47 protein-coding genes (2 of these 47 cut by a window edge) are annotated in these 57,671 nt (G+C 65.0%); 24 read left to right on the top strand and 23 right to left on the bottom strand.

Annotation, left to right across the window (positions count from 1 at the left end):
* Positions 1-553, top strand: the 3' portion of a protein-coding gene (locus CYJ07_RS10055; RefSeq protein ID WP_104203562.1) for an energy-coupling factor ABC transporter permease. Its footprint begins 119 nt before the window's first position; only the last 553 of its 672 coding nucleotides appear in the window; its start codon lies off the left edge, out of view; its stop codon occupies positions 551-553.
* 5 nt (positions 554-558) lie between these two features.
* Here CYJ07_RS10055 and dinB read toward each other — a convergent pair whose 3' ends face one another.
* Together dinB and lexA are read right to left on the bottom strand one after the other, a co-directional pair.
* On the bottom strand, positions 559-1,614 hold the full coding sequence (dinB, locus tag CYJ07_RS10050) for a DNA polymerase IV (protein WP_104203561.1): 1,056 nt from the start codon (positions 1,612-1,614) through the stop codon (positions 559-561).
* Between the two features lie 136 nt (positions 1,615-1,750).
* Entirely contained in the window at positions 1,751-2,398 is a 648-nt protein-coding gene (gene lexA, locus CYJ07_RS10045) for a transcriptional repressor LexA (protein ID WP_104203560.1), read from the bottom strand.
* Between the two features lie 196 nt (positions 2,399-2,594).
* On the opposite strand from lexA, the gene CYJ07_RS10040 reads away from it, so the two are divergent.
* The 4 genes from CYJ07_RS10040 to CYJ07_RS10025 all read left to right on the top strand — a co-directional run bounded on the left by CYJ07_RS10040 (position 2,595) and on the right by CYJ07_RS10025 (position 5,537).
* Entirely contained in the window at positions 2,595-3,260 is a 666-nt protein-coding gene (locus CYJ07_RS10040) for a TetR/AcrR family transcriptional regulator (protein WP_104203559.1), read from the top strand.
* Between the two features lies 1 nt (position 3,261).
* Entirely contained in the window at positions 3,262-3,780 is a 519-nt protein-coding gene (locus CYJ07_RS10035; RefSeq protein WP_104203558.1) for a L,D-transpeptidase, read from the top strand.
* Between the two features lie 108 nt (positions 3,781-3,888).
* The gene (nagZ, locus tag CYJ07_RS10030) at positions 3,889-4,902 is read left to right on the top strand and encodes a beta-N-acetylhexosaminidase (RefSeq protein ID WP_104203557.1); all 1,014 of its coding nucleotides are present in this window, start codon (positions 3,889-3,891) and stop codon (positions 4,900-4,902) included.
* Positions 4,903-4,958: 56 nt separating this feature from the next.
* Positions 4,959-5,537: a hypoxanthine-guanine phosphoribosyltransferase gene (locus CYJ07_RS10025; protein ID WP_104203556.1), complete on the top strand. Its 579-nt coding sequence runs from the start codon at positions 4,959-4,961 to the stop codon at positions 5,535-5,537.
* 128 nt (positions 5,538-5,665) lie between these two features.
* On the opposite strand, the gene CYJ07_RS10020 is transcribed toward CYJ07_RS10025, so the two are convergent.
* Complete coding sequence (locus CYJ07_RS10020; RefSeq protein WP_104203555.1) at positions 5,666-7,369, bottom strand: AMP-binding protein; 1,704 nt, start codon at positions 7,367-7,369, stop codon at positions 5,666-5,668.
* A gap of 102 nt (positions 7,370-7,471) precedes the next feature.
* Positions 7,472-7,915 carry a MerR family transcriptional regulator gene (locus CYJ07_RS10015; protein ID WP_104203554.1) on the bottom strand — a complete coding sequence of 148 codons (444 nt, stop codon included), beginning with the start codon at positions 7,913-7,915 and terminating at the stop codon, positions 7,472-7,474.
* A gap of 237 nt (positions 7,916-8,152) precedes the next feature.
* Here CYJ07_RS10015 and CYJ07_RS10010 point away from each other — a divergent pair, with 237 nt between their 5' ends.
* The 6 genes from CYJ07_RS10010 to CYJ07_RS09985 all read left to right on the top strand — a co-directional run bounded on the left by CYJ07_RS10010 (position 8,153) and on the right by CYJ07_RS09985 (position 15,434).
* Positions 8,153-9,319: an acyl-CoA dehydrogenase family protein gene (locus CYJ07_RS10010; RefSeq protein ID WP_104203553.1), complete on the top strand. Its 1,167-nt coding sequence runs from the start codon at positions 8,153-8,155 to the stop codon at positions 9,317-9,319.
* Between the two features lie 19 nt (positions 9,320-9,338).
* Entirely contained in the window at positions 9,339-10,493 is a 1,155-nt protein-coding gene (locus CYJ07_RS10005) for an enoyl-CoA hydratase/isomerase family protein (protein WP_104203552.1), read from the top strand.
* Positions 10,494-10,542: 49 nt separating this feature from the next.
* Positions 10,543-11,445, top strand: a complete 903-nt coding sequence (gene mmsB / locus CYJ07_RS10000; RefSeq protein WP_104203551.1) for a 3-hydroxyisobutyrate dehydrogenase — start codon at positions 10,543-10,545, stop codon at positions 11,443-11,445.
* 66 nt (positions 11,446-11,511) lie between these two features.
* Entirely contained in the window at positions 11,512-12,912 is a 1,401-nt protein-coding gene (locus tag CYJ07_RS09995) for an MATE family efflux transporter (protein ID WP_104203550.1), read from the top strand.
* A gap of 110 nt (positions 12,913-13,022) precedes the next feature.
* Positions 13,023-14,204 carry an acyl-CoA dehydrogenase gene (locus CYJ07_RS09990; protein ID WP_104203549.1) on the top strand — a complete coding sequence of 394 codons (1,182 nt, stop codon included), beginning with the start codon at positions 13,023-13,025 and terminating at the stop codon, positions 14,202-14,204.
* 24 nt (positions 14,205-14,228) lie between these two features.
* Entirely contained in the window at positions 14,229-15,434 is a 1,206-nt protein-coding gene (locus CYJ07_RS09985) for a CaiB/BaiF CoA transferase family protein (RefSeq protein WP_104203548.1), read from the top strand.
* Here CYJ07_RS09985 and ppsR read toward each other — a convergent pair.
* On the bottom strand, positions 15,431-16,264 hold the full coding sequence (gene ppsR / locus CYJ07_RS09980; RefSeq protein ID WP_104203547.1) for a posphoenolpyruvate synthetase regulatory kinase/phosphorylase PpsR: 834 nt from the start codon (positions 16,262-16,264) through the stop codon (positions 15,431-15,433). The two genes, CYJ07_RS09985 and ppsR, sit on opposite strands and share 4 nt — an antisense overlap.
* Positions 16,265-16,551: 287 nt before the next feature.
* On the opposite strand from ppsR, the gene ppsA reads away from it, so the two are divergent.
* Both ppsA and ggt read left to right on the top strand, forming a co-directional pair.
* Positions 16,552-18,924 carry a phosphoenolpyruvate synthase gene (gene ppsA, locus CYJ07_RS09975; RefSeq protein ID WP_104203546.1) on the top strand — a complete coding sequence of 791 codons (2,373 nt, stop codon included), beginning with the start codon at positions 16,552-16,554 and terminating at the stop codon, positions 18,922-18,924.
* A 108-nt stretch (positions 18,925-19,032) separates the two neighbouring features.
* Positions 19,033-20,862 (top strand): gamma-glutamyltransferase, encoded by a 1,830-nt coding sequence (gene ggt / locus CYJ07_RS09970; protein WP_104203545.1) that lies wholly within the window; start codon positions 19,033-19,035, stop codon positions 20,860-20,862.
* A gap of 2 nt (positions 20,863-20,864) precedes the next feature.
* Here the strand turns inward: ggt and CYJ07_RS09965 are convergent, their stop codons facing one another.
* The 4 genes from CYJ07_RS09965 to acnB form a co-directional block, all read right to left on the bottom strand.
* Entirely contained in the window at positions 20,865-22,739 is a 1,875-nt protein-coding gene (locus tag CYJ07_RS09965; protein WP_104203544.1) for a glycerophosphodiester phosphodiesterase family protein, read from the bottom strand.
* Between the two features lie 89 nt (positions 22,740-22,828).
* The gene (gene rraA / locus CYJ07_RS09960) at positions 22,829-23,317 is read right to left on the bottom strand and encodes a ribonuclease E activity regulator RraA (protein ID WP_104203543.1); all 489 of its coding nucleotides are present in this window, start codon (positions 23,315-23,317) and stop codon (positions 22,829-22,831) included.
* 132 nt (positions 23,318-23,449) lie between these two features.
* Positions 23,450-24,058: a porin family protein gene (locus CYJ07_RS09955; protein ID WP_104203542.1), complete on the bottom strand. Its 609-nt coding sequence runs from the start codon at positions 24,056-24,058 to the stop codon at positions 23,450-23,452.
* A gap of 294 nt (positions 24,059-24,352) precedes the next feature.
* Entirely contained in the window at positions 24,353-26,956 is a 2,604-nt protein-coding gene (gene acnB / locus CYJ07_RS09950; protein ID WP_104203541.1) for a bifunctional aconitate hydratase 2/2-methylisocitrate dehydratase, read from the bottom strand.
* A 252-nt stretch (positions 26,957-27,208) separates the two neighbouring features.
* Between acnB and CYJ07_RS09945 the strand changes: the two genes are divergently transcribed.
* The 3 genes from CYJ07_RS09945 to CYJ07_RS09935 are packed head-to-tail and all read left to right on the top strand — an operon-like array spanning position 27,209 to position 32,306.
* Positions 27,209-27,667, top strand: a complete 459-nt coding sequence (locus CYJ07_RS09945) for a DUF1289 domain-containing protein (protein WP_104203540.1) — start codon at positions 27,209-27,211, stop codon at positions 27,665-27,667.
* Positions 27,668-27,704: 37 nt separating this feature from the next.
* Entirely contained in the window at positions 27,705-28,340 is a 636-nt protein-coding gene (locus tag CYJ07_RS09940; protein ID WP_104203539.1) for a MiaE family protein, read from the top strand.
* Between the two features lie 30 nt (positions 28,341-28,370).
* On the top strand, positions 28,371-32,306 hold the full coding sequence (locus tag CYJ07_RS09935) for an ATP-binding protein (protein ID WP_104203538.1): 3,936 nt from the start codon (positions 28,371-28,373) through the stop codon (positions 32,304-32,306).
* Positions 32,307-32,323: 17 nt separating this feature from the next.
* On the opposite strand, the gene CYJ07_RS09930 is transcribed toward CYJ07_RS09935, so the two are convergent.
* From CYJ07_RS09930 to queC, 4 genes are read right to left on the bottom strand one after another with little or no spacing between them, the layout of a single operon-like run.
* Complete coding sequence (locus tag CYJ07_RS09930; protein WP_104203537.1) at positions 32,324-32,623, bottom strand: YkgJ family cysteine cluster protein; 300 nt, start codon at positions 32,621-32,623, stop codon at positions 32,324-32,326.
* A complete protein-coding gene (locus tag CYJ07_RS09925) occupies positions 32,620-33,465 on the bottom strand; it encodes a 6-carboxytetrahydropterin synthase (protein ID WP_104203536.1) in 846 nt (281 codons plus the stop codon). Before CYJ07_RS09925 ends, CYJ07_RS09930 begins: the two co-directional genes overlap by 4 nt.
* Positions 33,465-34,109, bottom strand: a complete 645-nt coding sequence (queE, locus tag CYJ07_RS09920; protein ID WP_104203535.1) for a 7-carboxy-7-deazaguanine synthase — start codon at positions 34,107-34,109, stop codon at positions 33,465-33,467. The genes CYJ07_RS09925 and queE overlap by 1 nt, the downstream gene beginning before the upstream one ends.
* A complete protein-coding gene (gene queC / locus CYJ07_RS09915; protein WP_104203534.1) occupies positions 34,109-34,810 on the bottom strand; it encodes a 7-cyano-7-deazaguanine synthase QueC in 702 nt (233 codons plus the stop codon). The genes queE and queC overlap by 1 nt, the downstream gene beginning before the upstream one ends.
* A 231-nt stretch (positions 34,811-35,041) precedes the next feature.
* On the opposite strand from queC, the gene trhP reads away from it, so the two are divergent.
* Entirely contained in the window at positions 35,042-36,472 is a 1,431-nt protein-coding gene (gene trhP, locus CYJ07_RS09910) for a prephenate-dependent tRNA uridine(34) hydroxylase TrhP (RefSeq protein WP_104203533.1), read from the top strand.
* Between the two features lie 127 nt (positions 36,473-36,599).
* On the opposite strand, the gene CYJ07_RS09905 is transcribed toward trhP, so the two are convergent.
* The 9 genes from CYJ07_RS09905 to CYJ07_RS09865 all read right to left on the bottom strand — a co-directional run bounded on the left by CYJ07_RS09905 (position 36,600) and on the right by CYJ07_RS09865 (position 46,746).
* Positions 36,600-38,162, bottom strand: coding sequence for a sensor domain-containing diguanylate cyclase (locus CYJ07_RS09905; protein WP_104203532.1), 1,563 nt, complete (start codon positions 38,160-38,162; stop codon positions 36,600-36,602).
* Positions 38,163-38,242: 80 nt separating this feature from the next.
* The gene (locus CYJ07_RS09900) at positions 38,243-38,479 is read right to left on the bottom strand and encodes a DUF2789 domain-containing protein (RefSeq protein ID WP_104203531.1); all 237 of its coding nucleotides are present in this window, start codon (positions 38,477-38,479) and stop codon (positions 38,243-38,245) included.
* 71 nt (positions 38,480-38,550) lie between these two features.
* Positions 38,551-39,603 carry an asparaginase gene (locus tag CYJ07_RS09895; RefSeq protein ID WP_104203530.1) on the bottom strand — a complete coding sequence of 351 codons (1,053 nt, stop codon included), beginning with the start codon at positions 39,601-39,603 and terminating at the stop codon, positions 38,551-38,553.
* 132 nt (positions 39,604-39,735) lie between these two features.
* Positions 39,736-40,947, bottom strand: a complete 1,212-nt coding sequence (locus CYJ07_RS09890) for a CynX/NimT family MFS transporter (RefSeq protein WP_231489595.1) — start codon at positions 40,945-40,947, stop codon at positions 39,736-39,738.
* Positions 40,940-41,491, bottom strand: coding sequence for a hypothetical protein (locus tag CYJ07_RS09885; RefSeq protein WP_104203529.1), 552 nt, complete (start codon positions 41,489-41,491; stop codon positions 40,940-40,942). Before CYJ07_RS09885 ends, CYJ07_RS09890 begins: the two co-directional genes overlap by 8 nt.
* Before the next feature lie 130 nt (positions 41,492-41,621).
* A complete protein-coding gene (locus CYJ07_RS09880; RefSeq protein ID WP_104203528.1) occupies positions 41,622-42,920 on the bottom strand; it encodes a DEAD/DEAH box helicase in 1,299 nt (432 codons plus the stop codon).
* A gap of 165 nt (positions 42,921-43,085) precedes the next feature.
* Complete coding sequence (locus tag CYJ07_RS09875; protein ID WP_104203527.1) at positions 43,086-43,670, bottom strand: PqiC family protein; 585 nt, start codon at positions 43,668-43,670, stop codon at positions 43,086-43,088.
* A gap of 53 nt (positions 43,671-43,723) precedes the next feature.
* Positions 43,724-45,403: an intermembrane transport protein PqiB gene (gene pqiB / locus CYJ07_RS09870; protein ID WP_104203526.1), complete on the bottom strand. Its 1,680-nt coding sequence runs from the start codon at positions 45,401-45,403 to the stop codon at positions 43,724-43,726.
* Entirely contained in the window at positions 45,400-46,746 is a 1,347-nt protein-coding gene (locus CYJ07_RS09865; RefSeq protein WP_231489594.1) for a PqiA/YebS family transporter subunit, read from the bottom strand. Before CYJ07_RS09865 ends, pqiB begins: the two co-directional genes overlap by 4 nt.
* Before the next feature lie 137 nt (positions 46,747-46,883).
* Here CYJ07_RS09865 and CYJ07_RS09860 point away from each other — a divergent pair, with 137 nt between their 5' ends.
* From CYJ07_RS09860 to CYJ07_RS09835, 6 genes are all read left to right on the top strand, one after another.
* Positions 46,884-47,870: a calcium/sodium antiporter gene (locus CYJ07_RS09860; RefSeq protein WP_104203524.1), complete on the top strand. Its 987-nt coding sequence runs from the start codon at positions 46,884-46,886 to the stop codon at positions 47,868-47,870.
* Positions 47,871-48,142: 272 nt separating this feature from the next.
* Positions 48,143-49,555: a cytochrome ubiquinol oxidase subunit I gene (locus CYJ07_RS09855; RefSeq protein ID WP_104203523.1), complete on the top strand. Its 1,413-nt coding sequence runs from the start codon at positions 48,143-48,145 to the stop codon at positions 49,553-49,555.
* Between the two features lie 2 nt (positions 49,556-49,557).
* Positions 49,558-50,568 (top strand): cytochrome d ubiquinol oxidase subunit II, encoded by a 1,011-nt coding sequence (gene cydB, locus CYJ07_RS09850; RefSeq protein ID WP_104203522.1) that lies wholly within the window; start codon positions 49,558-49,560, stop codon positions 50,566-50,568.
* Positions 50,569-50,571: 3 nt separating this feature from the next.
* Entirely contained in the window at positions 50,572-52,251 is a 1,680-nt protein-coding gene (gene cydD / locus CYJ07_RS09845) for a thiol reductant ABC exporter subunit CydD (RefSeq protein WP_104203521.1), read from the top strand.
* On the top strand, positions 52,244-53,977 hold the full coding sequence (cydC, locus tag CYJ07_RS09840) for a thiol reductant ABC exporter subunit CydC (protein WP_104203520.1): 1,734 nt from the start codon (positions 52,244-52,246) through the stop codon (positions 53,975-53,977). Before cydD ends, cydC begins: the two co-directional genes overlap by 8 nt.
* A 28-nt stretch (positions 53,978-54,005) precedes the next feature.
* Positions 54,006-55,004: an adenosine deaminase gene (locus CYJ07_RS09835; RefSeq protein WP_104203519.1), complete on the top strand. Its 999-nt coding sequence runs from the start codon at positions 54,006-54,008 to the stop codon at positions 55,002-55,004.
* 232 nt (positions 55,005-55,236) lie between these two features.
* Here CYJ07_RS09835 and CYJ07_RS09830 read toward each other — a convergent pair whose 3' ends face one another.
* Positions 55,237-56,616 carry an NCS2 family permease gene (locus tag CYJ07_RS09830; protein WP_104203518.1) on the bottom strand — a complete coding sequence of 460 codons (1,380 nt, stop codon included), beginning with the start codon at positions 56,614-56,616 and terminating at the stop codon, positions 55,237-55,239.
* An 812-nt stretch (positions 56,617-57,428) separates the two neighbouring features.
* On the opposite strand from CYJ07_RS09830, the gene CYJ07_RS09825 reads away from it, so the two are divergent.
* Positions 57,429-57,671: the start of a GNAT family N-acetyltransferase gene (locus CYJ07_RS09825; RefSeq protein WP_104203517.1), read on the top strand. The gene runs 282 nt beyond the window's last position; 243 of the gene's 525 nt are visible here — the first part of the coding sequence; it begins with the start codon at positions 57,429-57,431; its stop codon lies beyond the right edge, outside the window.

Below are 57,671 nucleotides of genomic sequence, written 5' to 3'. Positions count from 1 at the left end.
AGGACTGCAGCATCGCTGGCTAGCGGCCACCGTCGTGGCCATGCTGCTATGGCAGCTCAGAGCGCAATCGGTGGACTGGTTGACGTTGCACCTGATGTTCACCGCCTTGCTGACGCTGCTCTTCAAGGCGCCACTGGCGCTGGTGACCAATCTGTTGGTCAACCTCTCGCTGGCGCTGCTCGGGCGTGCCGATTGGACGCTGCTGGGGATCAACATCGTCATTACCGGTGTGATTCCGGTGGTTATCATGGTGCTCATCTGGCGGCTGGTGGATCGCTACCTGCCAGACAACGTGATGATCTTTCTCTTCCTGTGCGGCTTCTTCGGCTCGGCCCTGGCCACGCTGGGGACCGGGCTGGCGGGAATCGGGCTGGTGCTGCTTGGAGCCACCGATCCGGAGGCGGTGAGGCTCGCCCGTGACTACCTGATGTTTCTTCCCTTGCTCATGCCCTCCGAGGCCTTCATCACCGGCATGCTGCTCAGTTGCCTGATGATCTACCACCCCGACTGGGTGGCGACGTTCGATAGCCATCGTTACATCGATACCAAGTGACAGCGTCAGAAGGGCAGGCTGAGCTGTCGTCTTGCATCTTCTGACACCAGGCGCACACCCACTCCGAGCAGGCGCACCGGGCGTTCACGGCGCGCCCAGGCCTGCTCGAGCAGCGAGGCGAAGGTGCCGAGCGTGGGCGAGGCGCCGCGACTGTCGAGCGTCGTGAGGGTGAAGTCGTCGAAGCGCACCTTGACAAAGGCGCCGGCCAGCGGCGGCTTGCCGTGCCGGGCGAAGCGCGCTTCCAGGCGCTCGCACAAGGGGCCGAGCTCGGCCTGGCATTGGGCCAAGTCCTGAAGGTCGCTCGCGAAGGTGACTTCCGCGCTGATCGATTTGCGCTCACGCTCTACCCGCACCGGCCGGTCGTCGATGCCGCGTGCGAGCTCGAACAGCCTGCGTCCGAACTTGCCGAACTCCTGAAGCAGTCGTTCGATGGGAATGCGCTGCAGGTCGCTACAGGTGGCTATCTCCAGCGCTTCGAGGCGCTTCGCCGTCGCGGGCCCTACGCCGTGCAGCTTGGTGACCGGCAGCTCGCGCAGGAAGTCGTCCACCTGTGTCGGAGCGATCACGGTGAGTCCGTCGGGCTTCTCCCAGTCGCTGGCAATCTTGGCCAGGAATTTCGACGGTGCCGCTCCCACCGAGACGGTGATGCCCACGCGCCTGAGGCACTCCTCCTTGAGCCAGCGTGCCATCCAGGTGGCACTACCGGAAAAGCGCGTCACGTCGGTGACGTCGAGAAAGGCTTCGTCCAGCGACAGCGGCTCGATGATGGGCGTGAGTTCCTGGAATATCGCCAGTAGCTGGCGCGAGGCCTCGCGGTAGCGGTCGAAATCGCCTGGCAGCAGCGTGAGATGGGGGCACAGTCGCAATGCTCGCGCGGTGGGCATGGCGGAGTGGATGCCATAGGCGCGGGCCGGGTAGTTGCAGGTGGAAATGACACCGCGTCCCTCGGCCCGGCCGCCAATCGCCAACGGCACCTCGCGCAACGCGGGATTGTCGCGCATCTCCACAGCGGCATAGAAGCAATCGCAATCGGCATGCAGAATCTTACGGCTCGTAGCCATGACGAGTACCTAAGCTTGCGGAGCTGCGCGAGCAAAGGCCAGACAAGGCAAAAAATTGGCAAAAAACGGAGTTTGCGGTTGCAAACGAATACGTTAAGCCAATTTTCAGCACCGCATGGCCGAGCGCAGCCAACTCTTACCCCAGAGCTTGGCCGTTGCCGCCGCGTATGACTCCCACTCCGATACCTTCGATCTCCAGCGGCTGGTGGCGCAGGTCCACCTCGATCGGGGCGAAGTCGGGGTTCTCGGCCTCGAGGATCACTCGATGACCATCACGATGAAAGCGCTTGACCGTGACATCGTCTTCGAGCCGGGCGATGACGATCTGACCGTCGCGGACGCGGTCGGTGCGATGCACGGCCAGCAGGTCGCCTTCGAGAATGCCGGCATCCTTCATCGACAAACCGCGGACCTTGAGCAGATAGTCGGCGCGTGGTGTGAAGAACTCCGGAGGGAGAGGGCAGTAGCGGTCGATATGCTCGGCGGCCAATACCGGGCTGCCAGCGGCGACCTCGCCAATGATCGGCAGGCCTTCGGCACCGGTTTCGCTGCCGCCGGGTTCGCTTTCCTGGGCAGGCAGGCGAATGCCGCGCGAAGTGCCCCGAATCACTCGGATCACGCCCTTGCGTTCCAGCGCACGCAGGTGTTCCTCGGCCGCGTTGGGCGACCGGAAGCCCAGGGCCCGTGCGATTTCCGCACGGGTCGGAGGATAACCGAAGTCGTTCATCGTCTTGACGATGAAGTCGTAAACGTTCTGCTGGCGCGAGGTTAGGGGGCGTGTCATGTCGTCCTCCGGTTGGCGTGCCTTATTGTGCAAGTATACAGCATGGAAGTCTATCCAGTAAAAAGCCGCTACCCCCCGCAGGCCACCAGCCGAGTTGCGTTTTAAACGTTGCCCGCGAGCACTCATTTGTTTGACGATAACGAATGGCGTAGACTTTCGTAATGTTTAAAACATCCGTTTCCAGCGGGAACTGACCATGGCCCAGACCGATACCGTCACGCGCATACTCGATACTGCCGAAGTCCTGTTCGCCGAGCGGGGCTTCGCCGAGACATCGCTGCGTACCATCACCAGCAAGGCGCGCGTCAATCTCGCCGCAGTGAACTATCACTTCGGCTCCAAGAAGGCGCTGATCCAGGCGGTCTTTGCCCGCTACCTCGACCCCTTCACGGTGCGCTTTCACCATGCTCTCGACGAACTCGAGGTGCGCCATGACGGTGGCGTCATTCCCCTCGAGGAACTGCTGGAAACCATGGCCAGGACCGTGCTCGAGGTGCCCGCCGAGAAGCACAGTCTGAAGGTCTTCATGAAGCTGCTGGGGCTTGCCTATAGTCAGGCCCAGGGCCACCTGCGCCGGTACATTCAGGACGAATACGGCAGCGTTTTTACCCGCTTCGTCGAACTGGTGCGGCGCGCCACCCCCGAGCTCCCGGACGCTGAGCGCTTCTGGCGCCTGCATTTCGTCCTCGGTACGGTGATCTTCACTCTCTCGGGTCTCGACGCCCTGCGCGACATCGCCGAGAAGGACTATCAGGAACATGTCTCCGTGCGCGACCTGATACGTCGCCTACGGCCGGTTGTGGTGGCTGCCATGAACGCCCCGCTGCCTCCTTCCGCCATGCCCCGGGCCAAGGCGAGCTGAGATGCGTACCCCACGACTGACCGAGCTGCCGCCTCCCGATGGAACCTGGTTCGAGGTCGACATCGCCCGACAGCGCCTGGTGCATTGGCAGGACGGTCGCATGCATAACGAATGGCCGGTCTCGACGGCATTAGCAGGTCCGGGACAGCGCGAGGGGAGCGGTGGCACTCCGCTCGGCTGGCATTACGTCAGGGCGGCGATCGGCGCCGAACAACCCATCGGTGCCGTGTTTCGCGGTCGTCGACCCACCGGCGAAGTGTACGGCACGGCGCTGGCCGACGCTCAACCGGGACGCGACTGGATCCTGACCCGCATTTTGTGGCTATGCGGTCTCGAACGTGGCGTGAATCGCGGAGGTGACGTCGACTCGCAGCGGCGCTATATCTATTTTCACGGTACGCCACCGGATCAGCCGATGGGGCAGCCTCGCTCGCATGGCTGCATTCGCCTGCGCGACGAGGTGCTGCTCGAACTCTTCGTCCTGGCCCCGCCCGGCACTCCCGTCTGGCTTCACGACTAGCCGTTCTCGGTGCGGCATAGGCCGGGCGCATGCATTGAGGCTATGGCTGTCGTCGAGAACGTCTTTGGTCTAGAATCAGCTCCCTTCCAAGCCCCAAGGACTCCGATCATGACGCAGACCCTCGGACCGGTGATGCTGGATCTGGAAGGCCCCCGGCTCCTCGCGGACGAGCGCCAGTTGCTGAAACGTCCCGAGGTGGGGGGCGTGATCCTGTTCGGCCGCAACATCGAGAGCGCGCGACAGGTACGCGAGCTGTGCGACACCATTCGCCGGGTACGCCCCGAGCTGCTGCTTGCCATCGATCAGGAAGGTGGCCGGGTCCAGCGCCTGCGCGAAGGCGTGACCCGGTTGCCTGCCATGGGCCGCATCGGGCGCGATTTTGCCACGTCACCCGAAGTGACCCTGCGCCTCTGTCTCGACGCGGGCTGGCTGCTGGGTATGGAGATGGCCGCCTGCGGGCTGGACCTCAGCTTCGCGCCGGTGCTGGACGTGGACAGCGGGATCTCCAGCGTGATCGGCGATCGCAGCTTCGCTTCGGATCCCGGTGCCGTCGCCGCCATGGCTGGAGCCTTCATCAGCGGCCTGCACGAGGCGGGCATGGCGGCGGTGGGAAAGCATTTCCCCGGACATGGTGGCGTGGCGGCGGACTCCCATCTGGAGCAGCCGGTTGACGAGCGACCCCTGGACGCCCTGCGTCGGCATGACCTGATCCCGTTCATCGAGCTGGCCTCGCGTCTCGATGGCGTGATGCCGGCTCACGTGACTTATCCTGCTTTCGATGCGCGGCCGGCGGGATTCTCGACAAGCTGGCTCGGCCTGCTGCGCGAGTCGCTGGGTTTCAAGGGCACCATCTTCTCGGACGATCTTGGCATGGCCGGGGCCGCATTTGCCGGCTCGCCGGGCGAGCGGGCCCGTGCGGCCCTTGATGCCGGCTGCGACATGGTGCTGGTCTGTAACGATCGAGCGGCTGCGCTGGAGGCGCTCGATGCCTGTACGGGGCGCACCACGCGCCTGACGGCTCGACTGCGCTACGGCCGCGCGCGCCCCGATATCGACGCGCTGGAAGCACTGGGGCGCTGGCGTCGCGTGCATGCCCGCCTGGAAGCCATGGCCAGCCTCTGAGCTGGCCGGCCGCCCCTTCACACTCCTTACGTTTACCTGGTTGAGACGAGCGTTCCATGCCCAAACTCGATCCCGCTTTTCACGAATCCCTGGCTACCATGCGCGACGTCATGGAGAACGCCGATTGTCTCATCACCCACGAGGAGGTCGAGCGCGCCCTCGATCGCATGGCCGAACAGATCACGGCCGACCTCGGCGACAAGCTGCCGGTCTTCTATTGCGTGATGAACGGCGGCCTGATCACCACCGGTCATCTGCTGACGCGGCTGGGCTTTCCGCTGGAGGTCGATTATCTCCACGCCACGCGCTACCGCGGCGGCCTGCGCGGCGGAGAGCTGTTCTGGCGCGTCTCGCCGGAGATTCCCATGGCTGACCGGCATGTGGTCATCGTCGACGATATTCTCGATGAGGGGGCGACGCTGGGCGCGATCCTCGATTATTGCCACGAGGCCGGAGCGACGAGCATCTCAACCGCTGTGCTGGTCGACAAGCGCCACGACCGCAAGGCGGTGCCTGGGCTCAAGGCCGATTACTGTAGCCTCGAGGTGGTGGATCGTTATGTGTTTGGCTTCGGCATGGACTACAAGGGCTACTGGCGCAATGCACCTGGGATCTTCGCACCCAAGGGGCTCTGACCCGACTGTGCCGGAGTGAAGATCGTCTGCCTTGCGGACCTAGCCGGATACTGGAAGCAAAACACCCCCGCAGCGCAGCTGCGGGGGTGATTTGCTGTGGGATGCCGCCGGCTTTGGCGGCTTCCGGCTCAGGCCAGACCCAGCTCGTGAGTCGCTTCCTCGCGCATCTTGAACTTCTGGATCTTGCCGGTGACGGTCATTGGGAACTCGTCGACGAACTTCACGTAGCGCGGGATCTTGTAGTGGGCGATCTTGCCCTTGCAGAACTCCTTGAGTTCGTCGGCGCTCAGTGTCTGGCCCTCGCCGAGCTTGACCCAGGCCATCACCTCTTCACCGTACTTCTCGTCGGGCACGCCGATCACCTGCACGTCGGAAATGGCCGGATGAGTATAGAGAAAGTCCTCGATCTCGCGCGGATAGATGTTCTCCCCGCCGCGGATGATCATGTCCTTGATGCGTCCGACGATGGCGACGTAGCCGTCTTCGTCCATGGTCGCCAGGTCGCCGGTATGCATCCAGCCGGCGCCGTCGATCGACTTGGCGGTGGCCGCCTCGTTGTTCCAGTAGCCGAGCATGACGCTGTAGCCGCGTGTGCACAGCTCGCCGGTCTCTCCGCGCGGCACGACGGCACCGGTCTCGGGGCTGACCAACTTGACCTCGAGGTGGGGATGAATAGTGCCCACCGTGGTCACGCGCTTGTCCAGCGGGGCGTCGGTCTGAGTCTGGGTGCTGACCGGGCTGGTCTCGGTCATGCCGTAGCAGATGGTGACGTCCTCCATGTTCATCTTGTCGATGACCTTGCGCATCACCTCGATGGGGCAGATCGAACCCGCCATGACGCCGGTGCGCAGGGAGGAGAGGTCGTACTGAGCAAAATCGGGGTGCTCCAGCTCGGCGATGAACATGGTCGGCACGCCATACAGCGCGGTGGCCTTCTCCTCGGCGACCGCCTTGAGCGTCGCCTCCGGATCGAAGCCGTCGCCCGGATAGATCATGGTGGCGCCGTGAGTCACGCAGCCCAGGTTGCCCATCACCATGCCGAAGCAGTGGTAGAGCGGCACCGGAATCACCAGTCTGTCTTGCTCCGAAAAGCCCATGGTGCGCGCGACGAAGAAACCATTGTTGAGAATGTTGTGGTGGGAGAGGGTGGCTCCCTTCGGTGCGCCGGTAGTGCCCGAGGTGTACTGGATATTGATGGGCTCGTCGAACTGCAGCGTGGCCTGGACCTCGGCCAGGTGCTCGGCGGAGACCTCGTCGGCGTGTGCCAGCAGGCTTTGCCAGCTGAACATACCGGTCAAGGCGCGGTCCGCATCGAGGCATACCACGCGCTTGAGCTCCGGCAGGCGGGCGCAGGAGAAGGTGGCCGGGGCGCCGTCGCGCAGCTCCGGCGCCAGCTCCGCCAGGGTGGCGACGTAGTCGGACGTCTTGAACGTGCCCTGGAGGATCAGCGTCGAGGTGCCTGACTGCTTGAGCGCATATTCCAGCTCATGGGTACGATAGCTGGGATTGATATTGACCAGGATGGCGCCGATCTTGGCGGTGGCGAACTGGGTAATGGTCCATTCGGCGCAGTTGGGCGACCAGATGCCCACTCGATCGCCTTTCTTCACGCCCAGCGCGAGCAAGGCGCGGGCCGCCTGATCGACGGCTTGCTGCAGCTCCTTCCAGGTGTAGCGCAGCCCTTGATGCAGGCTCAGCAACGCATCGCGGTCGGCAAAGCGTGCCACCGTGTCGTCGAAACAATCCCCGATGGTTTCTCCTTTCAGCGGGGTGTCGCTGATGCCGCTGACATAACTGTTCGGGACGCGTTTATGTGATTCTTGGCGTGTCATCGTGTTACCCGTCTTGTTGTGGCAGTTTGCTACGAAAGCCGATCGCCGTATGCGAGCGGTCGGGCTGCCGGCCGTTGCGTATGGCGAGAGGGGGCCGTGTCATCAATCGGTGACGGCAAGCCGCTCGAGCACTTCGCGCGCCCGCATTTCCACGTCGTCGAGCTCGCGCTGCATCAGGCGTATATCCTCGAGCTGACGTTCCATGTTGTTGCGCTTGTCGGCGAGGATTTCCAGTAGTCGCCTGAGCTGACGTGCGTTGCCGTCGGGCATGGCGTCGTACATCTCGATGACCTCGCGGATCTCGGCCAGGGAGAAGCCCAGCCGCTTGCCGCGCAGGGTCAGCTTGAGGCGTACGCGATCCTTCTCGTGATAGATGCGGGTCTGTCCGCGGCGCTCAGGGGCCAGTAGTCCTTCCTGTTCATAGAAGCGGATGGTGCGTGGCGTCACCTCGAACATCCGGGCCAGTTCGCCGATGGAATAGGTGCGGCGATGCCGAGGGAGGCTGCCGTTGACCGCGAGGGTGGCTTCCGGTTTGGGTGTGCTCATTGCTACCTTCCTATGAGTAGGGCGGGCCGTCGTGCGGTGTCCCGCCACGTATTCGCAACACTAGACGACGTTGACGTTAACGTAAAGTGGTTGTCGACCAAGGGATGTGTGCGGTAAAACCTAGCAAGTGCTAGGTTGGCTGACGTCAGAAACCGCTCTTGTCCACCAGCTGACCGAAAGAGGTCGAATCGCGCTTCGATTCGCGGCCTGACAGACACACACATTGAGGATACCCCGATGGACTTCTCTCTTACCGATGACCAGAAGGCGCTCGTCCAGGCAGCCGCCGATTTCTCACGGGCCGAACTGGCCGACCACGCCGCCGAATGGGATGCCACCTCCCATTTTCCGGTCGAGGTCATTCGGCGTGCCGGCGAAGCGGGGTTCCTGGGCATCTACATTCCCGAGGAGCGCGGTGGCTTGGGGCTGTCGCGGCTGGATGCCTCGCTGATCTTCGAGCAGCTCTCCCAAGGCTGCATTTCCACCACCGCCTATCTTACCATCCACAACATGGTGGCCTGGATGGTGGCGAGCTGGGGCAACGAGTCGTTGCGCGCCTCGTGGGTGGACCGCCTGATCAGTGGTGAGTGCCTCGGCTGCTACTGTCTGACGGAGCCCGGTTCCGGCTCGGATGCGGCCAGCTTGCGGACCAAGGCCGTGCGCGAGGGCGACGAGTACGTGATCAGCGGCTCGAAGATGTTCATTTCCGGGGCCGGCGCCAACGACGTGCTGGTGGTGATGGCGCGCACCGGTACGCCCGACAGCGGCGCGGGTGGCGTGTCGGCCATCCTGGTGCCGGCTGATGCCGAGGGCATCGAGTACGGCAAGAACGAGGGAAAGATGGGCTGGAAGAGCCAGCCCACGCGGCTGATCAGCTTCGATGGGGTGCGTGTTCCCGTCGGCAATCGCCTGGGCGAGGAGGGCGAAGGCTTCAAGCTGGCCATGAAGGGACTCGACGGCGGACGACTCAATATCGCCAGTTGCTCGCTGGGTGCCGCCCAGCACGCCTTGACCCTGGCGCGCAACTACATGGGCGAACGCAAGCAGTTCGGTCGCGAGCTGTCCCATTTCCAGGCGCTGCAGTTCAAGCTCGCCGATATGGCCACCGAGCTTAGCGCGGCCAGGTTGATGGTGCGTCATGCCGCCTGGCGGCTCGACCAGGGGGATCCCGAGGCCACCGCCTATTGCGCCATGGCCAAGCGTTTCGCCACCGACATGGGCTTCAACGTGTGCAACGAGGCGCTGCAACTGCACGGGGGGTATGGTTACCTGAGTGAATTCCCACTGGAGCGCATGGTGCGCGATACCCGCGTACATCAGATTCTCGAGGGCACCAACGAGATCATGCGTGTGATCGTGGCCCGCCGCCTGCTGGCGGACGGTGTGGTCGAAGCGCTGCAATAAGCATCAGGAGAACAAAGGCATGACGGATCTTGCGGTCATCTTCGATGAACGACCGACCCGCGATGGAGGGTTCATCGGCATCGCGACCCTCAACTCGCCAAAGTCGCTCAATGCGCTGACGCTGGACATGGCCAGGCAACTGGACGCCAAGCTCGAGGCCTGGGCGGCGGATCGCAGCATCGTCGCGGTGTGGCTGGAAGGCTCGGGCGGAAAGGCGTTCTGCGCCGGTGGCGACGTCGTGGCGCTCTATCGCTCCATGACCGAGGAGGGCGACAATCGCGGTTATGGACGCGACAGTCTTTTTGCCGAGACCTACTTCACCACGGAATACCGGCTCGATTACCGCATCCATACCTATCCCAAGCCGATTCTGGTATGGGGGGACGGTATCGTCATGGGCGGCGGCCTGGGCCTGATGTCTGGCGCTTCCCGGCGTGTCGTCACCGAGACCAGTCGGATCGCGATGCCGGAGATCACCATCGGTTTGTATCCGGATATCGGCGCCAGTTGGTTCCTCAATCGCATGCCTCCCGGTGTCGGCACCTACCTGGGCCTTACCGGCGCCCAGCTCAACGCCCGCGATGCGCTCGACCTGGGCATGGCCGATCATTTCGTGCCTCGCGAGCGACGCGATGCCCTGCTCGACGCACTGGCCGCGGCCGACTATGGCGCGCGCAGCGCGCAGGAGCTGCAGGCTTGCATGCAGCGGGCCATCGACGAGATGGAGCAGCGCGATCAGGCGCCCGAGCCCCAAGTCTGGCCGCATCTCGATCACCTTCAGGCATTGGTGGCACGAGTCGATGCCTCCACCGCCGTCAAGCGCATCCTGGCCGACGAGCACGACGATGCCTGGCTTGCCGCCAACCGCGCTCGCCTCGAGGCCGGTAGCCCGCTGAGCGCTCACCTGGTGTGGCGCATGCTCGAACGGCACCGCCACACCAGCCTGGCCGATGCCTTCCGCGACGAGCTCAATCTCTCGGTGCAGTGCTGCCGTCGCGGCGACATCGCCGAGGGCGTTCGGGCGCTGTTGATCGACAAGGACAAGGCTCCGCGCTGGCAGCATGCCGATGTCGACAGCGTGGACGAGGCGGATCTTCAGGCCCTGATGACTCCGCTGTGGAATGACGAAGCGCATCCGCTGCGTGACCTCGGTGTCGGTCAGCGGGTGCGTTGACCACGATCGCAATAGCCGATTTCGATAACGACAATCAGGAGCAGCTTGCATGAAAATCGCCTTCATCGGCCTGGGCAACATGGGTGCCCCAATGGCCGTCAACCTGGTCAAGGCCGGCCACGAGGTCAGTGTTTTCGATCTGGTCGATTCCGCCATGAAGCGCCTGGAGGAGACCGGAGCGCTTGCCTGCGCCAGCGCGCAGAGTGCCGCCAGCGGGGCGGAGATCGTCATTTCCATGCTGCCGGCGGGGCAGCATGTGCGCCGACTCTACCTCGGCCGTGAGGACTCGCCGGGCCTGTTCGAGGCACTCGAGGGCAACCCGCTTATCGTCGATGCCTCGACCATCTCGCCGGAGGATGCGCGCGCCGTGGGAACCGCGGCCGAGGCGCGCGGCCTGACTTACCTCGACGCCCCGGTCTCCGGGGGCGTCGGCGGCGCCCAGGCCGGCACCCTGACCTTTATCGTCGGCGGCAGCGAGGCCGGCTACGAGCAGGCCCGGCCGGTGCTCGAGGCCATGGGCAAGAATATCTTCCATGCCGGCGGCATCGGCGCCGGCCAGGTCGCCAAGATCTGCAACAACATGCTGCTGGGCATCCTGATGAGCGGCACTGCCGAGGCGCTGGCGCTAGGCGTCAAGAACGGCCTCGACCCCGCGGTGCTCTCCGAGATCATGAAGCAGAGCAGCGGCGGCAACTGGGCGCTCAACGTCTACAACCCCTGGCCGGGAGTGATGGAAGGTTCCGCCGCCTCGCGCGACTACCAGGGAGGGTTCCTTACCGATCTGATGGCCAAGGATCTAGGGCTCGCCTGGGAGCTTGCGTTGGGCTGCAAGGCCACGGTGCCGATGGGCTCGCAGGCGCGCAATCTCTTCGCCCTGCACTCGGCTCAGGGCAGCGGCGGCCTGGACTTCTCCAGCATTCAGCAGCTGTATCGCGCGGGCGAGGAGAGCTGAACCCGATTTTGGAAGGTTGACGGGAAGCGGGCACAATCGGGTGCCCGTTTCCCGTTCCGAGGTCTCATGCCCACATCCTCTTCCTCTGCGGACGGCGGTTCGCGGCGCCCCGCCCGTCGCGAGCTGCTCGAAGGGCCCATCGCCCTGACCCTGCTGCGCAAGAGCCTGCCGGTGGTTGGCGGCATGGTCGCCATGATGAGCTTCAATCTGGTCGACACCTGGTTCATTGCCCAGCTGGGGGCCGAGCCGCTGGCCGCGGTGTCGTTCACTTTTCCGGTGGTCTTCGCGGTGATCAGCCTGGCTATCGGTCTGGGAATCGGCACCTCGGCGGTGGTGGCGAAGCGGCTGGGGCAGGGCGAAGAGGTGATCGTGCGGCGGCGCGCCACCGACGCTGCGCTGTTTGGATTGGTCGTGGGGCTGTTGCTGAGCGCTCTGGGTCTGGCGACACTCGACCCGCTGTTCCGGTTGCTGGGGGCCGACGCGGCGTTGCTGCCGCACATACGCGACTACATGGGCATCTGGTATCTGGGAGCGTCCTCGGTGATCGTGCCGCGCGTGCTCAACAGCGTGCTGCGGGCCCAGGGCAACACCCTCATCCCCGGTCTGATGATGGCCCTTGCGGCCCTGCTCAACGGTCTCCTCGACTGGCTGCTGATCTTCGGCACCGGCCCTTTCCCCGCGCTCGGCGTGCGCGGTGCGGCGCTCGCCACCGTGCTGAGCTGGAGCGCGATGGGCGCGGCGCTGTTCTGGCAGCGTGAGCTGCGCGACTGCCTCGATGTCCGCGGACTGACGCTGGTCGGCCTGCTCGCTTCCTGGTGCGAGCTGGCACGCATCGCAGTTCCAGCAGCGATCACCAGCGTTTTCACGCCGCTGGCGCTGGCAATGGTGACGCGCATCGTCGCCGGCCATGGACACCAGGCGGTGGCCGGCTACGGTGTCGGCACGCGTATCGAGGCCATCGCTCAGATCGGCGTGCTGGCGCTGTCGATGACGCTGCCGCCGCTGGTCAGCCAGAACATTGGCGCGGGTCAGCATGAGCGGGTGCGACGGGCGATCTTCGGCTGTTTCCTCTTCGTCCTGGGATGGCAGCTCGCGATCTGGCTGCTGTTGCAAGGGCTCGCTCCCTGGTTGGTGGCCGGCTATGCGGAGGGCGACGCCATGAGCGACGTGCTGCGCGCTTTCCTGTGGTGGGTACCGCTCGGCCTGGGAGCCCAGGGAGTGGTGATTCTCGGCGTGTCGTCGCTCAATGCACTGCACGAACCCGCCCGAGCCATGCGTTTGTCCATGATCCGGCTGTTTGCACTCAGCGTACCGCTGGCTTGGCTGGGAGGACGCCTCGGTGGCGCCGAAGGTATCTTCATCGGCCTGTTCCTGGCCAACTTGGCGGTCGGGTTGGTGGCCTGGCACACCTTGCGTCGGCGCCTGGAGGCGAGGCGACACGCGCAAGGCGAGCCGACGCCGATATGAGGATGGGGCGAAGAAGAAGCGGGGCGAAGAAAAAGGACGGCAAGGGTTGGCAATGGGATTGTCTTGGTCTACATTCGGTGAAAATGTAGAAATTTAACGAGGAGAGCCCCATGAGCCAGATCACCCCCGTTACCTGGGAAGACCCGTTTCGCCTGATCGACCAGCTCGACGAAGACGAGCGCATGGTCCATCAGACTGCCCACGATTACTGTCAGGACAAGCTGATGCCGCGGATCCTCGAGGCCAACCGCCACGAGCGTTTCGACCGCGAAATCATGAACGAGATGGGTGAGCTGGGCCTGCTCGGTGCCACCATCGACGGCTATGGCTGCGCCGGCATGAACTACGTCAGCTACGGCCTGATCGCCCGCGAAGTGGAGCGGGTCGATTCCGGCTATCGCAGCGCCATGAGCGTACAGTCGAGCCTGGTGATGTATCCGATCCATGCCTTTGGCAGTGAAGCCCAGCGCGATAAGTACCTGCCTAAGCTCGCCACCGGCGAGTGGGTGGGATGCTTCGGCCTCACCGAGCCCGACCATGGTTCCGATCCGGGCAACATGTCCACCCGCGCCGTGCGTACCGACAGTGGCTGGCGCCTCAACGGCACCAAGACCTGGATCACCAACTCCCCGATTGCCGATGTGTTCGTGGTCTGGGCGCGGGACGAGGAGGGCGTAGTCAACGGCTTCATCCTCGAAAAGGGCATGCCGGGGCTCACGGCGCCCAAGATCGAGGGCAAGTTCAGCTTGCGCGCCTCGATTACCGGTCAGATCGCCATGCAAGACGTGGAGGTCTCCGACGAGCAGCGCCTGCCGGGCGTCACCGGCCTCAAGGGGCCGTTCTCGTGCCTCAACCGTGCACGCTATGGCATCGCCTGGGGCAGCATGGGCGCCGCCGAGGCATGCTGGCACGCCGCCCGTCAATACACCCTGGATCGCAAGCAGTTCGGCCGCCCTTTGGCCGCCAACCAGCTGATCCAGAAAAAGCTCGCCGACATGCAGACCGAGATCGCCTTGGGGCTGCAGGCCGCGCTGCGGGTGGGCCGCATGATCGACGCCGGCCAGCTGGTGCCGGAAGCGATCTCGCTGATCAAGCGCAACAACTGCGGCAAGGCGCTGGACATCGCTCGTGTCGCGCGCGACATGCACGGCGGCAACGGTATCGCCGACGAGTACCACGTTATCCGCCACGTTATGAACCTCGAGGCGGTTAATACCTATGAGGGCACCCACGATGTCCATGCCCTGATACTGGGCCGCGCCCAGACCGGTCTTCAAGCCTTCGCCAACTGATCGTCGGCGACACGAGGAGAGAGCATGAGCGGACCGCTCGACGGACTCGTGGTGCTGGACATGTCGCGCGTGCTGGCCGGCCCTTGGGCCGGCCAGCTGCTCGCCGACCTCGGTGCCCGTGTGATCAAGATCGAACATCCCGGCCGGGGCGACGATACCCGTGGCTGGGGGCCGCCCTGGCTGGCCGAGGAGGGTGACGCGGAACGCTTGGCGGCCTATTTCCTCTGCGCCAATCGCGGCAAGCAGTCGCTGGCCGTGGACATTGCCAGCCCGAGGGGCCAGGCGCTGATTCGTCAGCTCGCCGTTGGCGCGGATATCCTGCTGGAGAACTTCAAGGTAGGAGGTCTGGCCAAGTACGGGCTCGACTATGCCAGTCTGAAGGCACTGAACCCGCGCTTGATCGGCTGCTCGATCACCGGTTTCGGCCAGGACGGCCCTTACTCGCACCGCGCCGGTTACGACTTCATGATCCAGGCCATGGGCGGACTGATGAGCCTTGGCGGCGAACCCGACGGCATGCCCATGAAGACCGGCGTAGCGATCACTGACGTGATGACCGGCCTGTATGCTGCCATCGGCGTGCTGTCGGCGCTGCATGAGCGCGAGCGTACTGGGGCCGGTTGCCACATCGACGTGGCACTGCTCGACGTGCAGGTCGCGGCACTGGCCAACCAGGCGCTCAATGCGTTGGTCAGCGGTGTCTCTCCTCGGCGCCACGGCAACGCCCATCCCAATATCGTGCCGTACCAGGCCTTCGCCTGTGCCGACGGTCATCTCGTGCTCACCGTGGGCAACGATGGCCAGTTTGCCCGGCTGGCCGAACTGCTGGGCCACCCCGAGTGGGCCACCGATCCCGCCTATGCCACCAATGCGGCCCGGGTTGGCAACCGGGACGACCTGGTGCCGCGCATACAGGCGCTGCTGCTCGGCCGCAGTCGTGACGAATGGCTGGCGGAGCTGGAGGCGCGCGGCATACCGGCGGGCCCGATCAATACCGTTACCGAAGTCTTCGCCGATCCCCAGGTGAAGCATCGCGGTATGCAGCGCACGCTGACCCAAGGGAAGGTCGCGGTGCCACAGGTGGCCTGCCCCTTGCGCTTCGACGGCGAGCCCGCCACCAGCGAGGTGGCACCGCCACGCCTGGGCCAGGACAGCGATGCGATCCTGGCCGAAATGGGCCTCACCCGCGAAGACATCGAGCGGCTGCGGCGTGAAGGTATCGTACGCTAGCGCGGTGAGAAGCGCCGGGTCAGGCCGGTCTCGGCGATCATGCGCGTGGAAATCTCCTCGATGGAGAAGCGCGTGGTATCGATGAAGGGTATGTGCATCTGCCGGTAGAGCCCTTCGGCCTGCTCCACTTCCTGAGTGCACTGGTCCAGCGAGCTGTAACGGCTGTTTGGGCGGCGTTCGTGGCGAATTGCGGCCAGCCGGCGTGGGTCGATGGTCAGGCCGAACAGCTTGTGGCGGTGCTGGGCCAGTACCCGTGGCAGCTTGAGCATGCCGTCCTCGTCGAGGTCGTCCTCGGTGAGGGGGTAATTGGCGGCGCGAATGCCGAACTGCAGGGCGAGGTAGAGCGACGTCGGCGTCTTGCCGCAGCGCGATACCCCGATCAGGATCACGTCGGCCTGGTCGTATTGGTGGGTGCGTGCGCCGTCGTCGTTGTCCAGCGCGAAGTGGACCGAGTGGATGCGATCCATGTAGACCTCATCCTTGCCGATGGAGTGCGTGCGGCCCACGCTGTAGCTGGAGTGCGTGCCGAGTTCCTGTTCCAGCGGCTTGAGAAAGGTCGAGAAGATATCGATCTTGAATCCCGGCGCGCCGCGTATCACCTCGCGAATCCCTTCGTCGACGATGGTGTCGATGATGATCGGCTGCTCGCCGTCGCGCACGGCGGTGGATTCTATGATGTCGACCAGGGTACGGGCCTTGTCGAGGGTGTCGATATAGGGCTTGGTGAGCATGCGCAGCTCGACGTTCTCGAACTGGGCCAGCAGGCTGCGGCCAAGGCTCTCGGCGGTGATGCCGGTACCGTCGGAGATGAAGAAGGCGGTGCGGGGCATGGCGTCGCGGATTCCGTGCAAGGGGTCAGGCCACATTGTCGAGCGTGGCGTCGCCGGGGGCAAGGCGTGCGTTTTGTGGCGAAACAGGGGTTGCGACTACAGAAACGCGGCAAAACGGAGCCATGTTGTAAAAAACCTTCAGTGACTTCGATGTTAGACCAATGGCGAATATGGCCGCTTACGTTTAAGGTGAGCAGCATCGTGTGATTGTCCCGAAACCTGACACTCTCGTGTCGCGACGCCACGTCGGCGACCGGAGAACAGGCATCGAAGATCAAGGGGGTTACGTGGAAGACTACATCCTGTGGTTCGATCAGCTCGGTATGAGCGATGTGGACCGGGTGGGCGGCAAGAATGCCTCGCTCGGCGAGATGATCTCCAACCTCTCGGGAGCCGGGGTGACCGTGCCCGGCGGCTTTGCCACCACCGCCCACGCCTACCGTGAGTTCCTCGCTCATGAGGGTCTCAATGAGCGCATCAACCAGGCGTTGAATCGTCTCGACGTGGATGACGTCGCCGAGCTCTCGCGGGTCGGCGCGGAGATTCGACAGTGGGTGATCGACACGCCGCTGCCGCCGACCTTCGAGGAGCATCTGCGCACCGCCTACGACAAGCTAGCCAGCCAGCATCCCAACCTCAAGGTGGCGGTGCGCAGCTCGGCCACGGCAGAGGATCTGCCCGATGCCTCCTTCGCCGGGCAGCAGGAGACCTTCCTCAACATCGAAGGCTTCGACAACGTCAAGCGTGCCGTGCATGAAGTGTTCGCCTCGCTGTTCAACGACCGCGCAATCTCCTATCGCGTGCATCGGGGCTATGCCCACGAAAACGTGGCGCTGTCGGCCGGGATTCAGAAGATGGTGCGCTCCGAAACCGGCGCTTCGGGGGTGATGTTCACCCTCGATACCGAATCGGGCTACCGCGATGCCGTGTTCGTCACCGCTTCCTGGGGGTTGGGCGAGACGGTGGTGCAGGGGTCGGTCAACCCCGATGAGTTCTACGTGCACAAGCCCACCCTGGCGGCCGGTCGGCCTGCTGTGCTGCGTCGCAATCTCGGCTCCAAGCTGATCAAGATGATCTACAGTAACGACGCCAGCGCCGGCAAGTCGGTTGACACCGTCGATGTGCCGCTCAAGGATCGTGCGCGGTTCTGCATCGACGACGAGCAAGTCATGGCCCTGGCCCGCCAGGCGGTTACCATCGAAGAGCATTACGGTCGTCCGATGGACATCGAGTGGGCGCTGGACGGTGACGACGGTAAGCTCTACATCGTTCAGGCTCGCCCCGAGACGGTGGTATCCCAGCTCGAGGGGGGCAAGCTGGAGCGTTTCCATCTCAAGGAGAAGGGACGCACCCTGGTCCGCGGGCGCGCCATCGGCCAGCGCATCGGTCGCGGCGCGGTGAAGCTCGTCTTCACGCCGGAGGAGATGGACAAGGTCAATCCCGGCGATGTCCTCGTCACCGACATGACCGATCCCGACTGGGAGCCGATCATGAAACGCGCCTCGGCGATCGTGACCAACCGCGGTGGAAGGACCTGTCATGCGGCGATTATCGCCCGTGAACTAGGCATTCCCGCCGTGGTGGGCTGCGGCGATGCCACCGAGGTGCTCGAGGATGGGCGCGACGTGACCGTCTCGTGCGCGGAAGGCGATACCGGCCACGTCTACGAAGGGCTGCTGGACTACGATCGTCGCGTCACCAGCGTCGACTCGATGCCGGAGATCCCCTTCAAGATCATGATGAACGTCGGTAACCCGGATCGCGCCTTCAGCTTTGCCGGGCTACCGCATTCCGGCGTCGGCCTGGCGCGTCTGGAGTTCATCATCAACCGTATGATCGGGGTGCACCCCAAGGCGCTGCTCGAGTACGACACGCTGCCGCTGGAGCTGCAGCAGACCATCAACCTGCGCACCGCCGGCTACGCCGATCCGGTCAGCTTCTATGTCGACAAGCTGGTCGAGGGGATTTCGACCCTGGCGGCCGCCTTCTATCCGCAGCGGGTGATCGTGCGCCTGTCCGACTTCAAGTCGAACGAGTATGAGAACCTGATCGGCGGCAAGCAGTACGAGCCGGGAGAGGAGAACCCGATGCTCGGCTTCCGCGGTGCCTCGCGCTATATCTCCGACGCGTTCCGCCCGTGCTTTGAGCTGGAATGCCGTGCGCTGAAACGGGTGCGCGACGAGATGGGGCTCGACAACGTCGAGATCATGGTGCCTTTCGTACGCACGACCGATGAAGCGCGTGAAGTGGTCGAACTGCTAGCCGCCAATGGGCTCAAGCGAGGCGACAATGGGCTCCAGGTGATCATGATGTGCGAGCTGCCCGCCAACGCGCTGCTGGCCAAGGAATTCCTGGAGCATTTCGACGGCTTCTCGATCGGCTCCAACGACCTTACCCAGCTGACTCTGGGACTCGATCGCGATTCAGGTATCGTGGCGCATCTCTTCGACGAGCGGAACCCGGCAGTTAAGCGGCTGCTCGCCATGGCGATCCAGGCTTGCCGCGAACAGGGCAAGTACGTCGGTATCTGCGGGCAGGGTCCTTCGGATCATCCCGACCTCGCCAAGTGGCTCATGGAGCAGGGTATCGACTCGGTATCGCTCAACCCCGATGCGGTGCTGGAGACATGGTTCATGTTGGCGGGAGAGACGTTGGCCTAGCGCCGTGTCGATTTAACGTTACAATCGCGCCCGGTTGAGGTCGTCAACCGGGCGTTTTTTCGCCTATGCTGTACACCTCTTACACGGAGTTACCGAGGGCCCCTCTACATGGACATTTCAAGCTACTTTCTTTGCAGGCGCTGGTTGGCCAGTGCCGGCTTCGCCCTGGTCCTGGGCGCGTCACCGACGGCTTTCGCCGATACGACTTTCGACTACGAGGCCCCGGCGATTACCCCGGAGTCCTCTTCCGGCTTCACCGAGAAACCCGGTTGGACCACCGAAAGCTTCGCTGTGGCCGCCGCCAACCCGTTGGCTACCGATGCCGGCTACCAGGTGCTCAAGGCGGGGGGGTCGGCCGTTGATGCCGCGATAGCGGTGCAGATGGTGCTGACGCTAGTGGAGCCCCAGTCCAGCGGGATCGGCGGCGGCGCCTTCTTGATGCACTTCGACGGCAGCGAGGTGAGGGCGTACGACGGCCGCGAGGTGGCGCCCAAGGCCGCCAGCGAATCGCTTTTTCTCAACGGTGAAGGCGAACCGTTGGAGTTCATGGAGGCGGTGGCCAGCGGTCTGTCGGTGGGGGTGCCCGGTACGGTGCGCATGCTCGAGATGGCTCATGAGAAGCACGGCAAACTGCCCTGGGCCGAGCTGTTCGAACCTGCCATCACGTTGGCCGAGGAAGGCTTTCCGGTCAGCCGTCGTCTGCATACCAGCCTCGCCGAGGAGCAGCAGCTGCGCGAGGATCCGCTCGCTGGTTCCTTCTACTACGACGAGCAGGGCGAACCGCTTGCCGAAGGGCACGAACTCAAGAACCCCGCCTTGGCCGCCATTCTGAGCGACATTGCCGAGCAAGGCAGCAAGGCGCTGCACACCGGGCCGATCGCCGAGGATCTGGTGTCTCGTGTCCAGCATCACCCGGAGCGGCCGGGCGCGATCAGCATGGAAGACATGGCCACCTACGTGGCCAAGGAGCGGGCTCCGCTCTGCACCGACTGGCAGGAGTATCGTGTCTGTGGCTTCCCGCCGCCGTCGTCGGGTCACCTCACTATCATGCAGATTCTGGGGATCATGGAACATCTACCCGAACTCGACGAACCGCTCGAAGGGGATCGGCCAAGCACCGAGTGGCTGCATCGCTTCCTCGAGGCATCACGCCTGGCATTCGCCGACCGCAACAAGTTCATCGGCGATCCCGACTTCGTCGACGCTCCCGGGGGGGATTGGAACAGCCTGGTCGATACGGATTACCTTGCCGAGCGTGCCGAGTTGATCGGTGATGAGAGCATGGGTCCCGAAGGGGCCAGGCCTGGCGACCCCGGCAACCTGGACACCGCTTGGGCTGTCCAGCCCACGCAGCCTGAGTACGGCACCAGCCACATCAGCATCATCGACGAGGAAGGCAACGCGGTGGCCATTACCACCACCATCGAGCAAGCCTTCGGCTCGCGTATGCTGGCCGATGGCGGCACCGACCTGCCAGGCGGTTATCTGCTCAATAACGAGCTCACCGACTTCTCGTTCCGGCCGCTGGATGATGACGGCACGCCGATCGCCAATCGCGTAGAGCCCGGCAAGCGGCCGCGCTCGAGCATGAGCCCGACGCTGGTCTTCGACCGCGAGAGTGGCGAGCTGATCGCCAGCCTTGGCTCGCCCGGCGGTGCCGCGATCATTCACTACACGGCTAAAGCGCTGGTCGCGATGCTGGACTGGGGGCTCGATGCGCAGGAGGCGCTCGACCTGCCTCACGCCATTACGCTGGGCGGCCCGGCCTTCCTTGAGGAGGGACGCTTCCCCGCGGAGGTGATCGAATCGCTCAATGCCTTGGGACATGAAGCCAGCGAGCGGGAATTGACCAGCGGTCTACAGGCGATTCAGCGCACGGAGGACGGTTTCTTCGGCGGCGCCGACCCGCGTCGTGAAGGCGTGGTGATGGGGGACTGAAGTCAGCGGCGGAGCCAGTTGCGCAATTTCACCAGCAACAGGGCGCCGTCGCTGAGCTCGCGTCGGTCCGCAACGAGTTCGGCGAGGCGATCGGGATGATCGGTGATGAGCGCGTCCACTCCCAGATCTAACAATTGCGACATGCGCGCAGGATCGTTGACCGTCCAGGCGTGCACTTCATAATCCAGCGCCCGAGCCAGCCGGATCTCGTTTTCGGTGATGCGGTTGTGGCGTAGCCCCAGGGCGTCGAAACTGCGCCTATCCAGCGTACCCGGCATGACCAGTTGGGCCAGCAGAGTCACGCGTAGTGCCGGCTCGCGTTCCTTGATCGCCTCGATGACGGCGGGCGACATCACTGCCAGGCGCGTCTCCCCGACCACGTCGGGATTGCCACAGCGGGCGGCATTCGCGGGGCTGACGCGAGCGATGCAATCGCGGCGGGCCTCGGTCTCCTTTTCCAATGCGCCAAGCACCGCGTCCACCAGCGCGCGTTCCGCTCCAGGGTCGGGTTTCATGTCGATCATCAAACGGCTGCGCCCGCGTACGGCCTGCAGCGCCTCGTCGAGACTGGGAATGCGCTCGCCCTCGTAAGCGTCGCCGAACCACTGGCCGACATCGAACTGCTGAAGTTCTTCCAGCGTGAGCTCGCTCAGGTTGCGCCGATCGCCCGTCAGGCGTTGCAGGCTGCGATCATGGTAGAGCACCGCTTCGCCGTCGGCAGTCAGGCGTACGTCGATCTCCACGTAGTGAGCGCCATCGTCGACCGCTCTCTCGATGGCTGACAGTGTGTTCTCCGGCGCCGCCATCGAGCTCCCACGGTGCGCGATAATGGTGACGTCGTCGCGTAATTCGAAGCTGTTGACGATCCACCAGGCCTGGAGCAGGGCAAACAGCAGCACGGCGAGCTCAACCCCCCAGGCGAGCCGGCCCGGATGAGCGTCGGGTGGTGGCGGGGTGGGGCGGGGCTCCTGATGTGCCAGGCGTAGATAGAGACAGGTCGAGAGCAGTGCATTGGCGGCGATGCCGATGAACGTGATGGCCAGCGTCGCCAGCACATAACCGGCAACGTAGGCCAGCATGGCAGGAATCAGCACCAGGTTGCGCTCCGGCAGCCACCACAGCAGCGGCGTGAAAACGCGATCGAACAGCATGCTGGCGGCGAGGGGCAGGGCAACGATGGCCAGCAGCATGGCGATCACGACCAGCGCGACAGCGGCGCGATGACCCTGTGTCAGAGCTCGACTACGGCGCAGCGCGGCGAATGGGCCGAGGTTCTCCAGCGTGACCACCGGCAGGGCCAATATCCAGCGCACGTAGAGCATGGCGGCAAGCAGGACCCAGGCCAGGCATAGCGGAGCGGCCAGGGCCAGGTACTGCCAGAAGACCGACGGTCGGATGCGCAACACATAGTAGGGGTCGAGGTCGCCGATGACGATGCCGTAGAGCCAGGCCAGCAGCAGTGCAACCAACACCAGCAGCAGCAGGTGAGCGCCCACCTGCAGCAGCACCAGCCCAATCAGCGCCGGCAAGCGATGCACGGTCTGCCACAGAGCCACGAAGGCCAGGCGCAGGTGGTTGTCGTGGCGCCGGATGGCGACCAGGACCATGCCCGCCTGTTGCAGGTATACGATAAGAAAGGTCAATCCGACCGCAGCCAGCAGCCAAAGCACCCCGCCGGGGCTGAGCAGCAGGCCGAACAGTTCTGCATTGGTGATGACGGGGCGATCGAAGCGGCCGAGCAGTTCGGTCAGGGTCCAGGCCACGGCCGGCAACAGCAGGCTCGAGGCCAGGAGGGTGAAGAACAGATGGTACGCCACCAAGGGGCGCAGGTGTTCGCGCAGGCTGCGTAGCACGTCCACGCCCAGGGACGACAGCATCAAGGCGTTGGCTCCTGGCTGAAATTCATGCCTCTAGAGTGGCATCGCTCACGCAAGGTGAGCAAGAAAGCCATGGCGTGCCGGCAGCTTCATGCCTTGAGCGGCAGGCGCTCGTCGGCTACTACGATGCCGTTATTGTCGGCATAGACCCATTGACCCGGTGACAGAGTGACACCGGCGAACGTGACCGGTATGTCGCGAAGGCCCTCGCCACGCTTTTCGCTCTTGCGCGGGTGAGCGCCGAGCGCCTGTACGCCGAGGTCGGTCTCGGCCAGGACATCGACGTCTCGAACACAGCCGTACATGACCACGCCGGCCCAGCCGTTGTCGACGGCTTGCTCGGCGAGCATATCGCCGAGCATGGCACAGCGCAGCGATCCACCGGCATCCACTACCAGCACGGCACCCTCGCCAGGCTCGGCGACGGCTTCCTTCACGCGGGAGTTGTCCTCGAAGCACTTGACGGTGCGGACCGGGCCGCAGAAGGCATCGCGCCCCCCGAAGTTGACGAAGATCGGGTCGAGAACACGAACGTCGGGGTGGGCGTCGCAGATATCGGGGGTAATGATGGCGCTCATTGAGGGGTCCTTGTCAGGGGATACGTAACCGGATGATGCCATGGATCGCCAGGGTCGGTCGTCATCGTTTGGTCGAGGCCGTACGCGAAGACGCCGGGCGAGCCCGGCGTCTTCGATCGAGGGGGGAGTTACTTAGAAGCGCAAGCCCACTGAGGCGGTGAAGGAATCGATGGTGTAGTCGCTGTCGAAGTCGTAGCGTTCGTACTCGGCACGTATCAGGACAGGGCTGAAGGTGAATTGGGCGCCTAGGCCGTAGACCGGGTCGACGCCATCGTTATCCTCGAGGTCGAGGCTGGCATCGCCGAGGTTGCCATCCACGTCGGTTTCCCAACTGGCCGCACCCACCTTGGCGAACGGAGCGAACCAGCTGGTCAGCGGCAGTTGGCCGACCAGGCTGGCACCGTAGGCGGTGGATTCCAGGTCGGTGTTGGCGACGTTATTGCCGCGAAGTTGAACGCGGCCCAGGTCGGCGTAGAAGGCCTCGACCGCCATGTAGCGGTTGAACTGGTAGCCGACGAATGCTTTCCAGCTATTGTCCTCGTCGTCCAGGTCGAAGTCGCTGGCTCCGCTTTCGATGAAGTTGTCCACTTCTTCGCGATCGTTCTCCAGCGAGCTGAAGCCGACGCCTAGACCCAGGTAGGCATACTGTTCATGAGGCTGGTTGGCCTGAGCCTGCGCTCCGGTGGCAGCAAGCAGGGCGGTGGATGCAGCGATGACGGTGAGGAGCGTTCGGTTTGACATGTTCTGACTCCTTGAAAGTCCCTAGCCTTGAAAATCCCCTTTTTTGAGCATGCACAATGCCGGCCGACATTGTCGTCAACCTCGCATGCAGGCTTCTATAACGTAGTCCTGCGGCTGGGGGCGCTCAAGCTGGCATGCGTAACGAAACGTACCGCCGACGCCGCTCTCCGGCGATGGCACCGCTCGGAGAAAATGGGAATAAAAAAAGCGCCCCGAGGGGCGCTTCGTTCATCGGCTCCGGCCCCCGCTGGCGAGGGCCTTCGATGTGCGAGCATCGGAGTCGAAAGGCGGGTATCAGGCTTCCTGGGCGACCGGAATCACGTTGGAAGCGGCAGTCTGATACTCCTCGATTTCATGGAAGTTCATGTAACGATAGATCTCGCCGGCCATGGCGTCGAATTCGCCCATGTAACGCTGGTACTCCTCGACGGTCGGCAGGCGACCCTCCACGGCGGCCACCGCCGCCAGCTCGGCCGACGCCAGGTAGACATTGGCGCCGTCACCCAGGCGGTTGGGGAAGTTGCGGGTGGAAGTCGAGACCACGGTACTCTTGGCTGCGACGCGGGCCTGGTTGCCCATGCACAGCGAGCAGCCGGGCATTTCCATGCGCGCACCGGCACGGCCGTAGATGCCGTAGTAGCCCTCTTCGGTCAGCTGGTGCTGGTCCATCTTGGTCGGCGGTGCCAGCCACAGACGGGTCTTCAGGCTGCCGGCTGGCTGCTTCTCGAGCAGCTTGCCCGCGGCGCGGAAGTGGCCGATGTTGGTCATGCACGAACCGATGAAGACCTCGTCGATCTTCTCGCCGGCGACATCGGACAACAGGCGGGCATCATCCGGGTCGTTCGGGGCGCACAGTACCGGCTCCTTGAGCTCGGCCAGATCGATCTCGATGACTTCGGCGTACTCGGCGTCCTTGTCGGCGCGCAACAGGCTCGGGTTGGCCAGCCACTCTTCCATGGCCAGGATACGGCGCTCGATGGTGCGCTTGTCGCCGTAGCCATTGGCAATCATCCATTTGAGCAGCGTGATGTTGGACTGCAGGTACTCGGTGACGCTCTCTTCGCTCAGAGTGATGGTGCAGCCGGCGGCGGAGCGCTCGGCGGAGGCGTCGGAGAGTTCGAAGGCCTGTTCGACGGTGAGCTCCTCGAGACCTTCGATTTCCAGCACGCGGCCGGAGAAGGCGTTTTTCTTGCCCGACTTCTCGACGGTCAGCAGGCCCTGCTTGATGGCGTAGTAAGGAATCGCGTGGACCAGGTCGCGCAGAGTGACGCCGGGCTGGCGCTTGCCCTTGAAGCGAACCAGCACCGATTCCGGCATGTCCAGCGGCATCACGCCGGTGGCGGCGGCGAAGGCCACGAGGCCGGAGCCGGCCGGGAACGAAATGCCCAGCGGGAAGCGAGTGTGCGAATCGCCACCGGTGCCTACGGTGTCGGGCAGCAGCATGCGGTTCAGCCAGCTGTGGATGATGCCGTCGCCCGGGCGCAGCGAAACGCCGCCGCGATTCATGATGAAGTCGGGCAGGGTGTGGTGGGTCTCGACGTCGACCGGCTTCGGATAGGCGGCGGTATGGCAGAAGGACTGCATCACCAGGTCGGCCTGGAAGCCGAGGCAGGCGAGATCCTTGAGTTCGTCGCGGGTCATCGGGCCGGTAGTGTCCTGGGAACCCACGGTGGTCATCTTCGGCTCGCAGTACATGCCCGGGCGCACGCCCTCCATGCCGCAGGCCTTGCCGACCATCTTCTGGGCCAGGGTGAAGCCGCGGCCGGTATCCTTGGGCTGCTCGGGCAGGCGGAACACGTCGGACTGGGGCAGGCCCAGCGACTCGCGCGCCTTGCCGGTCAGGCCGCGGCCGATGATCAGCGGGATACGGCCGCCGGCGCGCACCTCGTCGAGGATCACCTGGGTCTTGAGTTCGAAGGTGGACACCACCTCGTCGGTGCCGTGCTTACGCACCTTGCCTTCATAGGGATAGACGTCGATCACGTCGCCCATCTCGAGCTTGGAGACGTCCATCTCGACCGGCAGGGCGCCAGCGTCTTCCATGGTGTTGAAGAAGATCGGGGCAATCTTGCCGCCGAAGCAGAAGCCGCCGGCCCGCTTGTTGGGAACGTTGGGTATATCGTCGCCGAAGAACCACAGTACGGAGTTGGTGGCGGATTTGCGCGAGGAGCCGGTGCCGACCACGTCGCCGACGTAGGCGACCGGGAACCCCTTGGCCTTCACTTCCTCGATCTGCTTGAGCGGGCCGGTGGTTCCCGGCACTTCGGGCTCGATGCCTTCGCGCTCGTTCTTGAGCATGGCGTTGGCGTGCAGCGGAATGTCGGGACGCGACCAGGCGTCCGGGGCGGGGGAGAGGTCGTCGGTGTTGGTCTCGCCCGGCACCTTGAACACGGTGAGGGTGATTTTCTCGGCCAGCGCGGGCTTGGAGAGAAACCACTCGGCCTCGGCCCAGGACTGCATCACGTCCTTGGCCACGGCATTACCCGCCCTGGCGCGCTCTTCCACGTCGTGAAAGGCATCGAACATCAGCAGGGTATGCTTGAGTTGCTCGCCGGCCTCCTTGGCCAGTTCGCCGTCGTCGAGCAGTTCGACCAGGGTGGCGATGTTGTAGCCGCCCTGCATGGTGCCCAGCAGCTTGACGGCATGCACCTTGTCCACCAGCGGCGACTGCGCTTCGCCCTTGGTAATGGCGGTCAGGAACCCGGCCTTGACGTAGGCGGCCTCGTCGACACCCGGCGGTACCCGATTGGTCAACAGGTCGAGGATGAACTCTTCTTCGCCAGCGGGCGGATTCTTCAGCAGCTCGATCAGCGCGGCGACCTGCTCGGCATTCAGGGGCTTCGGCGGGACGCCCTCGGCGGCGCGTTCCTCGACATGTTGGCGATAGGCTTCAAGCACGTTGGGGCCCTCATCTGTGGTATTGCCCAGGGCGGGGTGAAGCGGCGCCGAACGCCGGCGAAATGGCCGCCCTGACGGGAAAAACTACCGTAGTCACTGGGTGGCGCGATTCTACGTCAAACTGTCGACAATGTTAAGGTGAGCCCCGAGGCCCAGATCTTGAACTTTGGTCGCCGCGATGTTCGTCCAACTACAGGGTGCCTCCCAAGTCGGGGCGCGTTACCATATGGCGCAGAGTATGGGAGAGCGCATATGAACGCGCGTATCGCCTCGCCCTGTGTGGGGCTCTGTTCGACCACCCTGGGCGACACCGTGTGTCGCGGCTGCCAGCGGGCGGACAGCGAGATCGGCGAGTGGTTCGAGTTGACCGCCGCGCAGCGCGCCGAACGCATGGCGGCGCTGGATGCCCTGCGTGAGCGGGTCGCCGCCCAGTTTCTGCGCGTCGACGACGAGGTCAGTCTCGAGCGCCAGATGCGGCGTCATCGCATCCGTTTTCGTCCTGAGCAGCCGTCGCTGTCACGCGCCATCGAGCTGCTGCGTGTCGGTCGCGATCGCATTCGCGACCTGCGTCGCTACGGGCTGGAGCCACTCGGGGCGGTAGCCGAGCTCAGCGCAGTCGAACTGCACGAACGGCTGAGTGCGCGACTGATGGAGGAGGCGGCTCGACGTCGGCTCGACCTGACGACTTGCCGCTCCCCCTTCGATGACTGACGAACCTGACAGTCCCAAAGATTCCAAGCCGAGAACCATGCCCGATACCCTCGAAGCGACCCGTCATGACGTCGAGCTGCCGCCGGACCTGCTTGCCTTCCTTGCCTGCCCCACGCCCGATGCCTGGGTCGATTGGGCGCTGGACAACCCCGAGCTGCTGCTGATCGATCACGCCCAGTGCGAGAAGAAGGCGGCGTCGACCGCCATGAGCCTGCTCTACCGTTACGTCGACCAGCCGCTGCTGCTGACCAAGATGTCGCAACTCGCCCGCGAGGAGCTGCTGCATTTCGAGCAGGTGGTGAAGCTGATGGAGAATCGGGGAATTGCTTACCGTCACCTCAGTGCATCGCGCTACGCCGAAGGTCTGAGACGTCATGTCCGGCCTCAAGATCCGGACCGGCTGGTCGATATTCTAATCATCGGCGCCTTCATCGAGGCCCGTAGTTGCGAACGGTTCGCCAGGCTGATTCCGCACCTGGACGACGACCTTGCCAAGTTCTACCGCACTCTGGTTAAGTCGGAGGGCCGTCATTACGAAGACTACCTCATGCTGGCGCGGCATCTTTCCGCGGTGTCGATTGACGAGCGTGTGGCCTTCTTCGCAGGCTGCGAATCACAACTAATAGTCACGCCGGACACGGCGTTTCGTTTCCATAGTGGCGTACCGGTCTGACATCGCCACTTTGCCATGCAGGGTTCCGTCATGCAGGACGCCTCAGAGATCGTGCATCACAGTGATTGGGATCATCTGGCGCTGTTCGGCCAGTTTTCGCTGACACTGGGGGACGACGTCCTTACCCAGTTCAGCTACGACAAGGTCAAGGCGCTGCTGATTTACCTGTTGTTGCATCAGCAACCCGTCAACCGGGCCAGCCTGGCCGAGCTACTCTGGCCCGATCAGGGACTCTCCTCCGGCCGTACCAATCTGCGCCATGCTCTCCATTGCCTGCGCCAGTCGCTGGGCGAGGAGGCCGAGCGGGTGCTGGTGGTATCGCGGCAGACCATTGCCTTTCGCCGACCCGACAGCTGGCGTTTCGACCTGCACGAGTTGCAGCAACTGTTGGAGGGGCCGCAGGACGTTGCGACACTCGAGCAACTGCTCAAACGCTACCGCGGCGACCTCGTCGAGGAGCTTCAGCTACCTGCATGCACCGAATTCCAGCGTTGGCTGGTCCAGCTGCGCAACGAATGGCGTCAGCGGGTGATCCGTTTCGCCGAGAGCGTACTGGAGCATCACAGTGATGTTCCCGATGCATTGCTGCATGCGCTGGTGAGCCGCTTTTCGGGCTATGGTCCATTTCACGAGCGGCTGGTGCGCCAGCTCGCCGAGCAGGGGCAACTGGCCGCCGCTCACGAGCAGTACAATGCCTACCTGCAGTTGCTGGCGCTGTCCGGGCAGCAGCCCGAGCCCAGCTTTCTGCAGCTGGCGCGCTACTGGTCCGATGGAAGCCCCGACCTGCAGAGCCTGTCTCCGCAGGGTGCCTTCTCCCGGACCCTGGCCCACGGCAGCTCACCCCTGCGCGAAGACGAGATCGAGCAGCGCCAGCTGTCGGTCATGGCCATCCGCCTTCGCGTGAAGGGGGAATTCTCCGCCCGCGACGAGACGCGGGCCTGTCTGGCGCTGCAGATCGAGCTGATGCGTTGGCTAGAGCAGCAGTGTCATCATCTTGGCGGCTTCTGGCTGCCCGGCGCCACCGGCGGCCTGGGGCTGGCCTGTTTCGGTACCCATGGCCCCGCGCATCAGTTGGCCGAGCTGGTGGCGCTCTACGAACACTGCCGACGCGTGCTGCCCGACGAGATCGCGCGACACTGGAGCGGCGATGAGGAGCCGCCGCGCATCGAGCTGGCAGCCGGCCTCAACAGTGGCCGTGTCGTCTACCTGCCCGAGCGTCAACTGGTCGATCCGCTGGGCCAGGTAACACAAGGCTCGCTGGAGCTGATGAGCGCCGCCGAAGGCAGCGAGCTGGTCATTTCCCAAGAGGCCAGCCAGCACATGCCGCCGGCGCTGGACCTGCAGCCGCGACTGTCGTCGCGGCTGGTGGCGAGCGACGGTCGCGTGCGATTGCGGGCGCTGGTTCTGGGCCAGAACGAGGGCGGGCGCGATGCCATGCCGCCGAGCCTGGTCGGTCGCGAAGCGCCTCTTAGGGTACTGCGCGACGCCCTGGCGCGGGCCGGTATCGGGCTGCGCCAGAGCGTGCTGGTGCGCGGCGCCTCGGGCATGGGCAAATCGGCGCTGATGGTCGGCTTCCGTCAGCTCGAGCTGAGTCGTGACGCCGCCATCTGCTGGCAGCCCACCACCCGCCTGTCGGTGCTGGAGCCTTACGGCGTCGCCCGAGCACTGCTGCGCTGGCGGTTGGAGGACAAACTCGATGCCGCCAGCCTGGCCGCGCTGATCAACGACGCCGGTCTCGGCTTCAACTCCGATCAGCGCGGTCTGCTGGAGGAGGCGCTGGGCGTCAGGGAAACGCCCGAGGTGGCGCGCCTGGCCAAGAGCGGCGAGGCGGCGGATCTGGTCGTCGCGCTGCTGTGCCGGGTCATCGAGCGCCAGGCGATCGAGCGCACCCAGGTATTGATGGTCGACGACCTGCAGTGGCTCGACGAACCCTCGTTTCGCGTGCTGGCCGGGCTACAGGCGCGCCTGCCGATCAACTGCGCGTTCCTGCTGGTCGCCAGTCACCATGGCCGCGAGGCGCTGCCGACGCGGCTGCATTGGGATCAGCAGGTCACCTTGAGCCACCTCGATGCCATGCAGTCGTCGCGGCTGCTGTCGCAGCTGGCGCGGCGCTACCGTCTGCATCTCAGTCCGCGGCTGCGGGGGCAGATCATCGAGCGCTGCGATGGCGTGCCGCTCTACATGCAGGAGATCTGCCGGCGTCTGGAGATGGACCGTCGCGAAGGACGCAGCGTGCATCTCGACGAGCTTCCGCGTGGCCTGCTGGGCTTGCTGGCGGGGCGTATCGATCAACTGGACGGCCATCGCGAAGTGGCCCACATCGCTGCGGTGCTGGGGCGCCGCTTCCGGCTCGACTTCCTCGCCGAGTGCAGCGGATGGGAGATGGCGCAGCTCAACCGCGCCCTCGAACAGATGCGCCGGCTGGAGATCATCGAGTCGGTGGGTGGCGAGGGGGGCTGCCGCGAGTTCCAGTTCAGCCACCAGTTGCTTCAGGAAGCGGCCTACCTCTCCTGCCCGCGTGACGTGCGGGTGCGCATTCATCGCCAGGTGGTCAGCCTGATCGAAGAGCGCTTCCCCATGTGGATCGGACGCCACCCGGGCGACTTCGCCACCCATCTGCGGCGCAGCGGTCATTACGCCCGCGGAGCGCGCTATTTCGAGCTGGCGGCCCGTGAGGCGCTCAAGGTCAGCGCCAATCGCACGGCGCTGAAGATGGCCGACTTCGGTCTGGCCAGCCTGCGTCACGTGGAGGACCAGACCGAGCGGGAGATCAGTTTGCTCACCGTGCGCGGTCAGGCTGCCTTCGCCCTGGAGGGGCACGGTTCGCCCACTGCGCACGAGAGCTTCGTGCGGGCGCGTGAGCTGCTGGTGCAGCACGAAGGCTGTCATGCCGAGGACGCCGAGGACCTGGAGCAGGCCTTCTTGGTCAAGTGGGGCCTGTGGGTCGGTTGCAGCCAGCGCCATGCGCATGCCGATGCGTTTTCGCTGGCCGCCAGCCTGGCCACTATCGCCGGCAAGCTCGAGGATCCACGTTATCAGCGTCTTGCCGATTATGCCCGCGCCAACTGCGAGTACTGGGCCGGGCGTATCGGCCAGGCCTTCGACCATCTCGAAGAGATCGCGCCGCTCGAACAGCCGATGATGATCGAGTGGCTGCCGTTCTCCGAGCACCCTCAGGTCGCGGCCGCCTGTTTCCAGGGCTGGGCGATCTGCCTGCGTGGCGACTACCGCCGCGCCGAACAGCAGGTGGAGGCCGCCATCCGCCTGGCCGAGCGAATCGGTCACCCGGGCTCGCTGGCCATGGCGCTGCTGTTCGCCGCTGCGCTCTATCGCCAACTCGGACACATGCATCTGGCCGCCCGCCGCGCCGAACAGGCCGTCGCCCTGACCGAAACTCCCGACCTGCATCTCTGGCAGGTCTCGGCCCAGGGCGTACTCGGCTGGCGCCGTGCGCTCTCGGGCGATCGTGACGGCCTGACGAAGATGGAGCTGTCCCAGGAGGAGCTCGGCGAGATCACCGGTCGCGATCGCTACCATCGGCCGACGCTGTGGTACAGCGACGCCTGCATTGCCGTGGATGAACTCAGCCGCGCCGAGGACTACCTGGACCAGTGCCTGCTGATCGCCCGTGAGCGCAGCACGCTGTTCGTGCCCGAGCTGGCGGTACAGCTGGCGCGGGTGCGGCATCGCCTGGGCCGCCCTTCGTGCGAGGTGCGGCTACTCGTGGAGCAGGCACTGGAGTGCGCCCGCCTGCACGAGAACCGGCATCAGGAGCTTTGCGCCATGGAAGCCTGGCTGACCCTGATCGACAGTCATGACGAATCGGCGCGGGAGCTTTTCCGCGAGCTGTTGAGTCGGGTCAGCCACAGCGATGCCCCGGTGCTGATCCGCTGGCGCACGCTGCTCGACCGCAGGCAGCTACAGGCGAGCGATGTCGAAGGTCGCGTGACCATCGATAACGAATGAAGCAGGGCGCTCGGACGCTAGGCGGTGCCGTGTTCCAACAGGGCGATCCGCTCTAGCGCCTGGTCGCGGTCGTCGCCGCATAGCTCGGGGTCGTAGTCGAAGCGGTGGCATACCGCGGGGCGGCGCGGGTCGCCGAACAGTTGACAGAGATGGTTTTCGTCGAGCTGCACGCAGCGCACCCCGGCCGGTTTGCCCTGCGGCATGCCGGGAATCGGCGAACTGATCGATGGCGCAATGCAGCAGGCACCGCAGCCCGGGCGGCATTCCGTCCGGACGACCTCCCGGTTCGTATTGCTGCGTTGTCCGCGCACGCTCATGTCCTCGCCTCGGCGATGGCTCCCTTGTCGATGCCCTCGAAGGCCTGCACGCGGGTCGTTCTTCCCGTTTCCTTCATGATGTGCTGGGCCAGCCAGGCCGCGATGTGCTCGATCGTGGTCGGGCCAGGCAGGGCAATGCAGCGCTCCAGCGGCAGCCGAAGATGGAAGCGGCCCTGCTCGGCACGATAACGGCTGGTCAGGGTATGACGGAGTTCGGGCTCGTTGCCGTCGAGAATATCCGCTGTGTCCACCAGGTACCGGTCATCCAGTCGGGAGGCCCATTCCTGTTCCAGCGAGGGGCAGCGCTCGCCACGCTGCCAGATATGCAGACGCGAACGATGGCCATGGGCAATGCGCTGGCAATTTCCGGTATGGCGCTTGAGCCCATGACTATACGTATAGGCGGCCCCGTCGATGGTCTCGTCACGCAGGCGCAGGCGGATGTCGCTCACCCGTGGCGGCGGCCGCTTCATCAGCTCGCGTGCAAGATGGTCGCCGAGGCGCTGTGGGACGATTTCCTGCCATGGCAGTAGGGTGAAGGCCTGGCGCGGGGCGCGGATCTCCATGGCGTAGGGCAGGGCAGTGCGCACGCCGAGCCCTTCGCCGCACTCGGCGATCTCGATGGCCGGAGCGCGAGTCGGAACCAGCAGGGTGTGGTCGATGCTGACATCCAGCCGCGACTTGATCCAGGGCTTCACCTCGCCGAAGTCGAACAGCATGCCATCTTCGCCGAGCTCGCCGTCGAGTTCGGCATCGACCAGCCAACTGGCGCCGATCAGGCCGCGCTGCGGGCACCATAGCGAGACGTCGAGTTGGGTCAAGCGGTTGACGAAAAGCGTCATCAGTCGATTCCCGCGATCTTGTGGGTCTGTAGAGACAGCCGCCACTGTGGATGTGCCAGGCAATAGGCCACGGTGCTGGCCAGGTGGTCGACGCGCTCACCCGCGGGAGCGCCATCCATGGGCTGCAGGAAAAAGTGGCGAAAGGCGAGTCCGATGAAGCGGTCTGGCGGCGCGTCGACCTGGGGGTGGACCAGCTTGAGTTCGTCGCCGGCAGTCAGCGCCAGCGGCGAGTGGCCCTTGGGGCTGACACAGAGCCAGTCGATCCCGGCGGGCGCCGGCAGCGTGCCGTTGGTCTCCACCGCCACCTCGAAGCCGCGCGCATGCAGGGCGTCGATCAACGCCGCATCGAGTTGCAGCAGCGGTTCGCCGCCGGTGAAAACCACGTAAGGTGCGGCGGCATTCGGCGTTTCGGGCCATAGCGCCTGCAGGTGTGTCGCCAGGGCCTCGGGTGTGGCAAAGCGCCCTCCATGCTGGCCGTCGGTGCCGACGAAATCGGTATCGCAGAAGCGGCAGGCGGCATGCGCCCGGTCCGCTTCTCGCCCCGACCACAGGTTGCAGCCGCTGAAACGACAGAAGACGCTGGCGCGGCCGGTGCGCGCCCCTTCGCCCTGTAACGAATAGAAGGCTTCCTTGACATGATACATCAGCGCTCTCCCGCCGGTGTGTCGTGCCGTGGTGCATAGCCAAGAGGATCGGTGGCGCCGTTGGCGGCAAACGCCGCCAGGCGTTCAAGGCAGCTGCCGCAGCGGCCACAGGCCAGGTGCTCGCCACGATAGCAGGTCCAGGTGTCGGCATAGTCGAGCCCCATGGCCAGCCCGGCGGCGAGGATATCCGCCTTGCTGGCGTGCAGGAAGGGCGCGTGGATCTCGACCGGCGAGAAGTTGGCGATACCGGCCACGGCATTCATGCGCTCGACGAATTCGGGGCGACAGTCGGGATAGAGCACATGATCGCCGCCGTGAGCGCCGTAGTCGACACGGCCGGCGCCGATATTGACTGCCTTGGCGATGGCCAGCGAGAGCAGCACCATGTTGCGATTGGGCACGACGGTGGCGGCGAGGTTCTCTTCGCCGTAGTCCCCTTCGGGAAGGGCCTGGTTGGCGTCGGTCAGCGCCGAGGCGTCGATCAGCCCGTGGATCGCGCGGATATCGACCACTTGGTGAGCCACGCCGAGCTGCCGGCAGACGCGCGCTGCCACCTCGAGTTCGCAGGCGTGACGCTGACCGTAGTCGAAGGAGAGAGCGGAAACGTCGAGCCCCTCGCGCAGCGCGCGGTGGAGCACGGTGAAGGAATCCATGCCGCCGGAGTAGATCACCACGGTGGCATTGGCGGATATGTTGGGCATGTCGAGACTCGGTATCGGAGAATTTATCGCTCCTCGCGGTGCGCGAGGCGCCGGGATCCGGTCCGGCGGCGTCAGTCTACTCGACCGGAAAAACAAGTGCACGTGGCTGATGGTGCTGGCACGGCGCTCGTGCTGCTATAATCCCGCCCCCTGATCTACTTTCGGGACTGCCTGACCGAGCATAGCCAGTTCTCAGGTAATCTCGCATCGTCCTGCAAACGGTGAACTCCTATGAAAGCTCCCGAACTGCTCTCCCCCGCGGGGACGTTCAAGAACATGCGCTATGCGTTCGCCTACGGCGCCGACGCTGTCTACGCCGGTCAGCCGCGCTACTCGCTGCGCGTGCGCAACAACGATTTCAAGATCGACAACCTGCACAAGGGCATTGCCTATGCTCACGAGCGCGGCAAGCAGTTCTACGTCGCCTCGAACATCGCGCCGCACAACAGCAAGTTGAAGACCTACCTGCGTGACATGGAGTCGGTGATCGAGGCGGGTCCCGACGCGCTGATCATGTCAGACCCGGGGCTGATCATGATGATCCGTGATCGCTGGCCCGATCAGGTGATCCACCTTTCGGTGCAATCCAATGTGGTCAACTGGGCCGCGGCGAAGTTCTGGCAGCGTCAGGGCATCAGCCGCATCATTCTGTCGCGGGAGTTGTCGCTCGAGGAAATCGCCGAGATCCGCGCCGAGTGTCCCGATCTGGAGATCGAGACCTTCGTCCACGGCGCGCTGTGCATCGCCTATTCCGGGCGCTGCCTGCTCTCCGGCTACTTCAACCATCGTGATCCCAACCAGGGAACCTGCACCAATGCCTGCCGCTGGCAATACAACACCGTAGCCGCAGCCCAGGACGAGACCGGTGACCTGGTGCCGGCCAACTCGGCGGCCGCCCATGCGGCGAGCGGCGTCTGGACGCCAGCGCATGGTGGTCAGGCGGGTGGATTGATCGCCTCCGGTGGCGGTAGTCCGCGCTTCGAAACCACAGCGACCGCCGGTGGCGTCGAAGGCCAGGACGAGCTCTCGGCGTTGATCGAGGATGCCACCCGCCCCGGCGAGCTGATGCCGATCTTCGAGGACGAGCACGGCACCTACATCATGAATTCCAAGGACCTGCGCGCGGTGCAGCATGTGCCCCGGTTGGCCGAAATGGGCGTCACCTCGCTCAAGATCGAAGGGCGCACCAAGTCGCACTACTACGTGGCGCGCACCGCCCAGGTCTACCGTCGCGCCATCGACGACGCCGTGGCGGGGCGACCCTTCGACCTGCGTCTGATGGACGAACTCGACAACCTGGCCAACCGCGGCTACACCGAGGGGTTTTATCGCCGTCATGTGCACGATGAGTATCAGAACTACGAACGGGGCAACTCGGTGGGCGTGCACCAGCAGTTCGTCGGCGAAGTGATCGGCTACGACCCCGACCGCGGCGTGCTCGAGGTGGACGTCAAGAACCGCTTCGAGGTCGGCGACGGCATGGAGCTGATGCTGCCCGGTGGCAATCGACGCTTCAACCTCGCGTACATCGAGAACAAGCGTGGCGAATCGGTGCAGGCGGCTCCGGGCTCCGGTCATGTGGTGCGTATTCCCGTGCCGGGCGAGGCCATTGCACCGGAGCGCATCGAGTTCGCGCTGCTGATGCGTGACTTGCCCGGCTAGGTGTCGCTCGCGCGGTGCACGCATCATCGCTGAGCCACATGACAATGCAGCATGACGAGGGCGGCCGGATGGCCGCCCTCCGTGTTATCACGCTTTTCATCCTCGTTCCGCACACGGTCAGGCGGGCTCAGGAGGCGGGGTCAGGCTCTTCGTAATGTCCCACTCCGTCTCGGCCACCGTGCTTGACGCTATACATGGCCTGGTCGGCAGCATCGACCAGCGACGCGGCAGAATCGAAATCACCATCTTCCAGGTCGGCGATACCGATCGATGCGGTCACGTGCAGGGCTTCGCCATCGGCCTGGGCCAATGGCTGCGTGGCCAGGTATTCACGGATGCGGTCGGCCAGCAGGCCGGCATGCTGGCGGCGGGTATTGGGCATGATGACCAGGAACTCCTCGCCGCCGTAGCGACCGGCGATATCGCTCTCCCGCACCATGTTGTTGAGCGCGGCGGCGAAGTGGATCAGCACTTCGTCGCCGAAGCGATGTCCGTAGCGATCGTTGATGCGCTTGAAGTGATCGAGATCGATGAACATCACCGACAGTGGCTGCCCGGCGGCACGGGCGCACTCGAAATGCTGATCGAGCCGTTTTTCCAGCCAGGTGCGGTTGGCGAGCTGGGTCAGATGATCGGTGCGGTGCTGCTCATCTAGGGCGACGTGGCTGGCATGCAGTGCCTCCAACTCGCGTTGCTGCTCGGCGAGTCGCATGGTCATGCGCAGGTTCTGCTCGAACAGCAGCTCCTTGGCTTCGGCCAGCAGGTGAAGGCTGTCGATGGCCGGCGGGCAGGTGATCTCGAACAGCTTGGCCAACGAGGGGAGGCGATGCTGGAGTTCCTGCATGACCGTCATCAGCATGACGATGTCCAGCGAGGCCAGAGAGGGCAGCTGACGTAGGAGAGCGCTAAACGCGGAGGCCGAGTCCGCGGCCAGCCAGCAGTCGGCGATACGACACGAGAGACGCAGGCAAAGGCTGTGCGGATCGCCATCGATGAGTGGGCCATGACTGGCGATGATGCCCGCCGCCATGGGGCCGGGCACACCCCAGCTGAGCGCCAGCCAGGCGCCGACCAGAGCATGGTCGCAGCCGTAGATCGCCAGCTCCGCATCGACCAGGCTCTGGTGCTGGCGAACCCCCGGAATGTGATCGGTGTAGCGTTCACCATCCACTGCCTCGAGCGCCAGAATACCGATGTCCTGCAGCAAGGCGGTGGTAAAGAGCTGGCCGGCCTCGTGAGGGCACAAGTGTTGGGCCAGCTCCTGGGCCGCCGAGGCGGCGATGACGGCGCGTTGGCACAGGTATTCGTACTCGAGCGCTTCGCCCGAACCGGGGCGAGGCAGGCCGAAGCTCAAGGCGGCCGTCAGAGTGGCGTCGAGTCCGATGCGGGAAACGGCGTCGAGGCCATTGGTCACCGGGTTGCCGCCACGGGCATGGAAGGCGCTGTTGGCCATGGAGAGCAGGCGCAGAGTCAGCGCCGGGTCTTGCTCGATGGCGCGCGCGTAGTCCGCCAGGCGCGGTTCCGGCGAGCGGGCGATGCTGATGACCCGGGCCGCGGCGGCCGGCAGGCTGGGCAGGCTGCGGCAGTCGGCTAGACGCTGGCGTAGGGCGTCGGGAAGCGGGGGGAGATCGGTAGTCGCGGGGCCAGTCGCGCCGTCTTGCGCGGCGGTCGATATCCTATCGAGCGGCATGATGTTCCCTGCCTGTCGGTTGTTATTGATTGACCCGAAGTTATCCTAACAAACTTGCTGCTACGTAAACGTTGGGTCTCTCAGCGTTTCCTCAACGATGCATCGAGATGGTCGACGACCTCGGCCCAGTCGGCATCGTCTTCCACCGCCGCGTACAGGAACTCGGCCTGAGCGGGTGTCCAGAAGGAAGCCTGGTACAAAGCCATCTCGGGTGGCAGCGGCGCATTGCGCTCGATGAATGCCTTGATCGAAGTCTCATCGGCGGGCAGCCCCAATTGCTCGAAGAGTTCGTGAAAAGGGTGGACCGGTTGTTCCATGGGTCATCTCCTCTTGGTGGCTACCCTACAGCCTGGCATCTGTCCACATTGCTGACCAGGCAAGGCCTGGATCAGCGCTCGCCCACCAAGGGGGTGAGAAAACGCCGCCGCCGTTCGTCGTCGCCCAGCGGCTGGGCCAGAAGATGGACCAGCTTGGTCAACGCGGCCTCGGGAGTCATCGTGTCGCTCGAGAGCACGCCGGCTTGGGCCAGTCCTTGGCCGGCGGCGTAATGGCCCGGCGCAACGCCGCCGGCGGTGCACTGGCTGACCGCCGCCACCAGTTTGCCCTCGCCGCTGGCCCGGGCCAAAGCGCCCAGCAGTGCCGGATCCGGCGGCACGTTACCGGCACCCCAAACTTCCAGCAGCGCGCCCCGGACCCGATCGTCGGACAGCCAGGCCTCGACCTGCCAGGCCTGGATGCCTGGCCACAGGGCGATGCGCACGACGCCGCCGTCGGCCAGTGGGCCATAGTCGGGAAGCTCGAACCGCGGGGCGCCGCGCTGCTGGGCCTCGAGACCACGACCGGGGAAGAGCACGGCGTCGGCGTCGACTCGCTCGCCCAGCGGAGGATAGTCGGGACTATCGAAGGAAGATGGCGCTGCGCTATGCCACTTGCGCGCACGGACACCGCGCAGCAGGCGGCCGGCAAAGGCGATCGCAACCTCCTGCAGGCGAGGCTCGGCGGCGAAACGCAGGGCCAGCTCGACGTTGTCCAGCGCATCGCTGCCCTCTGCCTCGAGCGGAAGCATGGCGCCGGTGACCACCACAGGACGATCGAGCCCTTGCAGCTGGTAGGCCAGGCTGGAGGCCGACCAGGTCAAGGTGTCGGTGCCATGCAGGACCACGACGCCGGCGTGATCACCGACGGCGCTGGCGATACAGCGCCCCAACTGCTGCCAGTCGCGGGGAGTGGCGGCGCTGGAATCGATGGCCGGTTCGATCGGGCGAAACACGAAACGTGGCAGAGCGGCTCGGCGCGTGGGTGGCAGCGTGTCGAGGGCACGCCGCAGGCGTCCCTCCATATCGCCGCCGGGAGCCAGACCTTGTGGTGTGGTGACCATGCCCAGGGTGCCGCCAGTGTAGAGAACCAGCACAGGGCGTTCGTCGAGGGTGGTCACGTTCATGCAGGCTCCTGGCGACGGGGAAGAACAATTGGGCTGAGCGGCTCATCATAGCGGCTGGCGTCGTGGTTCTCACCACCAGGCGCTCTCGGTGTCGTCGTAGAGAAGATACTTCTTATCCAATGAGGGGCGAGTTCAATGAGTGGCCAGGCGCCCCCCGACGTCCACGTCGAGACGCCTGTTGCGCCCTGCCAGCATGGCGAAGCCGGCGGCCACCGCGACGATCAGCAGCAAGGTCGCCGTAATGGCGGTCAAGCCCACCTCCATTTGCAACAGCATGCCCACGGCCAGCGGCCCCGTGGCGGCCAACGTATAACCGCCGCCCTGGGCGAGTCCCGAAAGCTTGCCGGCAAGGCGTGAGTTGGCCGTGCGCAGCACGATCAGGGTCAAGGCCAGGCTGAAGCTGCCGCCCTGGCCCAGGCCGAGCAGCACGACGCCCGGCCAGCGCCAGGCAATGGGGCCCTGCAACAGCAGCCACAGTCCGGCGCCGACGCAGCCGAGGACAAGCAACAGGGCAGGACGTTGATCGCGTCCCAGGCGTGCCAGCCAGGGCGCCCCCAGCGCCGAGACCAGTTGCACCAGCACCGAGGCGGCCATGAACCAGCCGGCCTCCGATTCGCTGTAGCCGCGCTGTAGCAGCAGGGTGGGCAGCCAGCCGAACACGATATAGGCCAGCGAGGACTGGGTGCCCATGTAGATCGTCACTTGCCAGGCCAACGGTTGGCCGAGCAGGTCCCGCATGGAGCCACCGGGCGTGGCAACGGCCGCGCCACGAGAGCTGCGCGGCATCAGGGCGACCCAGGCCACCAGCGCCACGCCGCCGAGAAGTGCCCAACTGGCCAGGCTGGGGCGCCAGCCCTGCCAGAGTTCCGCCAGAGGAATGCTCAGCCCGGCACCGAGGGCGCCACCGAGACACAGGGCCATGGTATAGACGCCGGTCATCAGGTCGGCCCCGGCGGGCAGTTCCCGCTTGACCAGGGCCGGCAGCAATGTGCCGGCAATGCCGATGGCGGCCCCCACCAGGAGGGTGCCCAGGAACAGGAGCGGGACGTACGGCGCGCCGCGTATCAGCAATCCGAGGATTAGCGCGACGAGGGCGAGCGAGAGAGTGATCTCCGGCCCCAGGCGCTTGGACAGCCACGGCGCGAGCGGCGCAAAGATACCAAGACACAGGACCGGAAGGGTGGTCAAAGCACCGATGGCCAGTGCGGAGAGACCGGTATCGGCCTGGATGCGGGCGAGCAGCGGCGCGAGCGATGAAAGGGCTGGGCGCAGGTTGAGCCCGACCAGCACCATCAGCAAGAGGAAAAGCGCGACACGCCGCGTCGATGATTGGCTTTCAGTCATTGCGATCCCGCGAGCGACCGAACTGTCGATCGTGGCGGTCACGAGGCGTGGAGGCACGCCCCTCGCGGTCACGCGGTTCGATCAGCGGGTGCTCATCGACACCGGGCGGTCCGAAGTCGACGCTGCCAGGGGTGGCGGCCCCCTGGATGTGACGGCTGATGCCCGAGACGTCCTCGACGCTGATCAACACTTCCTGACTGCCTTGCGCCTGACGCTGGGACACCAGCGAACCATCGTAAGTCCAGCAGCGCTGCGGCACCTGGGAGACATACCAGGTACGGCCGCGCCAATGGGCATGGCCCTGATCGTCCAGTTGGAGGGCTTCGAGCGGCGCCAGCGCAGCGAACAGCTGGGCGTTGAGCACCAGACCGTTGGCCATGCTCACGGCGCCTTGGTAGCGAGCGGCGTGCAGGGTTTCGATCACGTCGCTGCGTTTCGCCCGAGGCTCGACGCTACCCTGGCCGCAAAGGTGCAGCAGATTGTCGTCGATCTGCTTGATGACCCAGACCGGAATCGATTGCCTTCCGGTCAGCCATTTGAGCATTGTCGAGCCTCCTCACTTGCCGATGCGCTTGCCGCCGCGTCCACTCAGGCCTCTCCGCTGCCGCTATGGGAATCATATACATTCCCACATTTCGCCGACCCTACCAAGCCCGGCGCAGGGCAGTATGCGATCAGGCCCGTCGAGCTCGGCTGCGCCGCCGCCGCGGGGCGCGGGCCTCGCTGTCGCTGCGCTTCTCGCCGGGCTGTCCACGCGAGGCGCCGCCCTGGCGACGCTGGCCATCGTTACGCGGCCCCCCTCGGCCGCGGCCGTTCTCGATCGGCTCGGGCTTCGCGTTGGGATCGGGCTCGAAGCCCGGCTCGATGCGCTTCTCCAGGTCGCGCTTGATCAGGCGCTCGATGCCCTTCAGCAGGCTGTGCTCGTCGACGCATACCAACGATACCGCCTGGCCTTCGCTGCCGGCGCGGCCGGTGCGGCCGATACGGTGGACGTAGTCTTCGGCGACGTTGGGAAGCTCGAAGTTGACCACATGAGGCAATTCGCTGATATCCAGGCCGCGGGCCGCAATGTCAGTCGCCACCAGCACTTGCAGGTCGCCGCACTTGAATGCCGCCAACGCCTTGGTGCGTGCCGACTGGCTCTTGTTGCCATGGATCGCCATGGCCGGTATGTCCTGCTTGGAGAGCTGCTCGGCCAGGCGGTTGGCACCGTGCTTGGTGCGGGTGAATACCAGCACCTGATGCCAGGCGTGCTGGGTGATCAGATGGGCCAGCAAGTCGCGCTTCTTGTCGCGATCGACGCGATAGATCGCCTGATCGACGGTCTCGGCCGTGGTGTTACGCCTTGCCACCTCGATTTTCGCGGGGTTGTCGAGCAGCTTGTCCGCCAGGGTCTGGATCTCGTCGGAGAAGGTGGCGGAGAACAGCAGATTCTGTCGCTTCTCGGGCAGTAGGCGCAGCACCTTGCGGATATCGTGGATGAAGCCCATGTCGAGCATGCGGTCGGCTTCGTCGAGCACCAGGATCTCCACGCAGGAGAGATCCACATGCTTCTGCTGGTGTAGGTCGAGCAGGCGGCCGGGGGTGGCGACGAGCACGTCGAGGCCCGGACGAATGGCGTCCACCTGGGGTTGCTGGCCAACGCCGCCGAAGATGACGTGGCTCTTCAGGGTGAGGTGGCGGCCGTAGTCGGCGACGCTCTCACCGACCTGGGCGGCCAGCTCGCGCGTCGGGGTCAGGACCAGCGCACGTACCTGGCGCTTGCCGGGCCGCGGGCCGTCGGCCAGACGCTGCAGCATCGGCAGGGTGAAGCCGGCGGTCTTGCCGGTACCGGTCTGGGCGCTGGCCAGCAGGTCGCCGCCCTTGAGCACCGCCGGAATGGCCTGGCGCTGGATCGGGGTCGGTGTGGTGTAGCCTTGCGCCTCGACGGCACGCAGCAGTTCGGCTCGTAAGCCGAGTTCGGAAAAGATCATGCGGTCTCCGCAGATGCGCCCTGGCCGCGCCATGCGCGTTCGACACATGGCCAGTCCCGGGCCGGGGCGTGAGAAATTCGGTTCAGGGCGCGGCAGGAGGGACTGCGGGTCGCCGCGAGCGGGCAGTATGCCACAAGCTGGCCGGCGGCGCAGCCACGTCGTGCATCATCGGTCACGGCGTATCCCGCTGGCGATATCGTCGGCGACCCGATCCCAACTGCGACCGAGCGCCCGCACCAGCGCCGGGTAGCCGTCGTCGTCGAGCTCCGTCTCGGCGTGGAAGCGCTCCATGGCCGCCAGGCGACCGTCGGGAGCCAGCAACTGCCATTGTCCGCTGGCGATGGCCACGCCATCGTGGCGGCCCTGGAAACTATCGACCTCCAGCCGCAGGCGCATGGCATCGCCGCGCCCCGTGCCGCTTTCGTCGCGGACCACGCGGGTATCCGGCAGGCGCTCGGCCAGCCGCGATCGCAAACCGCGCTCCAATTGTCGTCCCAGCGGTTCGGCCCAGAGGTGCTGGCGGGCGGCATTGAGGGTGATATCGTCGAGCTGCAGCACGATGCCGTCTACGTCCAGGTAGTGCGCCAGGCGCGGCGGTTGGACCAGCAGCACGTGCTCGGCCTGGCCGGTCGGCGCCGGCGTGGCCTCGCTGCCCGGCAGCATGAAACGGTTGGCCGGCGGCGTGGATGAGGCGCAGCCGCTCATCACGAGCGCGCCGGCCAGGAGCAACGACCAGAACATCGACTTCATATGCGTCTCCCACGAGAAAAAGCTTTCATCGGCATGACCAATCACTCCTTGTTCTACTGACCGCGCCGCGGTGCCCTGGGCTGCGGGTCCTCGGCCTCGAGGCTGTCGAACAGCAGGGCACGCGGGTTCTCGTTGAGCGTGCGGGTTACCGGCTGCAGGTCGCGCATCAGGCGCTCCAGACGTTCGGCGGCGCTGGTCAGCTCGCGGTAGGCATTGGAATCGGGCGACAGGCCCTCCAGCGTCTCGCGCAACGCCTCCAGCGAGTCGTTGAGGTTGGAAGGCAGGTTGCGGGTTCCCGGGTCGTCGAGCACCTCCTGCAGCGATTCGCTCAGTTCGCGAACCTCGTTGAGCATGGCCTCGGAGGTGGCGAGGTTGCGGTCGAGCCCGGCCAGCAGCGGCTCGATCTCGAGAGCGTTGAGCTTCTCCAGCAAGCTCGTCACCTGGGCCTCGATCTGGGCGAAACCGGTGGAAGTGGTGGGGAAAACGTCGCGCTCGCTGAATGTCGCCGCCGTGTAGTCCTCCGCCTCCTCGCGGTAGAAATTGATGTCGACGAACATCGCGCCGGTGAGCAGATTGCCCGACTTGAGCGATGCGCGCAGTCCGCGACCGAACAGGCGGTGGAAGCGTTCGTCCCACTCTTCGAGGTCGATCTCCTGGTTCTCGATACCCAGACGCTGCGGCTCGATGCGAATCAGCACGGGAATGGCAAACCCTTCGCGGGTATTGGGCTGGCTGGCGGTGAACTGCCATGGAACGGCGGCCACGGTACCGATGCGCACGCCGCGGAACTCCACCGGCGCTCCGCGCGACAGGCCGCGCACGCTGTCCTCGACCAGCAGCACGTATTCCAGATAGCGGTTGAAGGTTCCTTGGCGTGCGCTCTCTTCGTCGGCATAGAGATTGAAGTTGGTGTCATTCTCGACGGGGCGTCCCCGCGGCAGATCGTCGGGGACGCCGAAGGTGACACCGCCGCCGAGCAGCGCCTCGAGCGACTCCACGTTGACGCGAAAGCCATCCGCGTCGAGGCGCAGATCGACGCCGCTGGCCGACCAGAAGCGGGTGTTCTCGGTGACCAGACGGTCATAGGGGCTCTCGATGAAGATCCGCTGATTCATGCGCCGGCTGTCGGGATCGAAGTCGACCTCCTCCACGCGTCCCACGGTATAGCCCTGGTAGGTCACCGGGTCGCCGGCGCGCAGCGAGTTGCCAAGCTGGCTGATCAGGTTGACTCGCAAGCCGGCGGCGTCGGCTGGAGCCACGGGGGGCTGGTCGCTGACCTGGAACTCGCGCACGCCGGGTTCTCCGCCGCCTGGCTCGAGCTGAATGTAGGCACCGGAGAGGACGGTGCCCAGGCCGCTGATCCCTTCGCGGCCGATGCGTGGCTTGACGACCCAGAAGCGGCTGCCCTCGGTGAGCATGGGCTCGGCTTCGGGCGACATGCGCGCGGTGATCACGGCATGGCTGAGGTCCTCGGAGAGCTGTACGCGCTCGACGCGACCCACCTCGACGTTGCGAGTCTTGATCAGGGTGCTACCGGCTTCGATGCCTTCGGCACTGCTCATGGTTAGAGTGATCACCGGGCCACGGCTGCGGTAGTTGTCGTAGACCAGCCAAAGGCCGATCAGCACCGCCACGATCGGGACGATCCAGATTGGTGACAGGCGTCGCTGGGGAGTCGCTCTGGCGCGGTGCATCTCCCGGGGTGGCTCTTGCTCACGCGGTGTCTCGCTCATCCGGACGTTCCTTGCGTATGGCGGGAGTCACGCGGCGGGGGCGTGTCCCAGATAAGGCGGGGATCGAAGGTCATGGCCGCCAGCATGGTCAATACCACCACCGCGGCGAACGCCAGCGCGGCGGGACCGGGGGCGATCGACATCAGCGAACCCGCACGGATCAGAGCCACCAGGATGGCGACGACGAAGACGTCGACCATCGACCAGCGGCCGATGAATTCGGTCAGACGATAGAGCCGGGTGCGGGTGACGGCGTTGAGCTCGGCGCTGCGCTTGACCACCAGACACAGCCAGGCCAGCGCCACCAGTTTGCCCACCGGAACGATGACACTGGCGACGAAGATCACCGCCGCGACCGGCCAGGAGCCCATCTGGATCAGTTCCACCACCCCGCCGATGATGGTGGAAGGCGATGATTGTCCAAGGCTGGTAGTGGTCATGATGGGATAGAGGTTGGCCGGTATGTACATCAGGGCGGCGGTGACCAGCAGCGCCCAGGTGCGTTGGAGACTGTGCGGAGTTCGGGAGTGCAGGCGTTCGCCGCAGCGCTGACAATGGCCGCGCCCCATGGGATCGAGGCGATTGACCAGGCCGCAGGTAGGGCAGCCGGCGAGACCCTGGCTGGCCGCGGTGCGCCCGGTGCGGGCGCCCTCGGGAGCTAGCGGCTCGCCGGCCAGCGAGAACCACATCCAGTCCGAATCGATGGACTGTGTGGTGAGCAGGAGCAGCACGGCGAAGATGCAGAAGGCCCAGAACGACAGTCCCAGCTCGACATCGGCCATGCCCGCTACCTTGAACAGGCTGACCAGCGCCCCGATGATGAACACGTCTGCCATCATCCAGCGGTGGAGGTGTGCCAGCGCGCGCGCAATGGTGCGGCTGGCGGGCAGTGGCTCGTTCTGCAACAGGCCCAGCTGCAGCCAGATCACGCCCACCAGGTAGATGGCCGGGAGCACCACGATGGTCAGGATCACGGCGATGCCCACGAGGGGCTGGTGAAAGCCGATCAGGGTGGTGGCGGTCTCGGTCAGCTCGATGCGGTTGCCCAGCCCGCTCACGCTGAAGCTGGCGAAGGGAAAGGAGACTGCCATGAGCAGGGCCACCATGGCGGACATCGCCAATGCCATGCTGCGCTGGGCCGGCCGGTGGTGACGGGTGGCCAGGATGTGGCCGCAGCGCGGACAGTCCGCCTTCTGGCCGGGGCGCAGCGGCGGCAGGGCCATCAGCCAGTCGCACTCGTGACAGGCGCGCAACCGGCGGCGCGAGGTGCGCACTTCGGGAGGCGTCTGGTCGACCCGGGGTTCGCCCGGGGCGGCGGGTAGCCGCAGGATATGCTTGAGCACGAATGAATTGCCCCGGAAACTGTATGAGATGCCGGCCTGATGCTTCGAGGCCAGACGATTGCAGGAAAAGTGTGACACGTTGACGCGATGCGTACCATATACAAACATTCGCACCTGAATGTTCCCAAGGAGATGAGATGCTTTTTCCCCTACTGGCCGTGGCAGCGGGTCTCGTGCTGCTTGTCTGGAGCGCCGAGCGCTTCGTCGATGGTGCGGCTGCGACATCGCGCCGTCTGGGCGTGTCGCCGCTGCTGGTGGGCATGCTGGTTATCGGCTTCGGCACCTCGGCCCCCGAGCTGATGGTCTCGTCGCTGGCGGCCGCGCAGGGCAACCCGGGACTGGCGCTGGGTAATGGCTACGGTTCGAACATCGCCAACATCGGCTTGATCCTGGGGCTGATGGCGCTGATCTCGCCGCTCGCCGTGCATTCCGGCGTGATTCGTCGTGAGCTGCCGATCCTGGTGGCGGTGACGCTGCTGTCGGCGGGGCTGATGTGGGGCGGACTCGTCAGTCGTCTCGAAGGCGTCGTGTTGCTGGTGCTGTTGGCGGTCATGATCGCGTTGAGCATCTGGCAGGCCCGGCGCTCCGGCCCCGATCCGCTCGCCGACGAGACTGAAGAGAGCTTGCAGGTACACCCCATGTCGCTGCGCGCTGGCCTGATCTGGACGTTCGTGGGGCTGGCGTTGCTGGTGCTCAGCTCGCGGGTGCTGGTGTGGGGTGCCGTCGAAATCGCCCAGGCCTTCGGCGTCAGCGATCTGATCATCGGCCTGACCGTCGTCGCCGTCGGCACCTCACTGCCCGAGCTGGCATCCTCCTTCAGCGCGCTGCGTCGCAACGAGCACGACCTGGTGGTGGGCAATGTGGTCGGGTCCAACCTGTTCAATACGCTCGGCGTGGTAGGGCTGGCTGCAGTCATCGCTCCGATCGAGGTCGGCAGCGAGGTGCTGATGCGCGACTGGAGCCTGATGACTGTCATGACGGTACTGATGGCCGTCTTCGCCATCGGCTGGAAGGGGCGTCCGGGGCGCATCAACCGCATCGAGGGCGCTATGCTGCTGGCGCTGTTCGTCGGCTATACCGCCTTCATGGTGCGCCTGGTGGTCATGGCCTCGGCCGGGGCGTGAGGCTGCGTCAACACGACACAGCCTTTTCCGTGGCGCGGGCATGGCATGGCGACGCCTTCCGCGCCACAATTTTTGTGCCTGGATTGAAACGGAATGTATAGGTTGCTCTGATCGGCTGCCCTTTCAGAGTGTCCTGATCTAGGCTCATCAGAGTGTCGAGGTGAAATGCGCCACGGCAAGCCAGGATGGCATTGCCCAAGGCACAACAACGCACTGCGGTGCAATTCGCATGCCTTGAGACGTGAACTCTACGCAGCCAAGAGGCAAACGTCATGGAGCTTGACCCGCTATTGCTGTCGCGACTGCAGTTCGCCTTCGTCGTATCCTTCCACGCCATCTTCCCCGTCTTCACCATTGGCCTGGCGTCCTACATCGCCGTGTTGCACGGCCTCTTCTACAAGACCCAGAATCCGGCATGGGATCGCCTGGCGCTGCTGTGGACGAGAGTCTTTGCCGTCGCCTTCGGCATGGGAGTGGTCTCGGGCATCGTCATGTCATTCCAGTTCGGTACCAACTGGAGCAACTTCTCCCAGGCGGCCGCCAATTTCATCGGACCGCTACTGAGCTACGAGGTGGTGACCGCCTTCTTCCTCGAGGCGGCTTTCCTTGGCGTGCTGTTGTTCGGTCGAGGCAGGGTGCCCCAGGGGGTGCATCTGTTCGCCGCCATCATGGTGGCGTTGGGGACCTTCATTTCCACTTTCTGGATTCTGGCGGCCAATAGCTGGATGCACACTCCCGCCGGTGTCGAACTGGTGGACGGCACGTTCCGGGTCACCTCGTGGATCGATGCGATCTTCAACCCATCCTTCCCGTTTCGATTCGCCCATATGGCCATGGCGTCATTCATCACCGGCGGCTTCGTGGTGGCGGGCGTCAGTGCCTGGTATCTGCTGATCGGGCGCGATGTCGAGGCCAACCGCAAGGCGCTCTCCATGTGCCTATGGATGTTGCTCGTACTGACGCCGACCCAGGCGCTGGTGGGCGACTTCCACGGGCTCAATACCTTCGAGCATCAGCCGGTCAAGCTCTCCGCCATGGAGGGGAACTGGGAGACCCGGCGCGGTGCACCGTTCCTGGTCTTCGCGCTGCCGGATCAGGAGGCACAGCAGAACCGCTTCGAGATCGGCATTCCCTATGTGGCGAGTCTGATCCTGACCCATGAGTTGGACGGCGAAATCCCTGGCATCGTCGAGGCGCCCCCCGAGGAGCAGCCGCCGGTGGCGATCATCTTCTGGTCGTTCCGTGTCATGGTCGGCCTCGGCCTGCTGATGATCGCGGTCTCGTTGGTGGGGCTCTACCTGCGCCGCGGCGGCCGCGTCTACCATTCGCGCCCCTTCCTGCAGACGTTGCGGCTGATGTCCGTCACTCCCTTCGTCGCCGTGCTTGCCGGCTGGATCACCACCGAGTCGGGCCGGGCGCCGTGGTTGGTCTACGGCATGATGTCGCACGAGGAGGGCGTCACGCCGTCGCTTACCGGTGGCATGGCGCTGTTCACGCTGCTCGGCTACATGGTGGTCTATGCGGTGATCTTCTATGCCGGTACTTACTACCTGACGCGGGTCATCCGCTACGGTATGCAGGAAAAGGAGGAGGAGAAGGTGATCGACGACTTCGAGACCCCCAAGCGGCCGTGGTCGGCGACCCACACCCCGTTCGACGACGACCCGTCCAAGGAGGGAGCCTGATCATGGAGATGTTCGATCTATCGCTGATCTGGGCGCTGATCATCGGCTTCGGCATCATGATGTACGTGCTGATGGACGGCTTCGACCTGGGGCTCGGTATCCTCTTTCCCTTCGCCCCCGACGAGGACGCCCGCGACGTGATGATGAACTCCGTCGCACCGGTGTGGGACGGCAACGAGACCTGGCTGGTGCTGGGTGGCGCCGGTCTGCTGGCGGCGTTTCCGCTGGTCTACTCGGTGTTCCTGCCGGCGCTGTATATCGGTGTGTTCCTGATGCTGGCAGGGCTGGTGTTTCGTGGCGTGGCCTTCGAGCTGCGCTTCAAGTCGCGCCGCGACCGCCGAGGCCGGCGTCTGTGGAATCTGGCCTTCAGCGGCGGCTCCGCCGTGGCGGCCTTCGCCCAGGGCGCCGTGGTGGGCACTTACATCCAGGGCTTCGAGACTGAGAACGGTGTCTACGTCGGTGGTCCGTTCGACTGGCTGACGCCATTCACGCTGCTGACCGGCATCGGCATCATGATCGGCTACGCGCTGCTGGGGACCACGTGGCTGATCCTCAAGTCGGAGGATTACATCCAGCAGTGGGCCTACCGGCTGACCACGCCACTGTTGCTGGCCGTGCTGGTCATCTTTGCCATCATCAGCATCTGGACGCCGCTGGTGAACGACGTCGTGTGGGAGCGCTGGTTCGGCCACCTGCACGTGATCTGGGTGCTGCCGGCACTGACCCTGATGTGCATGTTCACGGTGTACTGGGCGTCACGCCGCGGCTACGAGGTGCTGCCGTTCATCGCGGCCCTGGGCACTTTCCTGTTCACCTACCTGGGGTTGGTGGTCAGCAAGTGGCCCTGGATCGTGCCGCCGAACTACACCATCTGGGATGCAGCCTCCGCACCGGAATCCCAGCTCTTCCTGCTGATCGGCGTGCTCTTCGTGCTGCCTTTCGTACTGGTCTATACCTTCTGGTCCTACTGGGTGTTCCGCGGCAAGGTGCGCGCCGGCGAAGGCTACCACTGACGCATGAACGACGACGCCCACCGACCGACACCCCGTCGCTGGCTGGCGGCGCATGCCGCCGGCCAGCGCGGTTGGCTGGCGCTGGCCGCCCTGGCCGGTTTCGGCGCCGGTGCTGCCACCGTGGCGCAGATGGGGCTGTTGGCTTGGATCGTCAGCGGGATGTTGATCGCGGGCGCCACACTGGGCGAGCTGGGCGAAACCTTCGCGCTGTTGGCAGGCGTGCTGGCCCTGCGTGCCTTGTCCCAGTGGGGGCAGGAAGTGGCCGGCCAGGAGGCAAGCCTGCGCATCCGGCAACGGGTTCGCGCCGAGCTGCTCGACCATCTCGCCGCCCTGGGGCCGGTGCGGGCGGGCGAAAGGCATAGCGGTGGGCTCGCCAGCCAATTGGTGGAGCAGGTCGAGGCGCTCGATGGCTATTTCGCCCGCTTCCTGCCGCAGTTGCGCCTGGCCGTGGCAGTGCCGTTGCTGATCCTTGGGGTGGTGCTGTGGCTCGACTGGTTGGCGGCACTCTTCCTGTTGCTCGCTGCGCCACTGATCCCCTTGTTCATGGCGCTGATCGGCATGGGGGCGGAGCGGCTCAACCGCGAGCAGTTCGTCGCGGTCAGTCGCCTTTCGGGGCATTTTCTCGACCGCGTACGCGGCATCGCCACGCTGCAGCTGTTCCACCGTACCGCCGAAGCCACCGCAGAAGTGCATCGGGCGGCGGATCGCTACCGACTACTGAGCCTGCGTACCCTGCGTGTCGCCTTCCTGTCGTCGGCGGTGCTCGAATTCTTCGCCTCGGTGGCCATCGCCATGGTGGCGATCTACGTCGGTTTCGGCCTGCTGGGTTATATCGACTACGGCCCGGCCGATGAGCTGACGCTGTTCAGCGGGCTGTTGGTACTGCTGTTGGCACCGGAGTTCTTCCAGCCGCTGCGCAGCCTGGCACAGCACTATCACGATCGCGCGGCTGCCCTGGGTGCCGCCGACGGCATGCTGGCCCTGCTGGCCGAACCGGTGCATCGAGCCGACCCGCAGCCCCTGGTTGGCGGCAAGGGGCTGGTCGCGCTTGAAGCGGCTACGCTGTCGCATCCGGGGCGAGGCCGGGTAGTGGGACCGTTGAACGTCGTCGTGCAGGCGGGAGAGGTCGTGGTCGTCACCGGTCCCTCCGGTGCCGGCAAGTCGGCATTGCTACAGCTGTTGGCGGGATTCGTCGCCCCCGATGAAGGCCAGCGTCTGACCCGTCCCGAACTCGCCATTGCCTGGATGGACCAGCGGCCGTTGCTGATCCATGGAAGCCTGGCCGACAACCTGCGCCTGGCCGCGCCGGAAGCGAGCGACAGCGAACTGTCGCAGGCGCTCGAGCGCGCGCGGTTGGGGGAGCTGCTCGCCGCCCTGCCCGAGGGGCTCGACACCCGCCTGGGAGAGGGTGGGGTGGGGCTGTCCGGAGGCCAGGCCCAGCGCGTGGCATTGGCGCGGGTATTTCTTTCCCGAGCGCCACTGGTACTGCTCGACGAGCCCACCGCGAGCCTGGACGAAGACACCGAGGCGCGGGTGGTCGAATCACTACGCGCGCTGGCCGCCGAGGGCAGGGCACTGGTCATCGCCACCCATCATCCCGCGCTGATGGCCATGGCCGGACGACACCTGAGACTAACGGCGGCGGGGTTACCCGCCAACGTGGAGGAGGGAGCCGATGCCTGAACCTTCGCTGCGGTCCAGCCTGGTACCCTGGCTGCGCCTGTTCGCGCGGCGACGGCGTAGGCTGGTGCTGGGTACGCTGCTGCTGGCGATAACGCATGCCTCCGCGGTGGGGCTGCTGGCCCTGTCTGGCTGGTTCATTACCGCCAGCGCGCTGACCGGGCTGGCCCTGGCCGCGGGGCTCGCCGTCAGCCTCGACGTCTACGTGCCCGGTGGGGGCATTCGCTTCTTCGCTCTCAGCCGCACCGTGTCGCGCTACGGTGAGCGATTCTACAACCACGATACGGTGCTGCGGTTCCTGGCGGACCTGCGCAGCCGCCTGTTCGCTGTGCTGGCCCGACTGGACGAGCGTAGCCTCGCGCGCCAGCGCGCCAGCGATTGGCTCAACCGGCTCACCGCCGACATCGATACCCTCGACAGCCTCTTCCTGCGCCTGCTGGCGCCACCGCTCGTGGCGCTGCTGGCGGTGCTGCTGGTCGCAGCCCTGCTGTCCCTGTGGCTGCCTTGGGTGGGCATCGTCGTCGCGACAGTGCTGCTGTTCGCCTGGGGCTGGCTGACGCTAGGGCAGGCGTGGCTCGGCATGTCGGCCAGCCGCCGCCAGGTGGCGCATCTACAGCGCTTGCGCGGTCAGCTCGTCGAGCACCTCCAGGGCCAGGCCGAACTTGAAGCCTACGCCAGCCAGGGCTGGCACCGTCGGCACATCGAGGAGCAGGAGGCGCGACTGCAGCACGACCAAAGATTCCTCGCGCGATGGGCGGGGTTCGGCGTGGCGCTGGTCAACCTGACGGTCGGGCTCGCCATGCTGGCAGCACTGTGGCTGGCGGCGCTGGCCTGGCAGCAGGAGGCCATCGGCGGGGCGGTGATGGTCATGATGCCGCTGGCGGTGCTGGCCTGTGGGGAGGCGCTGGCACTGCTGCCCATGGCTTTCACTCACCTCGGCGCTACCCGGGGTGCCGCTGACCGGCTCAATGCCTTGGTGCGCGCCGGCGAGGCAGTGTCCACGTCCGGCAGCGAACCGCTTCCGGCGGGGCCGCTGTCGCTGTGTTTGCATAACGTGAGCCTGTCCTATCCCGACGCTTTGGAGCCTGCGCTGAGCGGGATCGACCTGTCGCTGGCGTCGGGCCGGCGACTTGCGCTGAGCGGTGCCTCGGGTGCGGGAAAATCCAGCGTGGCGGCGCTCGTCGCACGCCGGCTGCCACCTAGCGAAGGCGAGATCGTGCTGGGCGGGGTGCCGCTGGCGCATGTCGACGAGAGGGCGCTGCGTGAGCGGGTGGCGCTGCTGGGCCAGCGCGTCGACCTGTTCCAGGGCAGCCTGGCGGCCAATCTACGCCTGGCCGCGCCGCGGGCCAGCGAGGCAGAGCTGTGGCAAGCGCTGGCGTGGGTCGCACTGGATGACTGGGCGCGGGATTTGCCGAGTGGGCTGGAGACGCCGGTTGGCGAAGGCGGGCGGGCGCTCTCCGGCGGCCAGGCGCGTCGCGTGGCGCTGGCACGACTGTGGCTGCGCGATCCGGGGCTGGTGATTCTCGACGAACCCTTCGCCGGGCTGGATGCCGACACGGTGGCCCGGATCAAGCCTCGCCTGGACGCCTGGCTGGCGGGGCGGAGCGCGATCTACCTGGTACATCAGCTCGACGGAGGCGATTTCGATCCGCCTGGTATCACCCACGAGGCGCGCCTCGAACAGGGCAAGCTGACCGATTGCGCAAATCACGGGCATCCATCAGGATAAGGAAATGAATCGGCGACCGAGGTGAATCATGCGTGACCTTCTCAAGCGCCTGCCCAAGGCCGAACTCCACCTGCACATCGAGGGTTCGCTAGAGCCCGAGCTCATGTTCGCCCTGGCCCGGCGAAACGGCGTCACGCTGCCGTACGACTCGGTCGAGGCGGTGCGGGCAGCTTATGAATTCGACGACCTTCCCTCTTTCCTGGAACTCTACTACCAGGGCATGAGCGTGCTGCGTACGGCCGAGGACTTCCACGACCTGGCCATGGATTATTTCCGCCGGGCGCATGGCGAAGGGGTGGTGCACGTGGAGATGCATTTCGACCCGCAGGCGCACCTTGCTCGCGGCGTCGAGCTCGAGGCGGTCATGGAGGGGCTGAGCCTGGCGCGGCGTGAGGCCGAGCGCGAGCTGGGCATGTCCACGGCGTTGATCATGGCGTTTTTGCGCGACCGCCCGGCCGACGAGGCGATGAAGGTACTCGAGAGCGCGGCGCCCTACTGGGAGATGCTCGATGCCGTGGGCCTCGACAGCGCCGAGCGCGGCCATCCGCCCTCCAAGTTCACGGACGTCTTCCAGCGCGCGAAAATGCTGGGCATTCCCCGTGTCGCTCATGCGGGGGAAGAGGGGCCACCCGAATACATCCGCGAAGCTCTCGACCTGCTCGATGTCTGTCGCATCGACCATGGCGTGCGCTGCCTGGAGGATCCGGAGCTGGTGGCGCGGCTGCGCGACGAGGGCATCGTGCTCACCGTCTGCCCGCTCTCCAACGTGAGACTCAAGGTGGTCGAGCGTATGCGCGATCATCCTCTGCCGCAGCTGCTCGAAGCCGGGCTGGCGCTGACACTGAATTCCGACGACCCCGCCTATTTCGGTGGCGGCATGCTGGACAATTTCCTGGCTTGTCACGAGGCGTTCGGGTGGTCACAGGATACTTTCGTGCAGTTGGCCGGGACCGCGATCGAAGCCGCCTTCATCAGCGACGCCAGGCGACTCGAGCTGCACCGCCAGCTGGCCGCCAGCGTTCCATGACGAGAAGCCCCCCGACAGAGCGGGGGCAACGGATGGGGCGTCCTGCCTGCCCTGAGTCGCTGGGGCAGGCTCGGACCTCACGGCGCGTGTTGATGCCGAGCCTCTACGCAGGAGGCCTGGCGGCCCTGGTGCTCTTTCGCCTCGTCAACGCCTCCGTACACCGCCAGTAGCTTTGCGCATTGCCTAGGAAGGCGCCGGCCGGGGCCGGCGCCTTTGGGCAGGCTGTCGTGCCTTATTGAGTGGTCACCAGCATCACTACGCTGAGCGCGGCCGAGACCCACATGGCGGGCTTGATATCGTAGAGCTTGCCGGTGGCGAGCTTGATCAGCACGAAGCTCAGGAAGCCGAAGGCGATGCCCAGGGTGATCGAGTAGGTCAGCGGCATCAGGATGATGGCGAGGAAGGCGGGGAACGCCTGCTCGAACCGGGTCCAGTCGATCTTGCTGATCGGCGCCAACATAAACAGCCCGACCAGCACCAGCGCCGGCGCCGTGGCGATGCCGGGCACCAGCGACAGCAGCGGCGAGAGGAACAGGAACGGCAGGAACAGCAGGGCGATGGTGACCGCCACCAGGCCGGTGCGCCCGCCCTGGGCCACGCCCGCGCCGGATTCGATGAAAGTCTGCGCCGCACTGGTGCCGAGCGGCGCGGCGATCATCGAGGCGAAGGCATCGACGGTCATGGAGCGCTTGAGGTTGCGCGGGTTGCCGTTCTTGTCCTTGAGGTCCGCCGACTCGGACAGCGCCATGAAGCAGGACAACGCATCGAAGAAGTTGGTGAACAGCATCACGAAGATGAACGGCAGATAGGCGACCTTCAGCGCCCCCCAAATATCCACCTGCATCACCGCGCTGAAGTCCGGCCAGGCGGCCAGACCGCTCCACTCCACCACGACTTCGCCGCCCCATAGACGTCCCATGGGCGTCGCCAGCAGGGTGGTAAGGGCGATGCCCAGGATCAGTGCGCCGTTAAAGCGCATGATCACCAGGATGGCGGTGGCCATCATGCCGATGAAGAAGGTGATCAGCGAGGCGTCCATGCTGCCGAGCGTGACCAGGGTGGCATCGCTGCCGACGATGAAACCGGCGTTCTTGAAGCCGATGAAGGTGATGAACAGACCGATGCCGCAGGTAATGGCATAGCGCAGCGAGGGAGGAATGGCCTCGATGATCGCCTCGCGCACGTTGAACATGGCTAGGGTGGCGAACAGCACGCCGGACCAGAACACGCAGCCCAGCGCCACCTCCCACGACAGACCGGCACCCAGCACCAGGGTATAAGTGAACAACGCGTTCATGCCCATGCCCGGCGCCACCAGGATCGGGTTACGCGCATAGAGCCCCATGGCCAGGCTGCTCATGAAGCTGATCAGCACGGTGGCGGAAAGTGCTGCAGAGAAGGGGATGCCGGCGTCGGAGAGAATCGCCGGGTTGACCACGATGATGTACATCGAGGCCAGAAAGGTGGCGATACCGGCAAGGATCTCGGTGCGTAAGCTCGAACCCCGCCGGCTCACGCCGAAGTAGGTGTCCAGCCAGTGGGCCTTTCCTGTGGCCTGCCCAAGGGACTGGCCGTCTGCCTTGTCGGCCAGGGTGGAGGAGGTCGGTTCCATAGCTTGTGTCCGTTGTTGTTGGATGAGGTGTCGAATAAGCGTTGTTGGTTGAGGCGGCGACATGCCTGACCGTTTGGTCAAGCGTGTCCGGCTACAGCCTAGACAATATTTGACCGATTGGACAGGTGGTTTGCGACCAAGGTCGTAGTGAGTGGTAGAAGAGGCAGGAGGTGGGGAAAAAGTCTGGAGAGGGGATGACGCTGGTACAGTTCTCTGCGGTCGTTGCCCAGGCACGGCAGGCCGACCCCGCACGTAGGCGTTGTCCTCAGCGTTTCGCTTGGTTACGGTAGATAAAAAGCCGCAGAAGATGGCTTACGCGATTAGGACGTACACGGGGTTGCCGCATTAGGGATGATGGAAATTGTCATCCATTCTGCCAGCAGGGCGGTAGCGTCCCTGAAATTCACGGCTCAGCCCGACGGGCTTCGCACCCCGGGAAACCGTTTTTCCAGCACATCCACCCAACTGCAAGTTGTTCCAGGAAGGCTATTACCTCGGGCCCGCTCATGCCGGTGGTATGAGAGTAGCCAAGGACCTTGCAGGTCTTGCTGACGTTCTGCAGATCCTTGGCCTGTTCTAGGAGACTGAGCTTGCGACGTGCTACCTTTCTCCGGTGGTCATAGCCGTTTACTCATGGTGTTACAGCCGAGCCTCAGACACTCGTTCTATAACCCACTGGGGACTATGAGCACTTTGCTTTTCAGTGGCCGACTGTCAGGTAAATACCGTCACACTTCACAAGGTCAGGCACGGCGACGGTTTTTCCGTTGCGGCTTCGCCTTCATTGCAAAGCCGCGCGTTCTGGCGGAGTTATGCGTCAATCCAGCGAGGAAGCAACCTTGGACATCCGTGTTGATGACGCGCGAAGTCAAGAAGTTATCGGACTAATTCGAGAGCACCTTGAGTCGATGGCGCCGACGGCTCCGCCGGAGAGCCGTCACGCACTCGACCTTGATGGGCTACGAAACCCGGACATTACGCTCTGGGCCGTGTGGGACGGTTCGCAACTCGCAGGAATAGGGGCGCTAAAGCGCCTTTCAGAAGCGCATGCAGAG

This window comes from Billgrantia saliphila, assembly GCF_002930105.1.
Classification (GTDB): Bacteria; Pseudomonadota; Gammaproteobacteria; order Pseudomonadales; family Halomonadaceae; genus Halomonas; species Halomonas saliphila.
The sequence above is the reverse complement of the archived record's forward strand: the minus strand, read 5'-3'. Positions and strand labels throughout refer to the sequence as shown.

Coding starts and splice junctions, on each gene's coding strand:
- CYJ07_RS09835 (WP_104203519.1), top strand. CDS start 54,006: ATGCGTGACCTTCTCAAGCGCCTGCCCAAGGCCGAACTCCACCTGCAC.
- CYJ07_RS10035 (WP_104203558.1), top strand. CDS start 3,262: ATGCGTACCCCACGACTGACCGAGCTGCCGCCTCCCGATGGAACCTGG.
- ppsR (WP_104203547.1), bottom strand. CDS start 16,264: ATGCCCCGCACCGCCTTCTTCATCTCCGACGGTACCGGCATCACCGCC.
- CYJ07_RS09890 (WP_231489595.1), bottom strand. CDS start 40,947: ATGACTGAAAGCCAATCATCGACGCGGCGTGTCGCGCTTTTCCTCTTG.
- CYJ07_RS09935 (WP_104203538.1), top strand. CDS start 28,371: ATGCAGGACGCCTCAGAGATCGTGCATCACAGTGATTGGGATCATCTG.
- CYJ07_RS09940 (WP_104203539.1), top strand. CDS start 27,705: ATGCCCGATACCCTCGAAGCGACCCGTCATGACGTCGAGCTGCCGCCG.
- queC (WP_104203534.1), bottom strand. CDS start 34,810: ATGCCCAACATATCCGCCAATGCCACCGTGGTGATCTACTCCGGCGGC.
- CYJ07_RS09990 (WP_104203549.1), top strand. CDS start 13,023: ATGAGCCAGATCACCCCCGTTACCTGGGAAGACCCGTTTCGCCTGATC.
- rraA (WP_104203543.1), bottom strand. CDS start 23,317: ATGAGCGCCATCATTACCCCCGATATCTGCGACGCCCACCCCGACGTT.
- mmsB (WP_104203551.1), top strand. CDS start 10,543: ATGAAAATCGCCTTCATCGGCCTGGGCAACATGGGTGCCCCAATGGCC.
- CYJ07_RS09885 (WP_104203529.1), bottom strand. CDS start 41,491: ATGCTCAAATGGCTGACCGGAAGGCAATCGATTCCGGTCTGGGTCATC.
- CYJ07_RS09855 (WP_104203523.1), top strand. CDS start 48,143: ATGGAGCTTGACCCGCTATTGCTGTCGCGACTGCAGTTCGCCTTCGTC.
- CYJ07_RS09945 (WP_104203540.1), top strand. CDS start 27,209: ATGAACGCGCGTATCGCCTCGCCCTGTGTGGGGCTCTGTTCGACCACC.
- CYJ07_RS09955 (WP_104203542.1), bottom strand. CDS start 24,058: ATGTCAAACCGAACGCTCCTCACCGTCATCGCTGCATCCACCGCCCTG.
- CYJ07_RS09995 (WP_104203550.1), top strand. CDS start 11,512: ATGCCCACATCCTCTTCCTCTGCGGACGGCGGTTCGCGGCGCCCCGCC.
- CYJ07_RS09830 (WP_104203518.1), bottom strand. CDS start 56,616: ATGGAACCGACCTCCTCCACCCTGGCCGACAAGGCAGACGGCCAGTCC.
- CYJ07_RS09860 (WP_104203524.1), top strand. CDS start 46,884: ATGCTTTTTCCCCTACTGGCCGTGGCAGCGGGTCTCGTGCTGCTTGTC.
- lexA (WP_104203560.1), bottom strand. CDS start 2,398: ATGACACGCCCCCTAACCTCGCGCCAGCAGAACGTTTACGACTTCATC.
- CYJ07_RS09985 (WP_104203548.1), top strand. CDS start 14,229: ATGAGCGGACCGCTCGACGGACTCGTGGTGCTGGACATGTCGCGCGTG.
- dinB (WP_104203561.1), bottom strand. CDS start 1,614: ATGGCTACGAGCCGTAAGATTCTGCATGCCGATTGCGATTGCTTCTAT.
- CYJ07_RS09895 (WP_104203530.1), bottom strand. CDS start 39,603: ATGAACGTGACCACCCTCGACGAACGCCCTGTGCTGGTTCTCTACACT.
- CYJ07_RS10005 (WP_104203552.1), top strand. CDS start 9,339: ATGACGGATCTTGCGGTCATCTTCGATGAACGACCGACCCGCGATGGA.
- CYJ07_RS10010 (WP_104203553.1), top strand. CDS start 8,153: ATGGACTTCTCTCTTACCGATGACCAGAAGGCGCTCGTCCAGGCAGCC.
- CYJ07_RS09925 (WP_104203536.1), bottom strand. CDS start 33,465: ATGACGCTTTTCGTCAACCGCTTGACCCAACTCGACGTCTCGCTATGG.
- CYJ07_RS09930 (WP_104203537.1), bottom strand. CDS start 32,623: ATGAGCGTGCGCGGACAACGCAGCAATACGAACCGGGAGGTCGTCCGG.
- CYJ07_RS10040 (WP_104203559.1), top strand. CDS start 2,595: ATGGCCCAGACCGATACCGTCACGCGCATACTCGATACTGCCGAAGTC.
- cydB (WP_104203522.1), top strand. CDS start 49,558: ATGGAGATGTTCGATCTATCGCTGATCTGGGCGCTGATCATCGGCTTC.
- CYJ07_RS10020 (WP_104203555.1), bottom strand. CDS start 7,369: ATGACACGCCAAGAATCACATAAACGCGTCCCGAACAGTTATGTCAGC.
- nagZ (WP_104203557.1), top strand. CDS start 3,889: ATGACGCAGACCCTCGGACCGGTGATGCTGGATCTGGAAGGCCCCCGG.
- CYJ07_RS09900 (WP_104203531.1), bottom strand. CDS start 38,479: ATGGAACAACCGGTCCACCCTTTTCACGAACTCTTCGAGCAATTGGGG.
- CYJ07_RS09875 (WP_104203527.1), bottom strand. CDS start 43,670: ATGAAGTCGATGTTCTGGTCGTTGCTCCTGGCCGGCGCGCTCGTGATG.
- queE (WP_104203535.1), bottom strand. CDS start 34,109: ATGTATCATGTCAAGGAAGCCTTCTATTCGTTACAGGGCGAAGGGGCG.
- CYJ07_RS09880 (WP_104203528.1), bottom strand. CDS start 42,920: ATGATCTTTTCCGAACTCGGCTTACGAGCCGAACTGCTGCGTGCCGTC.
- pqiB (WP_104203526.1), bottom strand. CDS start 45,403: ATGAGCGAGACACCGCGTGAGCAAGAGCCACCCCGGGAGATGCACCGC.
- trhP (WP_104203533.1), top strand. CDS start 35,042: ATGAAAGCTCCCGAACTGCTCTCCCCCGCGGGGACGTTCAAGAACATG.
- CYJ07_RS09905 (WP_104203532.1), bottom strand. CDS start 38,162: ATGCCGCTCGATAGGATATCGACCGCCGCGCAAGACGGCGCGACTGGC.
- ggt (WP_104203545.1), top strand. CDS start 19,033: ATGGACATTTCAAGCTACTTTCTTTGCAGGCGCTGGTTGGCCAGTGCC.
- CYJ07_RS10025 (WP_104203556.1), top strand. CDS start 4,959: ATGCCCAAACTCGATCCCGCTTTTCACGAATCCCTGGCTACCATGCGC.
- cydD (WP_104203521.1), top strand. CDS start 50,572: ATGAACGACGACGCCCACCGACCGACACCCCGTCGCTGGCTGGCGGCG.
- CYJ07_RS10015 (WP_104203554.1), bottom strand. CDS start 7,915: ATGAGCACACCCAAACCGGAAGCCACCCTCGCGGTCAACGGCAGCCTC.
- CYJ07_RS09965 (WP_104203544.1), bottom strand. CDS start 22,739: ATGCTGTCGTCCCTGGGCGTGGACGTGCTACGCAGCCTGCGCGAACAC.
- cydC (WP_104203520.1), top strand. CDS start 52,244: ATGCCTGAACCTTCGCTGCGGTCCAGCCTGGTACCCTGGCTGCGCCTG.